59 protein-coding genes and 6 pseudogenes are annotated in these 56,128 nt (G+C 48.8%); 51 read left to right on the top strand and 14 right to left on the bottom strand.

Features of this window, described 5'->3' with window-relative positions; all coding sequences use genetic code 11:
• Positions 1 to 69: 69 nt before the first annotated feature.
• Positions 70 to 717: a recombinase family protein gene (locus ACHHZ6_RS22585; RefSeq protein ID WP_024262784.1), complete on the bottom strand. Its 648-nt coding sequence runs from the start codon at positions 715 to 717 to the stop codon at positions 70 to 72.
• A 336-nt stretch (positions 718 to 1,053) separates the two neighbouring features.
• Between ACHHZ6_RS22585 and ACHHZ6_RS22580 the strand changes: the two genes are divergently transcribed.
• The 3 genes from ACHHZ6_RS22580 to ACHHZ6_RS22570 all read left to right on the top strand — a co-directional run bounded on the left by ACHHZ6_RS22580 (position 1,054) and on the right by ACHHZ6_RS22570 (position 3,096).
• Positions 1,054 to 1,716 carry an ArsA-related P-loop ATPase gene (locus ACHHZ6_RS22580; RefSeq protein WP_044715119.1) on the top strand — a complete coding sequence of 221 codons (663 nt, stop codon included), beginning with the start codon at positions 1,054 to 1,056 and terminating at the stop codon, positions 1,714 to 1,716.
• Between the two features lie 96 nt (positions 1,717 to 1,812).
• On the top strand, positions 1,813 to 2,094 hold the full coding sequence (locus tag ACHHZ6_RS22575) for a hypothetical protein (protein ID WP_044715122.1): 282 nt from the start codon (positions 1,813 to 1,815) through the stop codon (positions 2,092 to 2,094).
• A 24-nt stretch (positions 2,095 to 2,118) separates the two neighbouring features.
• Positions 2,119 to 3,096 carry a DUF6685 family protein gene (locus ACHHZ6_RS22570; protein ID WP_047722177.1) on the top strand — a complete coding sequence of 326 codons (978 nt, stop codon included), beginning with the start codon at positions 2,119 to 2,121 and terminating at the stop codon, positions 3,094 to 3,096.
• Here the strand turns inward: ACHHZ6_RS22570 and ddp1 (ACHHZ6_RS22565) are convergent.
• The 4 genes from ddp1 (ACHHZ6_RS22565) to ACHHZ6_RS22550 form a co-directional block, all read right to left on the bottom strand.
• Entirely contained in the window at positions 3,093 to 3,449 is a 357-nt protein-coding gene (gene ddp1, locus ACHHZ6_RS22565) for a DNA distortion polypeptide 3 (RefSeq protein ID WP_044715127.1), read from the bottom strand. The genes ACHHZ6_RS22570 and ddp1 (ACHHZ6_RS22565) overlap by 4 nt on opposite strands.
• Before the next feature lie 173 nt (positions 3,450 to 3,622).
• Positions 3,623 to 4,066, bottom strand: a complete 444-nt coding sequence (locus ACHHZ6_RS22560; RefSeq protein WP_044715130.1) for a hypothetical protein — start codon at positions 4,064 to 4,066, stop codon at positions 3,623 to 3,625.
• 8 nt (positions 4,067 to 4,074) lie between these two features.
• Positions 4,075 to 4,962: a replication initiation protein gene (locus ACHHZ6_RS22555; RefSeq protein WP_225622177.1), complete on the bottom strand. Its 888-nt coding sequence runs from the start codon at positions 4,960 to 4,962 to the stop codon at positions 4,075 to 4,077.
• Positions 4,963 to 6,100: 1,138 nt separating this feature from the next.
• Positions 6,101 to 6,256: a hypothetical protein gene (locus ACHHZ6_RS22550; RefSeq protein ID WP_226852982.1), complete on the bottom strand. Its 156-nt coding sequence runs from the start codon at positions 6,254 to 6,256 to the stop codon at positions 6,101 to 6,103.
• 253 nt (positions 6,257 to 6,509) lie between these two features.
• On the opposite strand from ACHHZ6_RS22550, the gene ACHHZ6_RS22545 reads away from it, so the two are divergent.
• From ACHHZ6_RS22545 to ACHHZ6_RS22360, 38 genes and pseudogenes are all read left to right on the top strand, one after another.
• A complete protein-coding gene (locus ACHHZ6_RS22545) occupies positions 6,510 to 7,025 on the top strand; it encodes a DnaJ domain-containing protein (protein ID WP_044715137.1) in 516 nt (171 codons plus the stop codon).
• A 43-nt stretch (positions 7,026 to 7,068) separates the two neighbouring features.
• Positions 7,069 to 7,611 (top strand): hypothetical protein, encoded by a 543-nt coding sequence (locus tag ACHHZ6_RS22540; protein WP_044715140.1) that lies wholly within the window; start codon positions 7,069 to 7,071, stop codon positions 7,609 to 7,611.
• 11 nt (positions 7,612 to 7,622) lie between these two features.
• A complete protein-coding gene (locus tag ACHHZ6_RS22535) occupies positions 7,623 to 7,889 on the top strand; it encodes a hypothetical protein (protein WP_044715141.1) in 267 nt (88 codons plus the stop codon).
• The gene (locus tag ACHHZ6_RS22530; RefSeq protein WP_044715143.1) at positions 7,882 to 8,121 is read left to right on the top strand and encodes a hypothetical protein; all 240 of its coding nucleotides are present in this window, start codon (positions 7,882 to 7,884) and stop codon (positions 8,119 to 8,121) included. Before ACHHZ6_RS22535 ends, ACHHZ6_RS22530 begins: the two co-directional genes overlap by 8 nt.
• A gap of 96 nt (positions 8,122 to 8,217) precedes the next feature.
• Entirely contained in the window at positions 8,218 to 8,559 is a 342-nt protein-coding gene (locus ACHHZ6_RS22525; protein ID WP_059347451.1) for a hypothetical protein, read from the top strand.
• 77 nt (positions 8,560 to 8,636) lie between these two features.
• Positions 8,637 to 8,786, top strand: coding sequence for a hypothetical protein (locus ACHHZ6_RS22520; RefSeq protein WP_162852120.1), 150 nt, complete (start codon positions 8,637 to 8,639; stop codon positions 8,784 to 8,786).
• A gap of 15 nt (positions 8,787 to 8,801) precedes the next feature.
• Entirely contained in the window at positions 8,802 to 9,059 is a 258-nt protein-coding gene (locus ACHHZ6_RS22515; RefSeq protein WP_044715147.1) for a hypothetical protein, read from the top strand.
• Positions 9,060 to 9,386: 327 nt separating this feature from the next.
• Complete coding sequence (ddp1, locus tag ACHHZ6_RS22510; RefSeq protein WP_044715148.1) at positions 9,387 to 9,935, top strand: DNA distortion polypeptide 1; 549 nt, start codon at positions 9,387 to 9,389, stop codon at positions 9,933 to 9,935.
• Between the two features lie 2 nt (positions 9,936 to 9,937).
• Positions 9,938 to 11,098 (top strand): MobP1 family relaxase, encoded by a 1,161-nt coding sequence (mobP1, locus tag ACHHZ6_RS22505; protein WP_044715149.1) that lies wholly within the window; start codon positions 9,938 to 9,940, stop codon positions 11,096 to 11,098.
• A gap of 355 nt (positions 11,099 to 11,453) precedes the next feature.
• Positions 11,454 to 11,945 carry a transcription termination/antitermination NusG family protein gene (locus ACHHZ6_RS22500; protein ID WP_044715152.1) on the top strand — a complete coding sequence of 164 codons (492 nt, stop codon included), beginning with the start codon at positions 11,454 to 11,456 and terminating at the stop codon, positions 11,943 to 11,945.
• A gap of 223 nt (positions 11,946 to 12,168) precedes the next feature.
• A complete protein-coding gene (locus ACHHZ6_RS22495; protein ID WP_044715155.1) occupies positions 12,169 to 12,813 on the top strand; it encodes a lytic transglycosylase domain-containing protein in 645 nt (214 codons plus the stop codon).
• Positions 12,797 to 13,087, top strand: a complete 291-nt coding sequence (locus tag ACHHZ6_RS22490; RefSeq protein ID WP_044715156.1) for a TrbC/VirB2 family protein — start codon at positions 12,797 to 12,799, stop codon at positions 13,085 to 13,087. Before ACHHZ6_RS22495 ends, ACHHZ6_RS22490 begins: the two co-directional genes overlap by 17 nt.
• Before the next feature lie 21 nt (positions 13,088 to 13,108).
• Positions 13,109 to 15,868: a VirB3 family type IV secretion system protein gene (locus tag ACHHZ6_RS22485; RefSeq protein ID WP_044715159.1), complete on the top strand. Its 2,760-nt coding sequence runs from the start codon at positions 13,109 to 13,111 to the stop codon at positions 15,866 to 15,868.
• Between the two features lie 10 nt (positions 15,869 to 15,878).
• Positions 15,879 to 16,625, top strand: a complete 747-nt coding sequence (locus ACHHZ6_RS22480; RefSeq protein WP_231079277.1) for a type IV secretion system protein — start codon at positions 15,879 to 15,881, stop codon at positions 16,623 to 16,625.
• 9 nt (positions 16,626 to 16,634) lie between these two features.
• Complete coding sequence (locus tag ACHHZ6_RS22475) at positions 16,635 to 16,892, top strand: EexN family lipoprotein (RefSeq protein WP_044715163.1); 258 nt, start codon at positions 16,635 to 16,637, stop codon at positions 16,890 to 16,892.
• A gap of 11 nt (positions 16,893 to 16,903) precedes the next feature.
• Positions 16,904 to 17,959 (top strand): type IV secretion system protein, encoded by a 1,056-nt coding sequence (locus tag ACHHZ6_RS22470; RefSeq protein WP_044715165.1) that lies wholly within the window; start codon positions 16,904 to 16,906, stop codon positions 17,957 to 17,959.
• A gap of 239 nt (positions 17,960 to 18,198) precedes the next feature.
• Entirely contained in the window at positions 18,199 to 18,927 is a 729-nt protein-coding gene (locus ACHHZ6_RS22465) for a virB8 family protein (protein WP_044715168.1), read from the top strand.
• Positions 18,928 to 18,931: 4 nt separating this feature from the next.
• Complete coding sequence (locus tag ACHHZ6_RS22460) at positions 18,932 to 19,861, top strand: TrbG/VirB9 family P-type conjugative transfer protein (RefSeq protein WP_044715170.1); 930 nt, start codon at positions 18,932 to 18,934, stop codon at positions 19,859 to 19,861.
• Positions 19,858 to 21,069, top strand: coding sequence for a VirB10/TraB/TrbI family type IV secretion system protein (virB10, locus tag ACHHZ6_RS22455; RefSeq protein ID WP_044715172.1), 1,212 nt, complete (start codon positions 19,858 to 19,860; stop codon positions 21,067 to 21,069). The genes ACHHZ6_RS22460 and virB10 overlap by 4 nt, the downstream gene beginning before the upstream one ends.
• Before the next feature lie 23 nt (positions 21,070 to 21,092).
• On the top strand, positions 21,093 to 22,124 hold the full coding sequence (gene virB11 / locus ACHHZ6_RS22450; RefSeq protein ID WP_044715211.1) for a P-type DNA transfer ATPase VirB11: 1,032 nt from the start codon (positions 21,093 to 21,095) through the stop codon (positions 22,122 to 22,124).
• A gap of 2 nt (positions 22,125 to 22,126) precedes the next feature.
• Positions 22,127 to 23,962, top strand: coding sequence for a type IV secretory system conjugative DNA transfer family protein (locus ACHHZ6_RS22445; protein ID WP_044715174.1), 1,836 nt, complete (start codon positions 22,127 to 22,129; stop codon positions 23,960 to 23,962).
• Positions 23,959 to 24,354 (top strand): cag pathogenicity island Cag12 family protein, encoded by a 396-nt coding sequence (locus ACHHZ6_RS22440; RefSeq protein ID WP_044715177.1) that lies wholly within the window; start codon positions 23,959 to 23,961, stop codon positions 24,352 to 24,354. The genes ACHHZ6_RS22445 and ACHHZ6_RS22440 overlap by 4 nt, the downstream gene beginning before the upstream one ends.
• Before the next feature lie 4 nt (positions 24,355 to 24,358).
• Positions 24,359 to 24,697 (top strand): hypothetical protein, encoded by a 339-nt coding sequence (locus ACHHZ6_RS22435; protein ID WP_225622178.1) that lies wholly within the window; start codon positions 24,359 to 24,361, stop codon positions 24,695 to 24,697.
• Positions 24,698 to 24,765: 68 nt separating this feature from the next.
• Positions 24,766 to 24,969 carry a hypothetical protein gene (locus tag ACHHZ6_RS22430; RefSeq protein ID WP_044715181.1) on the top strand — a complete coding sequence of 68 codons (204 nt, stop codon included), beginning with the start codon at positions 24,766 to 24,768 and terminating at the stop codon, positions 24,967 to 24,969.
• A 5-nt stretch (positions 24,970 to 24,974) separates the two neighbouring features.
• Positions 24,975 to 25,310: a hypothetical protein gene (locus ACHHZ6_RS22425; RefSeq protein WP_050886236.1), complete on the top strand. Its 336-nt coding sequence runs from the start codon at positions 24,975 to 24,977 to the stop codon at positions 25,308 to 25,310.
• Complete coding sequence (locus ACHHZ6_RS22420; protein WP_044715183.1) at positions 25,307 to 25,777, top strand: thermonuclease family protein; 471 nt, start codon at positions 25,307 to 25,309, stop codon at positions 25,775 to 25,777. Before ACHHZ6_RS22425 ends, ACHHZ6_RS22420 begins: the two co-directional genes overlap by 4 nt.
• A gap of 14 nt (positions 25,778 to 25,791) precedes the next feature.
• Complete coding sequence (locus ACHHZ6_RS22415; protein WP_044715185.1) at positions 25,792 to 26,565, top strand: hypothetical protein; 774 nt, start codon at positions 25,792 to 25,794, stop codon at positions 26,563 to 26,565.
• Positions 26,566 to 26,576: 11 nt separating this feature from the next.
• On the top strand, positions 26,577 to 27,233 hold the full coding sequence (locus ACHHZ6_RS22410) for a hypothetical protein (protein ID WP_044715189.1): 657 nt from the start codon (positions 26,577 to 26,579) through the stop codon (positions 27,231 to 27,233).
• A gap of 2 nt (positions 27,234 to 27,235) precedes the next feature.
• A complete protein-coding gene (locus ACHHZ6_RS22405; protein ID WP_050886235.1) occupies positions 27,236 to 27,892 on the top strand; it encodes a hypothetical protein in 657 nt (218 codons plus the stop codon).
• 1 nt (position 27,893) lies between these two features.
• Complete coding sequence (locus tag ACHHZ6_RS22400; RefSeq protein WP_044715191.1) at positions 27,894 to 30,215, top strand: type IA DNA topoisomerase; 2,322 nt, start codon at positions 27,894 to 27,896, stop codon at positions 30,213 to 30,215.
• Complete coding sequence (gene hha / locus ACHHZ6_RS22395; protein ID WP_044715194.1) at positions 30,215 to 30,424, top strand: hemolysin expression modulator Hha; 210 nt, start codon at positions 30,215 to 30,217, stop codon at positions 30,422 to 30,424. The genes ACHHZ6_RS22400 and hha overlap by 1 nt, the downstream gene beginning before the upstream one ends.
• 18 nt (positions 30,425 to 30,442) lie before the next feature.
• On the top strand, positions 30,443 to 30,898 hold the full coding sequence (locus ACHHZ6_RS22390; protein WP_044715196.1) for an H-NS family nucleoid-associated regulatory protein: 456 nt from the start codon (positions 30,443 to 30,445) through the stop codon (positions 30,896 to 30,898).
• A 48-nt stretch (positions 30,899 to 30,946) separates the two neighbouring features.
• On the top strand, positions 30,947 to 31,216 hold the full coding sequence (locus ACHHZ6_RS22385; RefSeq protein WP_044715198.1) for a hypothetical protein: 270 nt from the start codon (positions 30,947 to 30,949) through the stop codon (positions 31,214 to 31,216).
• A gap of 210 nt (positions 31,217 to 31,426) precedes the next feature.
• On the top strand, positions 31,427 to 31,660 hold the full coding sequence (locus tag ACHHZ6_RS22380; RefSeq protein ID WP_044715201.1) for an antirestriction protein ArdR: 234 nt from the start codon (positions 31,427 to 31,429) through the stop codon (positions 31,658 to 31,660).
• Positions 31,661 to 31,662: 2 nt separating this feature from the next.
• Positions 31,663 to 32,481 (top strand): SprT-like domain-containing protein, encoded by an 819-nt coding sequence (locus ACHHZ6_RS22375; protein ID WP_040080118.1) that lies wholly within the window; start codon positions 31,663 to 31,665, stop codon positions 32,479 to 32,481.
• 110 nt (positions 32,482 to 32,591) lie between these two features.
• Positions 32,592 to 32,852, top strand: coding sequence for a hypothetical protein (locus tag ACHHZ6_RS22370; RefSeq protein WP_040080119.1), 261 nt, complete (start codon positions 32,592 to 32,594; stop codon positions 32,850 to 32,852).
• Between the two features lie 536 nt (positions 32,853 to 33,388).
• On the top strand, positions 33,389 to 33,484 hold the full coding sequence (gene dqlB / locus ACHHZ6_RS22365) for a DinQ-like type I toxin DqlB (protein WP_000609145.1): 96 nt from the start codon (positions 33,389 to 33,391) through the stop codon (positions 33,482 to 33,484).
• A gap of 359 nt (positions 33,485 to 33,843) precedes the next feature.
• Positions 33,844 to 33,999, top strand: a pseudogene (locus ACHHZ6_RS22360) (DUF4440 domain-containing protein); the annotation flags it as partial.
• Positions 34,000 to 34,040: 41 nt separating this feature from the next.
• Here the strand turns inward: ACHHZ6_RS22360 and ACHHZ6_RS22355 are convergent.
• Positions 34,041 to 34,685, bottom strand: coding sequence for a quinolone resistance pentapeptide repeat protein QnrB2 (locus ACHHZ6_RS22355; protein ID WP_012695489.1), 645 nt, complete (start codon positions 34,683 to 34,685; stop codon positions 34,041 to 34,043).
• Between the two features lie 95 nt (positions 34,686 to 34,780).
• A pseudogene (locus tag ACHHZ6_RS22350) lies at positions 34,781 to 34,987 on the bottom strand (helix-turn-helix domain-containing protein); the annotation flags it as partial.
• Here ACHHZ6_RS22350 and ACHHZ6_RS22345 point away from each other — a divergent pair.
• From ACHHZ6_RS22345 to ACHHZ6_RS22330, 4 genes and pseudogenes are all read left to right on the top strand, one after another.
• Positions 34,973 to 35,182, top strand: a pseudogene (locus tag ACHHZ6_RS22345) (DMT family transporter); the annotation flags it as partial. The pseudogenes ACHHZ6_RS22350 and ACHHZ6_RS22345 overlap by 15 nt on opposite strands.
• Entirely contained in the window at positions 35,176 to 36,015 is an 840-nt protein-coding gene (sul1, locus tag ACHHZ6_RS22340; protein WP_000259031.1) for a sulfonamide-resistant dihydropteroate synthase Sul1, read from the top strand. The pseudogene ACHHZ6_RS22345 and the gene sul1, both read left to right, overlap by 7 nt.
• A gap of 127 nt (positions 36,016 to 36,142) precedes the next feature.
• Positions 36,143 to 36,643: a GNAT family N-acetyltransferase gene (locus ACHHZ6_RS22335; protein WP_000376623.1), complete on the top strand. Its 501-nt coding sequence runs from the start codon at positions 36,143 to 36,145 to the stop codon at positions 36,641 to 36,643.
• A gap of 506 nt (positions 36,644 to 37,149) precedes the next feature.
• Positions 37,150 to 37,749: pseudogene (locus ACHHZ6_RS22330) on the top strand (IS6-like element IS6100 family transposase); the annotation flags it as partial.
• Between the two features lie 29 nt (positions 37,750 to 37,778).
• On the opposite strand, the pseudogene ACHHZ6_RS22325 reads toward ACHHZ6_RS22330, so the two are convergent.
• Positions 37,779 to 38,579 (bottom strand): annotated as a pseudogene (locus tag ACHHZ6_RS22325) (Tn3 family transposase); the annotation flags it as partial.
• Between the two features lie 202 nt (positions 38,580 to 38,781).
• Positions 38,782 to 40,497 (bottom strand): Tn3-like element Tn4401 family resolvase TnpR, encoded by a 1,716-nt coding sequence (tnpR, locus tag ACHHZ6_RS22320; protein WP_004152391.1) that lies wholly within the window; start codon positions 40,495 to 40,497, stop codon positions 38,782 to 38,784.
• A gap of 109 nt (positions 40,498 to 40,606) precedes the next feature.
• Between tnpR and tnpA the strand changes: the two genes are divergently transcribed.
• From tnpA to ACHHZ6_RS22300, 4 genes are all read left to right on the top strand, one after another.
• Positions 40,607 to 43,636, top strand: coding sequence for a Tn3-like element Tn4401 family transposase (gene tnpA / locus ACHHZ6_RS22315; protein WP_004152392.1), 3,030 nt, complete (start codon positions 40,607 to 40,609; stop codon positions 43,634 to 43,636).
• Positions 43,637 to 43,742: 106 nt separating this feature from the next.
• Positions 43,743 to 44,768 (top strand): IS21 family transposase, encoded by a 1,026-nt coding sequence (gene istA / locus ACHHZ6_RS22310; protein WP_004199214.1) that lies wholly within the window; start codon positions 43,743 to 43,745, stop codon positions 44,766 to 44,768.
• Positions 44,765 to 45,544, top strand: a complete 780-nt coding sequence (istB, locus tag ACHHZ6_RS22305; RefSeq protein ID WP_004152394.1) for an IS21-like element ISKpn7 family helper ATPase IstB — start codon at positions 44,765 to 44,767, stop codon at positions 45,542 to 45,544. Before istA ends, istB begins: the two co-directional genes overlap by 4 nt.
• 386 nt (positions 45,545 to 45,930) lie before the next feature.
• The gene (locus tag ACHHZ6_RS22300) at positions 45,931 to 46,812 is read left to right on the top strand and encodes a carbapenem-hydrolyzing class A beta-lactamase KPC-4 (protein WP_015062847.1); all 882 of its coding nucleotides are present in this window, start codon (positions 45,931 to 45,933) and stop codon (positions 46,810 to 46,812) included.
• A gap of 249 nt (positions 46,813 to 47,061) precedes the next feature.
• On the opposite strand, the gene ACHHZ6_RS22295 is transcribed toward ACHHZ6_RS22300, so the two are convergent.
• Positions 47,062 to 48,381, bottom strand: a complete 1,320-nt coding sequence (locus ACHHZ6_RS22295; protein WP_004152397.1) for an IS1182-like element ISKpn6 family transposase — start codon at positions 48,379 to 48,381, stop codon at positions 47,062 to 47,064.
• Positions 48,382 to 48,562: 181 nt separating this feature from the next.
• Positions 48,563 to 51,628, bottom strand: a complete 3,066-nt coding sequence (locus ACHHZ6_RS22290) for a Tn3-like element Tn3 family transposase (RefSeq protein WP_022650076.1) — start codon at positions 51,626 to 51,628, stop codon at positions 48,563 to 48,565.
• A 161-nt stretch (positions 51,629 to 51,789) separates the two neighbouring features.
• On the opposite strand from ACHHZ6_RS22290, the gene ACHHZ6_RS22285 reads away from it, so the two are divergent.
• Positions 51,790 to 52,347, top strand: a complete 558-nt coding sequence (locus tag ACHHZ6_RS22285; protein ID WP_001235713.1) for a recombinase family protein — start codon at positions 51,790 to 51,792, stop codon at positions 52,345 to 52,347.
• 182 nt (positions 52,348 to 52,529) lie between these two features.
• On the top strand, positions 52,530 to 53,390 hold the full coding sequence (locus ACHHZ6_RS22280; protein ID WP_000027057.1) for a broad-spectrum class A beta-lactamase TEM-1: 861 nt from the start codon (positions 52,530 to 52,532) through the stop codon (positions 53,388 to 53,390).
• A 147-nt stretch (positions 53,391 to 53,537) separates the two neighbouring features.
• On the opposite strand, the pseudogene ACHHZ6_RS22275 reads toward ACHHZ6_RS22280, so the two are convergent.
• The 3 genes and pseudogenes from ACHHZ6_RS22275 to ACHHZ6_RS22265 form a co-directional block, all read right to left on the bottom strand.
• A pseudogene (locus ACHHZ6_RS22275) lies at positions 53,538 to 53,929 on the bottom strand (IS1 family transposase); the annotation flags it as partial.
• A 435-nt stretch (positions 53,930 to 54,364) separates the two neighbouring features.
• Positions 54,365 to 55,369, bottom strand: a complete 1,005-nt coding sequence (locus tag ACHHZ6_RS22270) for an IS110-like element IS4321 family transposase (RefSeq protein ID WP_000427620.1) — start codon at positions 55,367 to 55,369, stop codon at positions 54,365 to 54,367.
• A gap of 78 nt (positions 55,370 to 55,447) precedes the next feature.
• Positions 55,448 to 56,074, bottom strand: a complete 627-nt coding sequence (locus ACHHZ6_RS22265; RefSeq protein WP_395123058.1) for a Tn3 family transposase — start codon at positions 56,072 to 56,074, stop codon at positions 55,448 to 55,450.
• Between the last annotated feature and the right edge of the window lie 54 nt (positions 56,075 to 56,128).

The raw sequence follows: 56,128 nt of genomic DNA, 5'->3' as shown, positions 1-56,128 counted from the left end.
CTGACCCCTATTGAACAATCACACAAGCCAACCAGCTAGGACGGGTAGACATTTTCTTTTGTGTTGTAACTACTTACTCAAAGCACGTTTATCTTCCCTCGATTTTACAGCACTACTAATTGTCCCTCGACTACAGGCCATAATTTTCTGAACCTGGCTCCAAGAACTACCGCTATCGAGCAACCGATTAATTGCATCGTATCGAGCCTGATTGACCTGACGCCCCTTATATTTTCCCTCCTTTTGAGCTTTATTAATCCCCTGCCTTTGACGTTCCCGGCGTTGTTCATAATCACGACGAGCCACAGCAGCCAGCATATCAAGCAACATATCGTTGATTGCAGCAAACATGCGACTATCAAAATCATGGCTCGCTGAAGCAATCCAGGTTGTCGGTACGTTGATGGCCATCACTCGAATATCCTTCTGGCGAATCAACTTCTTCAGGCTGTTCCAGTCTTCACCAGTTAAGCGTGAAAGCCGATCAACATCTTCAATGAGGAGAATATCGTTCTGTCGGCAGTCGTTCAGCAGTCTGAATAATTCCGGTCGGTCGAGCCGCGAACCAGATTCATTCTCGATGTAGTAATTGCAGATGTTAAGGCCACGCTCATCAGCAAAGCTATCGATCGCAGCGAGTGCGCGAGAAGCGTCTTGTTCAGATGTTGAGGCGCGTAAATAAGCCCGGACAAAGCTTTGCGGTACGGTATGAGTCACAATGTCGAACCAGTTCAATTTAGGTTATTAAAGCATAACCATATAGTACCTGTTTCGCATGGTATTTTAAAGGCATACTCAAACCGAACCAAAGAAATGATTCATTATGTGACCACGTCACCTACAGTTACATCAGAAAGACGGTGTAAATCAAACGTAAAGCCATAATGAGCTTTACCATGTAAAGCACACATAAAGACACACTTATCTTTATACTCTATTTACATCGTAAAACATAAAGAGTATAAAGACACTATAAAGACGCCTATATCTTTATAAGTTAAAGACACCGTAAAGACATGAAAAGCTTTACATCGTAAATACGAGGATGCGGAAATGGGAAAAATTTTACTGGTGGTTTCAGATAAGGGCGGGGTAGGGAAAAGCACCTACTCAGCTAACACAGCATCTATGCTGGCAAACAGAGAAAAATCGGTAATCATCCTTAAAACCGATAAGAACAATGACCTTATCAGCTGGAATGAAAAACGCAGGGAGAATAGCCTCCCAACAGTACCAGTCTACGAGGCATACGGTAATGTAAGCAAAGAGATTAACCGCCTGAGCAAGCTGTGCGATGTTCTGATCGTTGACTGCCCCGGACATGACAGCCTTGAGTTCCGTAGCGCACTGACTGTGTCAGATATCATGATAACTCTGGTTAAAGCGTCATCTGACTTTGAAAGTGAAACACTGACGAGCGTAACCGAGAAAGTCCGCATGGCTCAGAAATCAAACGCAGCCCTGCAACCCTGGGTATTACTTACCAGAATAAACCCAAGCAAGCCACGCCACAGAAAAGCCGCTATTGAGCTGGATAAATTATTACGCTCAGACGACGTCTGGATACAGCCACTAAAAAACCGCATGTCAGAATTGGATGTGTTTGAAAGCGCCTGCAATGAAGGGGCAGGGGTACATGATGTAAGCCGCGCCTCCAGTCTGACAACAGCAAAAGCACAGATAGAATTAGTCGCCCAGGAAATAGGGATAATCTAAATATTTCAATCGAATACATAGAAATTTACATTGTAAAGACAACATAAAGACACTATAGTATTTACACTTAGATAGTGTCTTTAATGAGGATTTTGTATGGTTTTAAAATTGAAAACGCCAACCGTTCCGGCGACAGAAGAACAGGCAACAAACGCAGAAACAGCACGCTTTATCTCTGGAGCCACAAGGAAGCCAACACCAGGTAAAGCGAAGCTGGTTAATTTCCGGCTTTCTGAAGCCTTTGACGATATCCTAGAGGCTGAGGCGATCAGAACAGGACAGAGCAGGACAACCGTTCTAAAGGCAGCGCTGGCCGCATTTGATAATCTGGACGAAAACCAGAAAAACCACTGGTTACTGGAATCAGCAAAATTCTAACCATAGAAGCATGGATGATAATCTATGAGATATTTAACCGAATTAATCTGTCAACTCTACAGGTTGACAGATCACCATAAGCTGACCGCTGCAACGTTTAAAAATCTTGCTGATATTAAGTTAGTTGAACCTACAGCGGATGCAGACACCATATTGCAGCTTGAAAATATATTTAGCGAATACTCACTGAGATATATTGACAGGGATCTGGCTGAGATTCTGAGTAACATAATAACTACAGATAAAAAACACTCTCTGGATTTCGATTTTAACAAATTACAGTCTCTGACTGCCTCGAAAAGTTTCGGTTGTGGATGGAACAAGGTAATAAATGGTAGTTGGTTCAAAAACCTTTACTCATGGGGGGAGGGGATGTATCCCGCCAAAAACCTGAAAGCTGAAAACATTTCAGACTGGGAGGATAATATATGGCACATTGAGCATGAAGGTTTCAACCCTCGCGATTCTATCAATGTTACATATTACTCCTGGCTTGACCGCTATGTAGCTTCAAACAGTGGTGGTTCACATCATGCAGCAATGGTTGTATATCAATCTGTCAGAGACAAATTAGAGTATAAACGAGAAGCGGTTATTGAACAACTGAGCATAAATTCAAACACCGTTGAAATACTTGACCAGAACTACTATTCATTCATATTCCAGATAAAACGCCCTAGTAATAAGACAGAAATTTATACATCAGAATATGAATTTATAGATGCTTTAAAAGAGTTTGTAGAAAACAGATATACTATACTTAATCCTGTCAATTACGTTTCCAGTATTAAATTAGTTTTTATTCCAAAACATGCACTAAAAACAAATGACAAAACTTTCCGTAACTGGTTCTATTCTGCAATTAGTTGCGGGAAAATAATATCATTCCCCGATTATCTGAAAAATCCAGCGCATTACCATACACACCATTACTCACATGAACTAAACTCGATAACACTTGGTGACCCTAGCAGAAAGTATAAACTGAGAGAAGATTTTTAGATTTTATATAAAATAGCAATATTATCATTTGTCAGAAGATCGGACAGAGCCATACATTCAAGAACCACAATACCCGTCCCTGCCAACAAACTGGCATCAGATATCTTATCGAAGCTGATAATCATCATTGGCTTGCGTTGTGTTAAATCAAAGATTACTAATGGTAGTATTACACTGTTAATTGATTCAAATTCTTTAAAGAAAGCATCAGAGCCATACTCACTGGCAGGAAAAAGAATTTCACTCAATCTGATCCCATAAAAAACATGATAGTTTTCTTTGAGGTTTTCCTTTAAAATATTAATAGCTTTTGCGTATTTATCATCAATAAACTCTTTTACATCAAACTTCATAAATCCTCCAACAAGAACCGACTGTAGGTCACCGGGCAAACGAGTAAAATGCTAGCATTTTGCGGCGTTTGCCCTATCCTGCATCGCATTGAAAAGAACTCACATCGCGCACTATGCTAAACCGATGGTATAAGGCAAACATGCACAGTGCAAGCAGGCAGCTTGCGACTGGTTCACCGCGACTCATCATCAGGTGTCTCCGTGCTTGCTTCTTTCGCATCAGGAACCAGGAGACGATACCACGGCATTTTTTTGTTTATCATCTCCATTAGGGGAGTGGCAAACAAACTCAATCCCCACAGGCTTACGATAACAGGGATCGTGAAATTATGTGGCGTCCAGAACTGGCGCTCAAGGTGAAACCATGTGACGACACAAACCATCCCGCCAATCCAGAAAATAGCCTTACTGAAAGCCCCCAATACAGCCAGGGTAATAACAGAAACTACATGCAGTGCGCCAGCTGTGACAAGGCGAAGATAAAAACAGAACCATTTAACGTGTCGGATAAACGGATTGCCCGTTTTTACTCTACGTTGCTTTTTACGTTCCCTGTCAATTTCATGCCTTAGTTTGTCTCGCTCTGCGCCCAGCGGGAAATCATAGATTTTAGCCATAACTCACCTCATTTCTTTTTGGGTGGTACTTTTCTATCAAACTCCTCAAGAAAAGCAGAATCATCATCGTCAAATAACTCTATAGGAAAATCAGAGCCTGATTCGGCAAATTTATCTTCATCTATAGCGTATTCAAATCGTAACTTACTAACTTTCCTTCCTTCTTTTTCATCGACAACGCAAGACAGGAAAGTCACCTCAGTTTTTTCTTTTATTTCTTTGATGGCCTTATTTATTACCTCTCGCTTGAATATAGGGTACTCTGGATACTTATATATAATATCTCCATTATCATCAATATTGTAAGCAATAAGTTCATCCTTCAACTCTTCCAGAGATAGGCTAAATGAATTTTTCCCTTTAAACGTTGAGTAATTCTTCCTAATTAACTGATACAATGACCACGAATACTCCCCTCTCAATTTTAATGAGGACGCAATTAGTTGTGTTGTGAATTTATTTTCCGCCCCAATTAATCTTGATATATAAGGCGTGATAGTGTATCCAAATCTTAGAATTACAAATCCCTCATTTTGGTTATATGCACAATAATCAGTAATCGATAAGTCAAGGCGGTCGATGTTTTTTGAATTTGGAAGACCAAGTTCCTTTGCTAATTCCTTCATATCATTCCCCGTAAGGGAAAGTTTACTGACATTTAACAATTCAGCACCTTCCTTGACTTGCTTATAAGCAACAGAAGGATGTATTCCGGCTATCTTTGCGTACATATCAGCCCGAATTTTAAAGGTCTGCCCCATTCTCATTTCTTTTTTTGGATCAACATAAACCAAGGCCAGACACAGAACCCTTTTGGCTGCCAATGGAAGTTGAGCCAGAGTTTTATTTATTTCGTTCCTGTGACGAATCTTCGTTTTTTCAGTTACATTTTTCATAACTTTTATTCTCATAAAACCTCTCACTAAAGAGTAGCCACATTAACATGATGAAGTTATTTTTTCCATCATGTTTATTCGCATTTATCATCATGTTTGTCCGCTTAGCGACTCAGCTAAACCAGACAGGCTCCAGCCAATGTGCTCATAAAACGCACGCCTTGATGACTTCACATACAAAGATCTTCAGATATGAAGCTTTTAAATCAAGCTGTTAATAGCGTCGCATTTTCCATCATGTTTCGTCGCATTTTCCATCATGGTAAAACGCATTTTTCATCATGCCTCGTCGCATTTCCCATCATGTTTAATCGCATTTATCATCATGTTTCGTCGCATCCACCATCATGTTTAGCTTATTTTTCCTATATATATCAGATAATTAAAAACCTCTAATTCTTTAAGATCTTTAAGAAAAGAAAATATATATAAGGCTTTTAATGCACAGTACCTGTGGATAACTCAGCATAAACCCAGAGGATAGATCCTTCTAACCTTCGGAAGTTGGAGCAAAACATAAGGTGTTCATATTTTAGCCATTGAGTGTACGTGCTCTCTGTCAGAGCAGCAGATATTCCGCTTCCTCGCTTTGGCTGTTCGTTCCTCGTCGCTATGCTCCTGCGGTACGCCTCAGCCAAAGACTGCGGCGAGCGGTGCCGTCTCTCGATCACCTAGGTCTGAGAAAAGGTGAGAAGAATTTTAACTCAAAAAAAAGAGATGTTTTAAACTGTTAAATCAAAGAGATACATTGAGCAAAGATAACTTAAAAGTAAGATGATTTTTAAGTTATGCGTAAAAAACGGGAAAGGATCGTGGAGTGATCCTTTTTAGATCCAGCACTAAAACGCACTCAGAAGCCCTCAGAGGCGTTTTAAGTGAGTTTACCCCGACGAGGGTTCAGCAGAACGGGGTAAACCCGCTTAGAACAGCATACAGCTCGTTTAACGTAACAAGCTGGAAATTGACCAGGAGTGAACTCCGCTTACATGGGATGCCAGCAAAATTTTACGACCGGCAATGATGGCCAGTTACTTTTTGCTGGCTATTGTCGCCCAGCAGCTGGCGGCCTGATTGTTTTTTTGCTGTCAGAGTTCGTCAGGCATCAATTGGTTTCAGCTACTCGCCACGTAATGCGCTGCTAACGCACCTCATAACGCGCAGATACAGCGCCCCGCGCCAGTGCTTCACACTGCCCCGGCGTACCGTTCGCCAGCTCACGCGCTAACTGCGACAGGCTAAACGCCGTCTGATAGTCAGAAATTGGCTTAGCAGGGGAGAGGAGGTTATTGCTCATATCCAGGCTTGTTGGTTCGCCAATACTGGCGAACGTCCCCGGCGCGATGTAACGAGTATGCAAAATGTGACACAGTTCGCGCCTCTTTGAAACACGGTTCAACAGCGTAAAGCATTCGCTGTCTTTATAGTGTCTTTACACTACAAAGCAATCAAAAACAATTGCATTACCATCATATGATGGTATACTGAATTTGTTGGTTGGGAATGGCTCCCTGCCTTAATCCAGCAGCCCAAACGGGCGGGAGAAAAGCATGAACATTCAGGAAGCATTAAACGTCTTTGGTTTATCTGGTGAATTGACTGAAAAGGATATCAAGGCTGCATATAAAAAAGCGGCTTTAAAATATCATCCAGACCGTAATCCGTTAGGCGCTGAACTGATGAAAGCTGTAAACGCTGCTTTTGATTTTCTGATGGCAAACATCGATAAAATTAATTCGTTTCAGAGCACCGATGAAAACGCACACTATAACTACGGTGACGATATGGAAAGCGTGTTGAACGTACTCACCGGGTTATCAGGTTTAGTTTATGAAGTTATAGGCAACTGGATCTGGATTAGTGGGGAAACTCGCGAACATAAAGACACGTTGAAAGAAATAGGTTGCAAATGGGCAGCGAAGAAAAAACAGTGGTTTTACCGTCCTGAAGAACATAAGAGCCGCTGGAACCGAAAAGAACACAGTATTGATGAAATCCGCGAGATGTACGGCACTGCCGGGAAGCGTAAAGCAGCTGGCAGGCAGAAAGTAGAAAACAGAGCATAGTTAAAACGGGGGCGAAAGCCCCCAACACTTTAAAGGTGAGTTTATGAAATCATTTTTCTTGCTCTATCGGCCTGTTTTTGAAATCGTCTGCCGTATCCTGGGGAACGGCTGGCGCGTAAACCTGCTGGATGATTGTCAATATCGTATAAAACTAACGTCGCCACGATTTAAAAATTATTCTGTACACATTCGAATGGACAAAGGAAGGTTAGCTATCATAGGCAGCGTGGATAGCCGTAACTGGCGTAGTCCATGTCATACATGCACTGTATCACCACAGCGTAACCCCGTAGAGATAGCCGCAGATATTGAAAAGAAAATACTTATAAATGCATTACAGGATGTTGAAACTTCGCGAGAGTATGAGAAGAAACTACAGAAAGAGCGGGAAGAAAGGCAAATACTGAAAGGCATGTTGTCACAACTTGTTAAGCTTGAAAACTGGCACGGAACGTTAACAGGGTTTAAAGCTGTAAATGGTTTGAATGGGCATGTGACAGAGCGTGGTGATGGTTATGAAGTCCTGATTCGGGGATTGGACATAGATCAGCTCGTAAAGTTATCCGGCTTAATTAAACAACTATGAAGGTAATTATAATGGATGAAATACTGAGTGACAGAAAAAACAAAGGTAATGTTACATACAGAATTGTTGTTTCTGAAGATTCAGGACGCATCTTCATCGAGCTGGAAAAACTGATGAAGGTTAGAGCAAAAGAATCTGAAAAGAAAACAACAAAAAAGATTGTTTATCAGCAGTCTTTTTTCAAAGATGAATTTGATAGGGTAAAGAATGAAATTGAAGACCCAATATTATTGCAATTTTGTGTCGATACATTGTTGAAGGTGAAAAAATATGATTGATAAACCAACGCCGGAAGAGGTGAAAAACGCTCGCATTAAAGCTGGATTTACACAGCAGGAAGCCGCAGATCGTTTTGGCTTCACTTTGTCAGCATGGCAGGCTAAAGAAACTACCGGAAAAACTTCACGCGGTTTAGCAGCCGGTACTTATGAAATGCTTTTACTCCTGGCTGATGAACATCCTGTTTACCAACTTGTAAAGCGTGGAGAAATTCTAAAAGAAAGGGATTAAAATAATTGCATTACCATCATATGATGGTATACTGAATTTGTTGGTTAGGAATGATTCCTTGCCTTAATCCAGTAGCCCAAACGGGCGGGAGTAAAAATGAAAACTTATGCCATCGATTTTAAATCAGTAAACGTTAAAAAAGAAACCATAAACTGCATATCCTTCATCCAGTCAGAAACACTTTTTCTTGCCATTCATACATTCGAAGAAAAAAACCGGGGTCGTGGTTACATTACTTTGTCTGTTCGCGAAGTAGATAACAACGAACTTAGCGCGATTAACTCACTTAAAAAGAACGTAACATTCTGGTTCAACGAATGTGGCCTGTCAAAAGAAGGCGTTTTAAGAGAGATTGAATCATGGTTCAATTTTGCCTTCACAACGAAGGAGCAGAATGAAGCTAAAAGAGAGGTGATTAATCTTTTGAATAAAAACTGATGTTTTAAAAGAAGGTGGTATCAGGTTGTTGGAGCAACCTGATACCGTGACACTCATTCCCACGCGAGGAATATCTAATGTCGGAACGTATGCTATCAGCAATACAGGCTGTTGAAAAGGGCGCTCGCCCTGTCTTTCCCATCATGCCGTTCTCTGCATTCCCTGAGTTCATGGATCAGCTCAAAAAAGCGCTGGAAAGACGAGCGCATAGATTCACTGGTAAATGAAACATTGGAGGTTTTATGACAAAGCAGGAGTTTTTAACTTTTATCAGTGATCAACAAAAAGAAGGTGCGGTTCGTTTTTCCCTTGCATTCAACAGTAAAGGTGAAATAGTCATTCACTGGACGAATAAAGAAGGGCTGAGGGTTTGGAGAGTTTTAACCGGAAACAGAGGGAAAAGACCAAGCCACGCAAACAGGGAAAGAATGAGCAACTTACGCCGCTGGTTGTGTGATGCCCGTCAGGGCATGGTAGGCGACACACCAGACCCTGAATAGTTTCACACGTCATGAATCGCCGAAGCCCTCCCGTTTGCGGGAGGTGCTTTTTTATATACTCTGCAAGACAGCGCTTGCGCCCCCTGCCAGACCGTTCGCGTAGCGAACCTTATCCCACATAGCTCACAGCCATTGAGATGTTTCCGGTCGTAGACAAGCGAAACCTTCAGCCATGACAGCCCTTCAGTTTTGCTTTTTCCTCGACGCTGAAGCACAATTCAAGACTAGTGCTAGATCAAAGCGATGCAGGATAGGGCAAACGCCGCAAAATGCTAGCATTTTACTCGTTTGCCCGGTGACCTACAGTCGGTTCTTGTTGGAGGATTTATGAAGCAAATTAATTTCAGACTAGAAGAAAAACAGCATGATAATCTACTTGAATGTCTGAAGGTTATTTATCCAGATGAGCCTGGTTTAACTGTTGCTAAAGGCATGAAATTGCTTGCCAGTGCTTTACTTAAAAGCAAAGTAACAGAAGATGATAATGATAACTTTATGCCAGATACTAATGATTTTATCAAAACTACAATGTATTTAACAATGAAACAGCGGAATAAAATAGAAAAAGCCGCAAAGCGTCATGGATGGACTTTGTCCAGAGAGTGCCGCTACCGTATTCAGACCACCTTAGATAATGAACTGGATTTCTTTGATCAAGAACTTCTTATGATGAATCGGTGTCGCAATGCTATCGATAAAGTAGGCCGGAATTTTCACTACATCATCCTTAATGATCAGGCAAGAGTTCTTGATAAAGATGGGTTCTATCAGGATGCAGAAAAGCTTGAAACAGAAATCATTAATCTTAAAAGTGAGTTTGAAAACTACATAATGTTATGCAAAGGTCGAACTGTATCTAATAAGGTGGAGGTGTAATAATGGGCGTTTCCGTTGATAAAGAATACCGGTTCAAACGTAAATCCTCTGAAGCTGGCCGCAAATCTGCTTTTGCCCATAAAGTGAAAAATGGTGGTAAGAACTATCAGCGTAACGTACAGGAACGTATCAACCGAAAGGGTGCCAGTAAGGAAGTGGTTGTAAAAATATCAGGCGGTGCAATCACCCGACAAGGGATAAGAAACAGTATTGACTATATGAGCCGGGAATCAGAATTGCCCGTGATGAGTGAAAGCGGCCAGGTATGGAAAGGTGACGAGATACAGGAAGCAAAAGAGCACATGGTAGATCGTGCAAACGACCCTCAAAATGTAATGAACGATAAGGGTAAAGAAAATAAAAAGGTGACACAAAATATCGTGTTCTCACCGCCTGTCTCTGCAAAAGTGAAACCAGAAGACTTGCTTGAGTCAGTCAGAAAAACGATGCACAAGAAGTATCCAAACCATCGCTTTGTTCTTGGGTATCATAACGATAAAAAAGACCATCCTCATGTTCATGTTGTTTTCCGTATCCGTGATGAAGATGGAAAGCGTACCGATATAAGAAAGAAGGATTTAAGGGAGATTAGAACTGGTTTTTGCGAAGAGCTAAAACTTAAAGGTTATGACGTTAAGGCAACACACAGGCAGCAGCAAGGACTTAATCAGTCTATCAGGGATGCTCACAGTACCGCTCCTAAGCGACAGAAGGGCGTTTATGAGGTTGTGGATGTTGGTTATGACCATTACCAGCATGATAAAACGAAGCCGAAGCAGCATTTCTTGAAACTGAAGACCCTTAACAAGGGGGTTGAAAAGACATACTGGGGGGCTGATTTTGGCGATCTTACATCACGAGAAAATGTTAAGAAGGGCGATCTTGTTAAGCTTAAAAAACTCGGTCAAAAGGAAGTAAAAATACCTGCACTTGATAAACATGGTGTTCAACATGGCTGGAAGACAGTCCATCGTAACGAGTGGAAGCTTGATAATCTTGGTGTTAAAGGTATCGATAGAACCCCTTCATCAAGTAAAGAACTGGTGCTTAACAGTGCTGCAATGCTTCAGAAGCAGCAGCTCCAGATGAAACAGTTCATCCAAATCAAACAAGCGATGCTCCAGAACGAACAAAAGATGAAGATTGGTATCAAATTAGGATAATTTCAAAAGCACTTGTAACTCATTGAATAAGATCGATTTATTTTATCACGAACTCCATTTTAAAGAAAAACCAACTACAGCTTAAAATTTTAGTTAAGTCATCTGTGAAAAGATCCCATCACGATCATTTGATCTGTCTTTTGTAATATATAAAGATAAATCATCTTAATATTGTTATTTTTGCAGCATAAACAAAGTGCGATATGAAGTTATGGCGATCGAAAGATCTACTTAACGAATTGAAAGCAGCACAAGTAGCTGATAAAGTCACTTCGAGATTAAAATTTGTCCTTTTTCTTTTTCTTATCCACTTCGGGGTCATCCGAGTCGAGAGAGCGCATGAAAGGAAAAATCTATGAAATGGTACGTTTTGCAATTTACTACGACGAGGTTTGCTGCTGTTTTCTCCCATCTTGAACAGCATAACTTTTCTTACTACTGCCCTATGATTTCAGAAAAGTATCGCCGCCCGGATAAACAAATCTCGTTCAGAGAAAGGCTGTTACCACTTTTCCCAGGGTATCTTTTCATCCAGGCCGATTTTGAAAAAATTCACTCATCTACTATCACCGCATTACCTTATGTTCAGCGGTTTATTGCTTTTGGTGGAGAGCCGTTACCTGTACCTGATGAGGAAATATTTAACGTACAACAAGGAGAACGGAATCAACTTAGCCATACTAACGCCCCCCGTTTGGTGGAAATAATGCTGATGGATGATCCAAGGAAGAGAAGTATAGCCATGCTCAACTACATCACAGAAAAAAGCTTAACCCACAAAATGAAACGGAAGAAAAATGACTGTTACCAGAAAAAAGACTTCAAGCAAGCGCAAGCCTCAACGTAATACCCTCTATCTCCCTTCTGACGTTCGTGATGAAGTTGAGCGAATCGCTGTTGAGATTAGCTACCGCCGGGGAAGGCGTATTTCTGACTCTGGTTTTGTGCAGTATCTCATTAAAACATGTTCACAAAAGGCAATAGATGAACTCATAAACGGTGCCGATATCGACTCCGAAGAGTAATCGTTCTGCCGATCTGTTCCGTGCTGTTCTGGCCGGGAGTAATCAATGTTATCTACCTCAGCTTTTATCGCGCTTGCTATGCAATGCGCCGCCAGCGTTCATCCTGATACTGCTCATGAAGTTGCAAGGGTTGAATCTGGCTTTAATCCTTATGCTATAGCCGAGATTATACCGAAAGGTGAGCGTAAGCCCGGTGATAGTGGCGTAATTTCTTATTTCCCAAGTTCTAAGGAGGATGCACTAAGCATAATAAAAAAAATTGAAGCTAGAAATCACCGTTATTCAACGGGTCTTATGCAAATAACAAGCACTAATTTTTCTAAATATGGCGTCAATGCAGAAAAACTTTTCTCGCAGTGTACAAACCTTACCGTATTCGAAAAAATCATGCTTGATTGCTATCAAAGGGGAGGGAGTTTAAAAAACGCTCTTAGTTGTTATTACTCTGGAAATTTTGTGACGGGGCAAAAATCTGAATCAAATTTTAATAATACGAGCTATACGCAGCGTATTGGTTATAGCCGTCCAGACAACAAAAAGGTATGGGCTGTTCCATCGGTTAAGGATGAAATAGGAAAGGAGACTGCAACACAGGACATTACGCGAAAAGAAACTACTGTTTATCCAAAATATGCCATGCGTGGCACCGTATCAGATGAAAAGGAAACAAACGATGTTGAAACTGAATAAACGTTACTTAACACTCACTGTCTTTATGGCTGCCTTAATGCTTTGTGTTGCGGAACCAGCTTTTGCTGATGATGTATCTACAAAGACTACCGGTTTTTTACAAAAGATCATTGATTTCCTTACTGACTTGAGAAAACCAGCAATCACCATTATTTGCTTAGGTATTGCATATATTGCGCTGTTTGCACGTCAACATATGACATGGATTTATCCTCTGATTATCGGGATGATTATCTTTATCATTGCTCCTTACGTACCGGACTGGTTGTCATAAGTTAATCTCAGGGGCGTAAATATGAGTACTCTTTTTAAAGGGCTGACACGCCCCGCTTTAATCCGGGGGTTGGGCGTTCCGCTCTACCCCTTCCTTGGAATGTGCCTTATTTCTGTATTACTTGGTGTATGGATTCATGATGCAATGTATGCACTCATATTGCCAGGGTGGTATGCCATCAAGCGAGTAACACAGATCGATGAGCGTTTCTTTGACCTGCTTTATCTACGAACTGTAATCAAAGGTCATCCCTTGTCAAACAAACGCTTCAGTGCCGTCCATTATGCGGGGAGCCAGTATGATGAAGTTGATATTTCCAGAGTGGACAATTTTATGAAGCTGAAAGACCAGTCTTCTATTGAGGAGCTGATACCGTACTCTTCTCATATCACAGATAATCTAATCGTCACAAAAAGCCGTGATTTGCTGGCTACCTGGCATATTGACGGCGCTTACTTTGAATGTGTTGATGAGGAGGATCTGACGTTACTGACAGACCAACTCAACACGCTTATTCGAAGCTTTGAGGGTAAGCCTGTGACGTTCTACACACACCGTGTTCGTGTAAAGAAAGAGGTTCAGTCTTCATTTAACAGTAAAATCCCATTTGTTAACCGGGTTATGAATGATTATTACCGTTCTCTTTCTGAGCCTGAATATTTTGAAAACAAACTTTATCTGACAGTCTGTTATAAGCCTTTCAATGCTGAAGATAAAGTTTCACATTTTCTTTCAAGGAATAAGCGGAATAAAAATATTTTTGATGAACCCATTAACGACATGAACGAAATTTGTGGCAGACTTGATACTTATCTGTCCAGGTTCCACTCTCGCCGTCTTGGTTTGTTTGAAGAAAATAGCAAGGTATTTTCTGACCAACTTTCCCTTTTTCAGTATCTGCTATCCGGGAAGTTTCAAAAGGTAAGAGTAACTAATAGTCCTTTTTATACTTATCTTGGCGGTAAAGACTTGTTTTTCGGTAACGATGCAGGGCAAATTACAGCTTCTGATCACGCCAGATATTTCCGGTGCATTGAAATAAAGGATTACTTTCAGGAGACGGACGCCGGAATTTTTGATGCGCTGATGTATCTCCCTGTTGAATATGTCTTTACATCGTCTTTCACTACGATGGATAAGCAAGCCTCCATCAAGGCGCTGGACGATCAGATTGATAAGCTTGAGATGACTGATGATGCGGCTAAATCATTGCTGGCTGATTTGCATGTTGGTCTGGATATGGTTTCCAGTGGTTACAACTCTTTTGGTAAGAGTCACCAGACGCTGATTGTTTTTGCTGACACGCCGGAACGTCTGGTTAAAGACACCAATATAGTGACCACAACCCTTGAAGACCTTGGGCTTATTATCACATATTCGACCCTGAGTCTTGGGGCTGCGTATTTTGCTCAGTTACCGGGTAATTATAACTTGCGCCCTCGCTTGTGTACCCTTAGCAGTCTTAATTTTGCTGAAATGGAAAGCTTCCATAACTTCTTTACAGGGAAAGAAAAAGGGAATACCTGGGGTGACAGATTAATTACCTTGCGCGGTTCTGGTAATGATATTTATCACCTCAACTACCATATGACCACGGAAAACCAGAATTTCTTTGGTAAAAACCCAACGCTGGGACATACGGAAATTCTTGGGACATCAAACGTAGGTAAAACTGTCCTTTTAATGACGAAAGCATACGCCGTACAACAGTACGGTGCGCCGGAGTCCTTTCCGTCTAACCGAAAGGTCAGGAAACTGACCACTGTTTTTTTTGATAAAGACAGGGCGGGTGAAGTCGGCATTCGCGCTATGGGAGGTGAATATTACCGGGTTAAGGGTGGCGCACCGACCGGGTGGAATCCAGCGGCTCTGAAGCCAACCAAGCGTAACATCGCTTTTATGAAGGATTTGATAAGACTGATTTGTACGCTTAATAACAATACCCTGGATGATTACCAGAACGGCCTGATTTCAGATGCAGTTGAGCGTTTAATGGCAAGGGAAGATCGTTCATTCCCTGTCAGTAAACTTATTCCGCTTATTCTTGAACCAGATGATGCAGAAACTAAGCGTCATGGTATCAAGGCTCGTCTTAAAGCGTGGAAACAGGGAGGTGAATACGGCTGGGTCATTGATAATCGCACAGATACTTTTGACGTATCCAATCTGGATGTTTTTGGTGTTGATGGTACGGAATTTCTGGATGATAAAGTTGTTGCCCCGGTAGCTTCGTTTTATCTGATTTATCGCGTAACAATGCTGGCCGACGGCCGACGACTCATTATTTATATGGATGAGTTCTGGCAGTGGCTGAACAACGATGCTTTCAGGGATTTCGTTTATAACAAACTCAAGACTGGACGTAAGCTGGATATGGTGCTCGTTGTCGCTACGCAGTCGCCGGATGAGCTGATTAAAACGCCGATAGCAGCTGCTGTTCGTGAACAGTGTGCCACACATATCTATCTTGCAAATCCTAAAGCCAAGCGTGGGGAATATGTCGACGGCCTACAGGTAAAAGAGCTTTATTTTGACAAAATTAAAGCTATTGACCCGCTTTCGCGTCAGTTCATGGTGGTCAAAAACCCACAGCGGCAGGGCGAACGCGATGACTTTGCAGCCTTTGCAAAGTTAGATCTGGGTAAAGCCGCTTATTATCTCCCGATTTTAAGTGCTTCTACGGAGCAGCTGGAGCTGTTCGATGAAATCTGGAAAGAAGGGATGAAACCGGAAGACTGGATTGATATCTATCTTGAACGTGCCAATCGTGGAATTAATTAAGGTGAATATGATGAAAAAACAATTTCTGGCCGCAACGCTCATCTGTTGCTCGGCAAGCGCCTTTGCTATAGGTAGCGGGGTGATTGTGCATGATGCAAAGTCAGCGTTAGATACGGCGGCGCAGTGGGTAAAAGAGGCCAAACAGTGGGAGAACGAGCTTACGGCCTATAAGGACGAGCTGTTAACGAAAACAGGTATCCGTGACGTTCAGGGGCTGGTTCAGGACGCACAGTCTGTCAGTAAGGAACTAACACAGATTTACGACCAGGGTAATGCATTTATCGATGACTACATTAAAAACCCTGATGCTGTGCTCTCTGCGCAGGCTAAATCGCTGCTTTCCGACTACAAGGTAACGGATACCTGTAAAGGGCTGGGGTACACAGGTAACCAGGTTCGGGGATGTGAGGCGACATTCCTGTCCCAGTTGGCAGGGGTTGAGTACGGTAATCAGCTTGAAGAAAAGCTGCGTACCGACAACCAGTCGATGAAAGACCTTATCGATCAGGTTAAAAACGCGAAGGACACTAAAGCTACACAGGACGCGACTAATGCTGTCTCTCTGGAGAACCTGAAGTTCGAGAAGCTCAAATTTCAGTATGAAATGTATCGCGATAAGCAGCGCGATCTTGCAGAATACAAGATGAAGATGTCGGAGGCTGCATTCCAAAAGAAACAGTTGGATGCAGTCAATGCGGATACACCAATTGTTGATTATAAGTCAGCGTTTGATCAGCAGAGCTATGAAATGAACTGAGGAGGAACTTTGAAAAAATATGGAGTAGTTGCAGCGTTAGGGCTTACATTCTTTCTTGCCGGGTGTGAAGAGGTAAAGTCTGTAGACTGGTGGCAGTCTCACGTAGACGAAGCAACTAAAAAAGTAGCTGAATGCAAAAAGTCTGGTAGTGATAGTGACAATTGTAAAAATGCTAAAGAAGGTTTGTTTAGATATAAGCAATTGCATCCTAAGCACATTGACATTAAAGACGCATTCAAAGATGTTTTGGGTAAAGAGGGAAGTTAAAAGGAGCCATTATGGCAACTTCTAGGTTTTTCCAAGCCGCCCATGACGTTATTGTTAAAGTTCTCGACCAGTCTTTGACTGGTCAGTTAGATAACTTTTCTTCAATAGCGTATCAATTGGGTAAGTATGGTATTTCTATTTATATATTGTGGTATGCCTATACAGTAATTGTAGGGAAACAGAAATCTCATGTTCAGGATTTTATCTGGAATTTATTTCGTTTTTGGCTGATCCTTGTTTTTGTCAGGAATATGGGCGGTTGGCTAGATAGCGCTAATCAGGCTATAGATGGACTAAAGGAAACATTTGCAGGAGGTGACCCTTGGAAATGGGTTGATGAACTTTGGGAAAAAGTTCAGCAAGTTGCAGCATATCTTATGTCAAAAGATACTTCCACGTATGTTAAAACAGACGGCGCTATTGCGGCGATATTAACATATGCTGGCGGTATATTAGCGCTGCTATTAACATCTATAGTTTATCTTGCTGCTGAAGTTACACTTAAAATGCTAACTATTACTGCGCCATTGTTTATTGTTTGCCTTTCTTTTGGTTTTTTAAGGCAAATGTTTAATAGCTGGCTACAGTTAATATTTAGCTCATGTTTTATATTTCTGTTTTGCGGTTTGGCTATTAAAGCGGGAATGACTTTCCTTAATGGCATCTTGACCATATCTATAGCAAATGCAGACGAACTAAATCTCATCTCGACCGGTGCTCAAGCCGGGGTTGCGGGTGCATTCATGGCCTGGATTATCTGGCAGGCCAAAACCTATGCTTCACAGCTCGCAGGTGTTGGCGTTGAGGGGGCATTGCAGGGGGCTGCTGCTATGGGGATAGGTGCTGGCGTATTTGGTGCTTCCCGCATGGCGCGTGGTGCTCTTGGCATGGGGAGAAACGCAGGTATTGGCGCATGGAAGGGCATTAGTCGTCAGAAAGGGGGGCTTGGTCAGTCTCCGGGAATGTCCGGTAAGCTGGGTAATCTGACCGGGCAGGGGTTAAATATTGGTGCAAAAAAACTGCGTAGTGCCGCAATCGAAATGGCTAAGAAGAAATATGGAGGGTAGGTGAATAATTTATTATATATGGTTATTTTCATCTTTTTTATTACTGCCTGTTTGATAATGTCTTTTTTTACCAGTTAATCCCACTCTACTTTCTCACTCATCTTTAATCTCAGGTTTTACTATGAAACTAATTATCACGTTTTTCGTGACACTTTGTCTGTTTGGTTGTCAGGCGTCACACAAACAACCTCCGGTTTCCGGGAAAAGCGAACCTGTTAATTCAGCAGAGGTAATGCGCAATGGGGTTTAAAATTCCACAATTAAAACTGCCCGGTTTTAATAAGAAAAAAGAAGTAACGGACTCTTCAACCACATTTGAAGAGAAAAATGTAGTGTTACAGGAGAAAATGAACCGCATATATAAATTTGGTGGTATTGCTGGGATGGCCGTTGGTGTGTTGTCGCTGCTTGCCCTGAATGGTGCGCTTCCGTTAAAGAGTACGGTTGTCGAGGCTTATCTTATTAATGGTGTCACTGGCGTTGCTGAAAGACTGACTTCTGTTAAAAAAGAAAATCTCTCTGAAAATGAAGCGCTGGCAAAATACTTTATCACTCAGTACGTTAAACGTCGCGAAGGTTATAACTATTTTAGTCTTCAGCATGACTATGATTATGTATTGCTCTATAGCGCTGAAAATGTGGCAACTGAATATAATGCTCTAATCAATAGCAGTAATTCACCTAAAGTCATTTACAGAAAAGCTGAAAGAACGGCTACCGTGCAAGATAAGCCGTCTGTCATTATCAGCCCGTCATCCCGTCCTGATGATAAGGATATGGGGGCATATGTTCGCTTTAAACTAACCGTCAGGGATGTGGCGACAGGCCAAAATAATGATGAATACTGGAATATCCGGCTAACTTACCGGATTGAGCCACAGGTCGAAATGGCATCGGGTGAACGTAATAATAATCCGCTCAAATTCGTTGTAACCAGCTACGTTCGCGATAAAGAAGTTAAAGGGTGAAAATATGAAAATAAGAAAAGGAGCGTTAGTAATTGCGCTTCTGATGGCTGCGCACATTTGTAATGCGGCAGTACAGCCATCGGGAAGCCGCTTCGATCCACGAAACCAGATTGTCAGTTATAACCCTCAAAATACGACTGTTATTAACAGTGCAGTCGGCTATACAACCACACTGGTATTTGATGACGACGAAACTGTTATCAGTGCCAGAACAGGCTTCCCCCAGGGATGGTCGGTGAATAAAGAAGATAATCTTGTTTATGTCGAAGTGAAGCCAGTTAAACAGACGGTGCAGAACAACAACACGGACGAGAACGGAAAGCAGTCATCTGAAGTCGTTAACGTGGCTCTTGACCCTGAAACCGATCTGGAACGCTGGCGAACAAACCTGTTTGTCCGTACCACAAAACGCAATTACAGCATGGAGCTGAACGCCCGGACGTTTCGCCAGCCGGATAAAATTGCTTTTGTTGTGAATTACCAGTACCCGCAGGAAAGGCGTAAAGAGCAGGCCGAGATCGAGAAAAAAAGGATTGAGGCTTACAACAAGCGACAGGAAGAAAAAACCATCAACAACGCGCTTGAAAATGCCAAATCTCCGCGCAACTGGCAGTACTGGAAGCGAGTTGCTGAAGGTAGCCAGGATATCAGCCCGGATTATGCATATGACGATGGCCGTTATACCTGGTTTGGATTCAGCCCACTGAAGAAAATCCCGAGTATTTTTGTCATGAGCGGCGATCAGGAAACCCTGACTAATCCGGTAGTGAAGAAAAGCAGCAGTTTTACCGTTGTGGGTGTGCCTGTAGACCAGCGTTTTGTGTTGCGTATCGGAAATCAGGTTGTCGGGGTTGAAAATCGGGGCTTTGGCAAAGTCCGGCTTCCGGCAGGAGACACCGTATCTCCGAAAGTTGAAAAAGAGGTGATCCAGTGAGCGAACAGGAAAATAAAACTCTCACCGCCGTTGAAATTGAGCGGGAACTGCGCGAACGGCGACAGAAAGAGCTTGAGCAGGCCGACAAAACAGATAAAGAGGAGGATTCAGGACGGCCAGCTAACAGCCTGGGCATCGAGAAGCTTAAAAAATCACGTAAGGGGCTAATCATCATTGTGGCCGCCTTTGTTCTGCTGGCTGCTGGGGTATCCGTCTATTATGTCCCTTCCATCATCCGTTCAATGTCCAGTAATGACGAAAAACCAGCCAGTAGTGATGTGGCTACGGGGTCGGTGAAGCGTCAGACCGGGTTAAGCGATGACGTTGACCCTTTTAATTCTGACCAAAAGACGCAGGGCGGGCAGGAAGAGAAAAAAGGGGATAACAACAGCGGGAAAGCTGAAGCAGCGCCAGAAAGCGTACAGCATAACTTCAGCCGTGCGCTTGATGTGTCTTATGGTGGCAGTAGCTCTGCGGCATCGGGAGGTTCCGGCAGCGCCTCAACACAAACAGCCAGTGAAACCAAAGGTGGAGGTAATACCAGCACGACACAGGAGGTCGAGCCTGTTAATGCCGGAGCGCCCGTATCGCTGTCGAAAATTACCAGGGTTCCCTATGATCCCAATCTATTTATTCCAGAAAATACGGGCATACCCTGTTCACTGGACAGAAAGTTTATCTCTGATCTCGCAGGAAAACTGGTCTGCACGGTTAATTCTGACATTTACAGTGCCAACGGTAATGTAAAACTCATCGAAAAAGGAACTGCCGCCCATGTGATTTATAAAGCCGGTTCCCTTCAGCACGGTCAGGGCGCTGTATTCCTTATGGCGACCAAACTGAGAACACGCACTGCACCGTTTATCGATATTCCGCTGATTGATACACAGGCGGCTGGGCCATTAGGTGAGGCCGGAGCGTCAGGCTGGATTGATACGCATTTTTGGGAGCGTTTTTCCGGGGCTATGATGGTTGGCATGATCCCCGATGTGGCTCAGTGGGCGAGTGGAGCCGCTAAAAACAATAAGGATAACCAGACGGACTATACCGCAAACAGCCGACAGGCTTTTGCTGATATCGCCCGTGAAGCCTTTTCTAACAGTGTGAATATTCCACCAACGCTTTATAAAAATCAGGGGGAGATTATTACTCTGATTGTCGGTCAGGATCTGGATTTCTCAGGTATCTATAAACTGAAAATGCGATAAGAGGTCAGGTAATGCAGGGTGATATTAATACTGAAAATCGCCATATTGTTTACGATATCGTGAATGATTATTTTCATCAGTGGCTAAATAGTGTGGAGGGTTTAACCGAGATTGCCGTAAATCGTCCCGGTGAACTGTTTGTTAAAGTCAGGGGTAAATGGCAGCAACACCAAACGAATATGACTTTTGGTGACTGTATGTCATTTGCTGGGGCAATTTCTGATTATCATGATGGGGGTTCTGTTACGCCAGAATATCCATTGCGCTCTGCCACGCTCCCCCTTGGGGAGCGCGTACAGATTGTCATCCCCCCGGCAACGGAACGTGAAACGGTATCAATCACAATTCGTAAGCCGTCCAGTGTTTTTATTGACCATGAAACATTCGTTAAACAGGGTTTCTACTCGAAGCTAAATCAGGGCGCTGATTTCAGGAATAAAGAGGACGAATTATCTTTAATGTTTAAAGATAATCGTTTTGAACGGTTTATTCCTGAATGTCTGGTTAAAGGTAAAACGATGGTGTTCTGTGCCGGAACCGGAGCCGGGAAAACCACGTTTGCAAATGCCTGTCTGCAATACATCCCTCATCATCTGCGATGTGTTTCAATAGAAGATACTGATGAGGCAAAATTCCGTTTTCATAAAAACCATGTGAAGCTGTATTACCCGTCAGAGGGTGAAAGTATCGTTGTTAACTCGGCCTCTCTACTACGTTCTGGTTTTCGTATGAATCCAGACAGGATACTGATGACAGAAGTTCGTGGCGCGGAAGCCTGGGATTTTCTTAAAGGTTCAAGTTCCGGCCACGCAGGAAACATAACCACGGTACATGAAAGCACGCCTGAAGATGCTGTGCTTGGCCTTGTTCAGCGGTGTTATATGAACCCGGAATGCCAGAATCTGCCCTATAACATTATACTGCGAAGGGTTTTGAGCAACGTCGATGTAATCATGAGTATTAAGTACATTGATGACGAAGATCTACGCTTTGCATCGGGTATTTACTATCGCGATATTCACTTTCAGGAATACTTTGAAAAGCTGAAGGAGTGATCATGTCTCTTAAACTCCCTGATAAAGGGCAGTGGCTCTTTATCGGTTTTGTTATGTGTCTTTTTACGTATTATGCAGGTTCTGTTGCTGTCTACTTTTTTAATGGTAAAACGCCACTGTTCATATGGAAGAACTTCGACTCTATGTTACTCTGGCGACTCATGACAGAAAGTAATATACGGTCAGATATCAGAATTACGGCAATGCCCGCTCTTCTTTCTGGTTTAGCTGCCTCAGTTATCGTTCCCGTTTTTATTATCTGGCAATTGAATAAAAAAGATTTTTCTCTCTATGGTGATGCGAAATTTGCCAGCGATGATGATTTAAAAAAATCAAAGCTGCTAAAATGGGAGAAAGAGAATGACGACGATATACTTGTCGGCGCTTACAAGGGAAAATATCTCTGGTATACGGCTCCTGATTTTGTTTCGCTGGGTGCAGGTACACGCGCGGGTAAAGGTGCTGCAATAGGAATTCCTAATCTTCTGGTAAGAAAGCACTCTCTTATTGCTTTAGACCCAAAACAGGAACTGTGGAAAATCACCAGTAAAGTTCGCGAGGTGATTCTCCAGAATAAAGTTTTTTTGTTAGACCCCTTTAACAGTAAAACGCATAAGTTTAACCCGCTTTTCTATATTGATTTAAAAGCTGAGAGTGGCGCTAAAGACTTACTGAAGCTGATAGAAATTCTGTTCCCGTCTTATGGTATGACGGGAGCCGAAGCCCACTTTAACAACCTTGCCGGGCAATACTGGACTGGCCTTGCAAAACTGCTTCACTTTTTTATCAATTACGCTCCTGACTGGCTTAACGAATTCAATCTTAAACCCATTTTCTCAATCGGTTCTGTTGTTGACCTTTACAGCAATATTGATCGGGAAAACGTACTGGCTAACCGTGAAGACTTTGAGGGGATAGCGGGATTAGATGAAACGGCATTGTTTCACTTACGGGATGCATTGACGAAAATCCGTGAGTACCACGAAACTGAAGACGAACAGCGTTCAAGTATCGATGGTTCATTCCGTAAAAAAATGAGTCTGTTTTACCTCCCTACCGTCAGAAAATGTACTGACGGTAATGATTTTGACCTTCGCCAGCTGCGCCGGGAAGATATCTCTATTTATGTTGGCGTGAATGCGGAGGATATGTCCCTTGCCTATGACTTCCTGAACCTGTTCTTTAACTTTGTCGTTGAAGTCACATTGAGGGAAAACCCGGATTTTGACCCAACGCTTAAGCATGACTGTTTAATGTTTCTAGATGAGTTCCCTTCAATTGGTTATATGCCGATTATTAAAAAAGGTTCGGGGTACATTGCAGGCTTTAAACTCAAGCTTTTGACGATTTATCAGAATATCAGCCAGCTTAATGAAATCTACGGTATAGAGGGAGCTAAGACTCTGATGAGTGCGCACCCTTGCCGGATTATCTATGCTGTCAGTGAAGAGGATGATGCTAAAAAGATTTCAGAGAAGCTTGGTTATACAACCGCTAAGTCTACTGGTTCCAGTAAAACGAGCGGTCGTTCGACATCAAAAAGCAATTCCGAAAGTGACGCTCAACGCGCTCTGGTACTTCCACAGGAGCTGGGAACGCTGGAGTTTTCAGAGGAGTTTATCATCCTGAAGGGTGAGAACCCTGTTAAAGCCAAAAAAGCCCTTTACTACCTTGATTCGTATTTTATGGACAGGCTTATGCTGGTAAGTCCGAAGCTGGCTGCTTTAACGTCCAGTCTTAACAAGACAAAAAATATCTTTGGTGTTAAGGGGCTTAAATACCCTTCAAAAGAAAAAATGCTTTCCGTAGGTGAGCTTGAATCTGAGGTTTTATTATGAAAAGAATAGTGCTGGCTGGTTTTGTCTTTCTTTCTGCCTGTTCATCACCTCCTGAACCCCCACAGGTTGACTGGAAGAAAAACCCGGAAACAATGAATTCACAGTTAATGGACTGGCAACCTACTTTTACGGTAATTAAATCTGACCGTGTTAATTCATCCTGGGTAAAGGTTATAAAAAACTTTACTCCTGAGAACCGTCTTTACGATGATGCGGTTTTCTATGCTGTTGCTCATTCAGACTCAATTATTATTGAAAGTAGCCGGGGTGAAGACTTCTTTACTGCAAAAAACTGGCTTAGGTCTAACGGTGCATATGGATTAATCCAGTACCGATATAAGCGTGATGAATTTGGTGTTAAATCCATCAATATCTATCTTCAGAAAGGATGACATTATGAATGTTCGCAATGTGCTTATAGTTCCGCTCGTTCTTGCTGTGTTGACAACGCCTGCTTTAGCCAAAAAGCATAACCACACTGACGGGTTAAACCAGACGGGTGATCCATGTGAATTGTTAACCTGCATGGCCGGAAAATTACAGGGGGATACACAGCCAGCCTGTCAGACAGTTAATCAGCGCTTTTTCAATGTCCGGGTTTTTACCCCCTACTATAATCCTGAAGCCACAGCAAGGCTTAGGCAAAGTATCTTAAATACCTGTGACGGCGCTGTAATCAATAAAGACAATCTGGAAATGATTATTCAGCGCTATGGTCGCTCATTCCAGGAATAACGATAACCCCGAAAATTTCAGATTTTAATCTGAGGTTTGCGGGGTTGAACAACCGAAGGACGTTAGTTATGGATAAAATGATTTTAAAAATGTCACGTCATAATATTCAAACAGTAACGGTTACTCAGAATCTAAGTGATTTGAAAAATACAGGTAATGAGACAGTGAATGCGATTATCGAAAACTGTACCGCTTACATCTCTCTGGTTAATTGCAATGATAAAATTTTTCTGGATGAATGTGACGTTGAGAAACAGGATAAAGAGGATTAAAGATTATGGTGAGGATTATTATGGGATCAGCAGCAGGAAGAGTCAGTGATATTCTGTTTATTTTCATAGGATACTCTAAAAAGGTTGCCTCAGTGTTTACTCGGCTACTCTTTTTTATGGCTTGGTTCCCTGTATTGGTTTATGGGTTTTATCGTATCGCCGTTATCTTATGGGGAAGTACATCTGAATCTGAATACTATTACTTTGAGCGTTTTTTTAATTATACAATTAATTTGTATAGCTTGATTATTCCTATGTTGGTAGTTGTTGGTGTTTCAATCATCGTGATTTTCTCACTGTTTAAGATAGGAACTATCATGTGGGAGGAAAAGAAACGATGAAGTGTTTTCTTTATGCTTTTTCTCTTTTTGTAGTCGTGCTTCCAGCTACGTTGTGTGCAGCAGAAATTCAGGGAAAAGTTATCCGTGTGCTCGATGGTGACACCATCGAAGTATTGCAGGATAAAAAGCCCGTCAGGATTCGCCTGGCAAACATCGATGCACCGGAAAAGAAACAGGCTTTCGGGCGCTGGTCAACCAATCAGCTTAAAGGCCTGGTTGCAGCGCTGCCCGTCACGGTGACGTATACGCAGACAGATCGCTACGGGCGCATTATCGGGCGTGTGTTCACGGCGAACGGCACAGAGGCCAACCGCTTTATGGTGCAATCTGGTGCAGCATGGGTTTACGACAAGTACAACAGCGATAATTCATTACCGGCTCTGCAAAGGGCAGCACAGGAACAAAAGCGCGGCCTGTGGGCTGACAGTCAACCAGTGCCGCCGTGGGAATGGCGGCATAGTAAATAAAGAGGAATGAAACGATGATGACTGAATCCGATAAAGAACGTTTCAATAACCGTTTATGTGTTGGTAACTTGCTTGTAAGTGCAGATGTTTATGTTACACCAGGCATGACAGAAAGCGCGGCTGAGGTAAAGTTAATCGTCCCTAACGATGATTATCAAAAGGCAATGGATTTGTATGATCGTATTTGCCAGTTTGCTTTGCTTCATGGTGAAGATTTACAAGGGTTGTTCCAGACAGACAGATATTACTATATGTCATGTTTCGTGCGTGATATTGAAGCATTTAAGAAAGAATTTGAAAATGAGGAGGAGTTAAACCCTTTATTCAATCATGATAAGGGTGAAACGGCTGAGTTTCTTATCAGTTTCCCGGAGAAAGCTAACTATGATGATAAGGAACCAGTTAAACAATCCTTTCTGGAAATCACACAAAAACATGTCGATTCATTAGATGAACTTACATGGGGTAATTTTGAACACAGAGCATTCACTGGCGGAACGGTAGGTTTTGGCATCAATCCCCATACAATGGAACGCATTAACTTTGATGATGAGCGTGACAAAATAACAAAACTATCTCGTAAGGATTTCGTAGCGTCTAATCTCACTGATTCTTTCGAAGATGATTTTTATGTCAATCCTTTGTTCAATAAAGCAGAACAAATTGGTGAGATTGACGGTTATTCCGTTTTCTTCAATCCCAGGGGTTTTTATTTTTACTGGAACAAAGAAACCGAATACCTGCTTGAAAGCTGGCTGACGTTTCCTGCTTATCCGTATGGCTGGTAAAGGAGCCAATAATGAAAGTGAGTTCAATAAAGACGGTTTATGATTTTATGCGTTACTGCCGTATGCCGCTCTGGTTTCAGCGTTCAATCAGGGATATGAAAGTCGGTGACACCTTCATTCTTGGAAAATACACGCAGCCTGTTTCTCACGACAGTGATTCGTTTTGTGTACCTCCGCGCTATTCAGCTTGTCTGGATGGTAGCGAGGCTTGCTTCGTTGCGGAGGCGTGGATAGAAAAAGAGCGCGGGGTATACTCTTTTTACGCTACATGGACATTCCCGACAAAACCAGAACGTGCGCATGTTATGACATTTGGGGAATTCAGAATCCACAAAGGCGGCATTATAGAGTTCGATAATAAAAACGTTGAACCTGACGATAAGAACCATACGGTAAGAAGTTTCGCGCTTGTATCTCGTTATCTCGCGCATATGCTCAACTGCATGTCTGATGAAGATAAAAAAGTCTATTTTAAGAATAACAGTTCTCCTTTATTCAATGGTGTATGGCTGGATAGTGATTGCAATGAAAGGAGACAGCGTGCCGTAGAAGTTGATGGGAAAATTAAACGAGTATGGATTAATTACAAAGATTATATGCCAACGCATCAACTTTCCGCAATTGTTGAAGCTGCCTTTGCTACTGGCGCACTTCAGCTGGAGGATTAAAAATGGAACATGATAAGAAAACAGCACAAGACGCCCTGAAAAAATCGCAAGGGCATGTTCTGGTTCATGGGAGGACGGGGACAGGAAAAAGTAAACTACTCGAAGAAGCAACTATCCCCGATTCGCGTTACTTTGACTTTTCAAAAATGTGCGGTGCAACATGTTATCCAGACTTGCATTTCCTTTGCCGTACTAATGAAGATATTTACTTGGATCATATTCTGGATGCGAAGGAATCCACTGTCATTCTCGATAGTGTAGAATTTCCACAGAACATAAATGATTCATTTCTGTATGATTTTTTAAAAATCATGAGCGCCAGAGGGAAGCGAGTTATTGCTGTTGCATTTACTTCTAACACTCTGGAAAACTTTAAGCCAGTGTTTGAGTATGAAATAGAAACCCGGCGATTAGAAGATGGTTCTTTCACCTGCACAACAACGAGTAAAACAGGCAGCGTGGAGTCATTATTGAAAAACCGATATGTCTGGGAGGATGATGACAATGAAGATACTTTTTCATTAGCAAGGGATGTCAGTGACCAGCTATCAATAATAGTTAACGCCTTTGACAAAGATAATGCACAAGAAATTATTGTTGCGGCAGCGGGCGAAATTCAGTCCTTAGTACAAAAAGATTGTATTGACAGGAGCCATTAATATGAGACTTTTTATTGCTGAAAAACCATCATTAGCAAAAGCGATTTTCGAAGGATTAGGTGGCAACCCTAATACGGAGAAGAAAAACGGTTATTTTGAACACGGCGCTGATGCTGTTACCTGGTGTTATGGTCATATGCTTGAGCTTTATGACCCGCAGGATTATGACGAAAAATATGCTAACTGGCGATTCAGCGATTTACCGATTAAAGCCGTTTATCCACCCACGTACAAACTAAAACCTGAATCTGAAGCACAGACCCGCATTATTCTGTCGCTGATAGAAAAAGCCGATAGCATTGTTCATGCTGGCGACCCCGACGATGAAGGGTGTTTACTGGTTGATGAGATTTTAGGTTATGCCGGAAACAAGAAGCCCGTCCAGCGGCTGCTGGTTGCCGATCTCAACCTTGCGCCAGTGCAAAAATCGCTGGCAAACATGCAGCCTAACGAAAAATTTCGCGGCATGACAGATAGCGCTTTGGCACGTTCTCTGTGCGATCAGGACTTTGGTTATAATATGACGCGAGGCTGTACGCTCAAAGGCCGTGAGAAGGGATATGACGGTGTTCTGAACGTTGGTCGTGTACAGAGTGCGGTTCTCGGACTGGTGAACATGCGCACGCTGGCAAACCAGAATCACACTGAAAGCTTTTACTACGATGTTTTCGCCAGTCTGAAGATGAACGGGAATCATATTAAGGCGAAATATCAGACAACGGACGGCGATCAGATCGACGATAAAAAACGCCTGATTTCAGAAGCACAGGCCGCGCATATTGCCGAACGGGTAGCGGGTAAGGACGCTTTCGTGACGATCGCGACAACTAAACCGGAAAATACCAAACCGCCGCTGCCCTTGAACTTGTCCACGCTTCAGCAACTTTGTGCAAAACGATACGGTTATACGGCTAAGGAAACGCTGGATGTGATGCAGGGGCTGTATGAAACACACAAGCTGCTGACCTATCCCCGCTCTGACAACCGCTATCTTTCAGATGAGCATTTTTATCAGGCCGGGGATATTGCAGTCGCTATCGCGGCCACAATGCCGGAACTGGCGTCGGCAACCGCAGATATGGAGAAGGAACAAAAGCATAAAGCCTTTAACGCCAGTAAGATCGAGGCACACCATGCCATTATTCCGACGACGAAAAGCGGAGCCGGTATTCAGCTCAGTGAGAAAGAGCGGAACGTCTATAACCTGGTGGCCGTCTATTTCATTGGTCTGTTTTACCCGGATGCCATCCGTGACAAAACAAAAATTCACTTCGATATTAAAGGTGATACCTTCACGGCCACACAAAGCGTTCTGATACAAAAGGGCTGGGAAGCGCTGGGTAAAGACAATGATGAAGAGGACGATGCCGAAGATGCCGGAACGGGCGGTTTTGATTTATCGACTCTGAAATTTAATGACAGCGGCCTGTGTGAGTCGGCTGACGTGGACAAGAAAAAGACAACTCCACCCCGCTATTTTACGGAGTCAACGTTACTGGCCGCGATGACCAGTGCGGCAAAATTTATCGATGATCCGGCTCTGAGAAAAGCGCTTGAAGCCAAAGACGAGGGGAGCAGTGACCGGGGCAGTATCGGCACAGAAGCTACCCGTGCGGGTATCCTTGAAAAACTGGCTGCCAATACCGGGCTTATCTCGATAGAGAAAGAAAAGGGCTACTCTGAGTTGGTATGGAAAACAACAAAACAGGGGCAGGAGTTCTGCGCTGCTCTTCCGCCTGAAGTGATTAAACCCAACATATCGGCAATATGGGCTGAAAAACAGGCGCAAATCAAATCCGGCGAACTGACCGTTGAGGATTTTATCAGAGACAACGACGATTATATTCGCGGTTTAATCGACGATCTGGATAAAAACGGGATTAACATTTCGTCTAATGCCACGCCCTGCCCTGTCTGTAGCAAAGGTTTTCTGCGCAAACGTAAGGGGCAGAATGGCTTTTTCTGGGGGTGCTCATGTTATCCTGAGTGTAAAACATCATTCCCGGATAAAGATGGAGAACCTGTTACAGAGAAACAGGCTTCTGAGGGGGCAAGCGCCCGTCTTGGTGTCCCCTGCCCTTCCTGTAACAAAGAGATTTTAATCAGGCCAAAAGGCTTTTTCTGTACGGGGTGTGAGTTTAAAATCTGGTCTGAGTTTTCCGGCAAGAAACTGACACAAAATCAGGTTGAAACGGTGATAAAAAAAGGTAAAACCAGCGAGATTAAAGGGTTTACCAGCAAAGCCGGGAAAAAATTTGACGCTGTAGTTACCTTGCAGGATAAATCTACAGGCAAACTTGGTTTTGAGTTCAGGAAAAAATAATGGTGAAAACCAGACAAGACTGGCTTTTCCAGTTAAGAAAGTGCCAACACCGGGAAACCTTAGAGAAAGTTATAGAAAAAAATGAACGCAGCCTTACCGCTGGAGAGCTGGTAACATTTTATTCTGCTGCTGATCACCGATTGGCTGAGATAATCATGAATAAACTGTTTGATAAAATCCCCGCATCAGTCTGGCAACACGTCAGATAACCCATAAAGAGAGGAACTATGAGCGATAATGAAACGTTTGATGCAGCCCGAAGACTTCTGACGAATATTCGTTCTGTCCGTGTCTTTGCGCGTGAAACGAGCTTTGAGCAACTGCTGGAAATGCAGGAAAAGTTGAACGCTGTTATCGAAGAGCGGCGAGAAGATGCTGAACGTGAAGCCGCAGAACGTCAGGAACGTGAGAAAAAACGTCAGGAATTGCTTCAGCTCATCGCTGGGGAAGGTTTTTCTCCTGAAGAGTTGCTTGGTCTGACCGACGATGCGCCAAATGCACGTAAGAGTAAATTGCCGAAAGCACCGCCAAAGTATCAGTTTGAAGAAAATGGCGAAGTTAAATTCTGGTCTGGCCGTGGACGTTCGCCAAAACCGATTGATGAAGCGTTAAAGGCTGGCCGTTCTCTGGACGATTTTCTTATCAAGAAAGAGCCGTCTGGTTCTGCTGACGATAAACAGTAACTTTATAAGCCCTCCAGGTTGTGCGGAGGGTTTTAAGGAGATTAAAACGTGAGTGACTTATCACCCTACAAACAAATCATCCCGGCAACAGACTGGTATTTCAGGCATGATAATGTCCCCGGTGAGCATGGCGAATCGACCGTATACCAGCTTGCTGCATGGGCGCTAAAAGAAAATGGGGATATTGTCGGACTGGTGACTGTTCGCGATATCGATACAGGGCATCCTAAGCTGGTAACGCCGCCTCCAGTTCCCGGAGATTACTTGCATAAAGAACAGCTCACCGATGATGAAAAAACGTGGGCGAAAAAGCGTTGAGTCGTTTCCCCCCTCAAGCCTCTGTACCGGAGGCTTCCTTAATCCTGCCAGCAAAGATACCTTCTGCAGCTGATGCGGTCGCGCAATAATGCCAGCATAATTCCTTTCTCGATGCCAGTCGGCGACCCAAAATGCCAGCAAAAATGATTGCATTCGGTTTCGGGCTACTATATTTTATCTGTATCGTACAATACAGATAAGGGTGAGCATATGGATCATGTCGGAATAGCAAAGGTATGGCGTCAGCGGAATCAGGAACATGCTGATTCCGGTGTTGTGCTTATATGGGATGGCGAGGCGTATGGCTGGAAAAACGTTCTCCGCGATCCACAGCATGAACGCCCAGGAGCAATTGCCGTCGATGCCGAAGGTAATATGTTTATTGCCGAGGGCGGGAATGACTATGACGGCGCTAAATGCTGGGTAGTCTTTCAGGAGTCCTGATAATGACCAGAGCCACAGAACGCGCTTACAACGAGCTACAGCAGGCGTTTGATTTCTACAATCAGAGGCTGTTTAACGGCGAACTTCCCGACTGCCTGATCACCTTCCAGCGCGGTAAAAACACGATGGGCTATTTCAGCTTCAGACGTTTTGTTGCTGCTGATGGCAGCGGCAAAATGATTGATGAGATTGCCCTGAATCCTGAGTATTTTCCGGCATATCCGCTTATTGAAGTTATGCAGACTCTGGTTCATGAACAGTGTCATATGTGGCAATTTCACTTTGGTAACCCTTCCCGCAAGACGTACCACAATGCGCAGTGGGCGGCCAAAATGGAAAGCATCGGACTAATGCCCTCTTCCACCGGGAGACCTGGTGGCGCGAAAGTCGGCCAGAAAATTAACGACTATCCGATCCCCGGCGGTCGCTTCCAGCTTGTCACACTGGAACTGTTTCAGGGGCAATTTGCGTTGAGCTGGTTTGACCGCTTCCCCGTTCAGGTTGAACAACAGAAAGACATGACCGCCGTTATCGAACAATGGCGGGAAACGCTGGCTCAGGCGCATCAGAATGCAGGCTCCGGCATTGATATTGAAGCGGTGCTGTCAATGGCTCTGTTACCGTCAGTGACGCCACAGAACGGGAACGCAGATTCAGAAGTTATAGCCGGGAGCAATACGTCCTTTGTTGCGGCGTTTGAGGACAAGCCTAAACGGAACAAGGCAAAATATCAGTGTCCGGGGTGCGGTGCTGCTGTGTGGGGTAAGGCCGGGCTGAATATCCATTGCGGAGATTGTGAACAAGCTTTCAGAGAAAGCTAAGTGCCAGCAAAATTCTACGACCGCAGCAGTTGGCCATCGATTTTTTGCCAGCAAATCTTTCTTCCGGATTCGTGCCGGCGTGATAAAAATGACAGCAAAAGAGGTTTTCTATGGGGCATTACACCATCAGAACAAATGACGATGAAGATCAGGTTATCAGAAAGGCGCAGGAGGTTACCGGAATGGCGTCAGCCAGTAAAGCCTTTATGACAGCCATCCTTGAGCTTCAGCGTAACAGAGACGAGATAACGCAGCTCAGGCGCTCACTAGCGCAAGAAAAAGCGCGGAGTCAGGAGCTAGTATCATCGGTGAATCAATTCCGTTCCAGCCTGAATACTATGTTCGAGCTGGCCGACAACGGCAAAAGTTAATATCATCAGTTTTGTCAGGGCGTAGTTGGGGGCTTTCTTTCACGGGGGATGGCGACGCTTCAGTTTAAAAAATCGGGATTAACCTCCCTTCACTCGAACTCAGATTTCACGTAGCGCACGCTGTTTCAGACGCAAAAAAGCCCGACTGGTGAGATCGGGCTTTTTTGTTTTCCGGTTCGGAGTTGGTGCTCTGGCCGGGGAAGTCACTCTACATCTAACACCCATAATATTATGGCACTTGACACAGGCTGTCCAGTGGCAGTTGACACAAGTTGTCAACTGACTGAATTACAGCATGAGTTTCGCCAGCAGATCGGTATAATTGCGGGGTTAGCTCTGTAAGTGGCCTCCCTGCCCTTCCCCGTTCCGGCGGGTATGAATAGTTTCAAAAGTCCTGGCTGAACAAACAGGTGGTGCTGTGTTTGGTGCTCTGGCAGGAGGAAGTCACTCTACATCTAACAATGCGAGAGAACCGTTGTGACAGGCAGTGTATGAGTAAGCAACGGTGATTTCCTCCAGCTTATCTGGAGAACCGGATGATTAATCTGTTAATCATCGTTCTTAGAGCGGTAGCGGCGCTGGCAAACGCGCTGATTGCTATTCTGGAACTGATCCGCCAGTTCATCGATTGATGAATACGGAAACGTAACTAAGGCTGGGGGCTAACCACCTCCGGCCTTTAATAAAAACATCGTTTAGTTACAACATTCATCTGATGCGCATAACCCCCCCCACCTAACCTTTTAGGGGTCAGTTTGGAGATCGGAAATTTTTGTACGTTAAGCGCATTATTTAACCAATCTTGGTTCGTAAGGGGTTGATTTTGCGTCAGTGGCTATCGCTTTTAAGTTGTCGCTCTTGCAGTATCGCATTTAGGTTATCCGATTAAGGTCAAACCTCTGAAAATGCCGTATAGCGCGGGAGTACACCCTATTGCTATAGGTAAGTCTGTTCAAAAAACAGGCTTACCGTACAATAATTCTCTATATCCAAACTGACCCTTAATAAGGCGATAGACACCGGTACCTACACATTTACCTTCGCGGACAAATCAACGGTTTCAGCCCGCTACACATTCACTTATGCATGGGACGGTAAAGAGTGGAAAATTTCCACACACCACTCTTCAGCGATGCCTGAAGGGTAAAAAGCTGTGCAGGGGGCGGAATATTCACCGCTCCCTGAAGACTAGCCAATAATCGCGATGCCAAGACGTTCCATGAGCAACGATGCCTGGTAGTTGTCCAACTTAACGCCTTGTAAATCAACGCGCCGAATATCTAAGTCACCCAACTCCGAATTGGTCAGATCGCAATGTGTGAAGTTTGCTGCTCGCCAGTCGAAAGTCGAAAACTCGCCGCCGGAGAGATCTGAACCACTGAACGTCGCGCCCAGTACCTGGGCCCCCATCCAACGGTTTTCCCACAGCTCACACTTTTCCAACACGACTTTCGAAAAATTGGCGTAGCTTAGATTTGTGTTAGTGATATATGCACTGCAAAACCAGGTGCGAGTAGTGATCATATTCATAAAACTTGCGCCGCGAAAATCTGCGCCTTGCGCACGACAGTGGCGAATTTCAATGCCAAGCGCACTGGCATTGCGAAAATCCGCCATGGATAAATCACAGCTTTTAAAAATGGCATCTTTCAGCATCGCACGACTAAAATTGCACCCTTTCTGGCTTTCACGATCATAGAACTGACAGCCGATAAATTCAGTGCCGCTCAGGTCGGCACCTGAAAAATCACAGTTAAAAAATGTACTATTTTCAATTTTCTCACCGGTGAAGCGGTTTCTGTTAATTTTTTCGCCAACGAGTGCCAGAGCCATATTTTGTGCCTGTTTTTTTATACAGTAATGGCGTCATGGTAAACCCTGATGAGGTTATGCGTCAAATCCGCCAATATAACATCTGCAAATGTGCGTTAAATCTGGTGTTTTTTCAGCAAAGCGCGAAGCTGATGGTAAGTCAGACCCAGTAATTCAGCGGCTTTTTTCTGGTTAAATTTTGCCTGCTGTAAGCTGGTTTGTAGAAAGTCTTTCTCTTGCTGCTGCTGGAATTCACGCAGATCCAGCGGTAACCCTACAGACATCGGTTTAGTTTCCGGCGCCTGCGGCTGCGTCTGGTTCTGAAATCCATCCCTGTCGGTGTTGCTTATGCAGTCTGGTCGGGACTCGGCGTCGTCATAATTACAGCCATTGCCTGGTTGCTTCATGGGCAAAAGCTTGATGCGTGGGGCTTTGTAGGTATGGGGCTCATAATTGCTGCCTTTTTGCTCGCCCGATCCCCATCGTGGAAGTCGCTGCGGAGGCCGACGCCATGGTGACGGTGTTCGGCATTCTGAATCTCACCGAGGACTCCTTCTTCGATGAGAGCCGGCGGCTAGACCCCGCCGGCGCTGTCACCGCGGCGATCGAAATGCTGCGAGTCGGATCAGACGTCGTGGATGTCGGACCGGCCGCCAGCCATCCGGACGCGAGGCCTGTATCGCCGGCCGATGAGATCAGACGTATTGCGCCGCTCTTAGACGCCCTGTCCGATCAGATGCACCGTGTTTCAATCGACAGCTTCCAACCGGAAACCCAGCGCTATGCGCTCAAGCGCGGCGTGGGCTACCTGAACGATATCCAAGGATTTCCTGACCCTGCGCTCTATCCCGATATTGCTGAGGCGGACTGCAGGCTGGTGGTTATGCACTCAGCGCAGCGGGATGGCATCGCCACCCGCACCGGTCACCTTCGACCCGAAGACGCGCTCGACGAGATTGTGCGGTTCTTCGAGGCGCGGGTTTCCGCCTTGCGACGGAGCGGGGTCGCTGCCGACCGGCTCATCCTCGATCCGGGGATGGGATTTTTCTTGAGCCCCGCACCGGAAACATCGCTGCACGTGCTGTCGAACCTTCAAAAGCTGAAGTCGGCGTTGGGGCTTCCGCTATTGGTCTCGGTGTCGCGGAAATCCTTCTTGGGCGCCACCGTTGGCCTTCCTGTAAAGGATCTGGGTCCAGCGAGCCTTGCGGCGGAACTTCACGCGATCGGCAATGGCGCTGACTACGTCCGCACCCACGCGCCTGGAGATCTGCGAAGCGCAATCACCTTCTCGGAAACCCTCGCGAAATTTCGCAGTCGCGACGCCAGAGACCGAGGGTTAGATCATGCCTAGCATTCACCTTCCGGCCGCCCGCTAGCGGACCCTGGTCAGGTTCCGCGAAGGTGGGCGCAGACATGCTGGGCTCGTCAGGATCAAACTGCACTATGAGGCGGCGGTTCATACCGCGCCAGGGGAGCGAATGGACAGCGAGGAGCCTCCGAACGTTCGGGTCGCCTGCTCGGGTGATATCGACGAGGTTGTGCGGCTGATGCACGACGCTGCGGCGTGGATGTCCGCCAAGGGAACGCCCGCCTGGGACGTCGCGCGGATCGACCGGACATTCGCGGAGACCTTCGTCCTGAGATCCGAGCTCCTAGTCGCGAGTTGCAGCGACGGCATCGTCGGCTGTTGCACCTTGTCGGCCGAGGATCCCGAGTTCTGGCCCGACGCCCTCAAGGGGGAGGCCGCATATCTGCACAAGCTCGCGGTGCGACGGACACATGCGGGCCGGGGTGTCAGCTCCGCGCTGATCGAGGCTTGCCGCCATGCCGCGCGAACGCAGGGGTGCGCCAAGCTGCGGCTCGACTGCCACCCGAACCTGCGTGGCCTATACGAGCGGCTCGGATTCACCCACGTCGACACTTTCAATCCCGGCTGGGATCCAACCTTCATCGCAGAACGCCTAGAACTCGAAATCTAACGTCCGTTCGGGCATCGAGGTCCATGTCGGGGTGGGACGGGCCCGTGGCTTCAAGATCACTTGCAGTCCGACCGCGATGTCTTGGTTGCGCGAGAGGTTGTCGATATCCTCCACTTCCATCATCAACCCTGGATAATGCCGCCGCCGTCATCGCCGCCGACGCCCGTGCCGGGCTTTTCGGGCCTGTCAGGCTTGCTCGGCCTTCAGCCTGCCTGGGCGAGATCTCCGGCGGACGGATTAACGGCGGAGCTTCGCCGCCTTTCGTGCGTGTGAAGGCCGAAGATAGTTCTCTCAAAAACATCCGTTTATGAGAGATACCAAATGTCATTTTCAGAAGACGACTGCACCAGTTGATTGGGCGTAATGGCTGTTGTGCAGCCAGCTCCTGACAGTTCAATATCAGAAGTGATCTGCACCAATCTCGACTATGCTCAATACTCGTGTGGGCTCTGTTGCAAAAATCGTGAAGCTTGAGCATGCTTGGCGGAGATTGGACGGACGGAACGATGACGGATTTCAAGTGGCGCCATTTCCAGGGTGATGTGATCCTGTGGGCGGTGCGCTGGTATTGTCGCTATCCGATCAGCTATCGCGACCTTGAGGAAATGCTGGCGGAACGCGGCATTTCGGTCGACCATACGACGATCTATCGCTGGGTCCAGTGCTACGCCCCGGAGATGGAGAAGCGGCTGCGCTGGTTCTGGCGGCGTGGCTTTGATCCGAGCTGGCGCCTGGATGAAACCTACGTCAAGGTGCGGGGCAAGTGGACCTACCTGTACCGGGCAGTCGACAAGCGGGGCGACACGATCGATTTCTACCTGTCGCCGACCCGCAGCGCCAAGGCAGCGAAGCGGTTCCTGGGCAAGGCCCTGCGAGGCCTGAAGCACTGGGAAAAGCCTGCCACGCTCAATACCGACAAAGCGCCGAGCTATGGTGCAGCGATCACCGAATTGAAGCGCGAAGGAAAGCTGGACCGGGAGACGGCCCACCGGCAGGTGAAGTATCTCAATAACGTGATCGAGGCCGATCACGGAAAGCTCAAGATACTGATCAAGCCGGTGCGCGGTTTCAAATCGATCCCCACGGCCTATGCCACGATCAAGGGGTCGTTTGCGGGAGGGGGCGGAATCCTACGCTAAGGCTTTGGCCAGCGATATTCTCCGGTGAGATTGATGTGTTCCCATCCGAGCGGCGAAACATGGGCCAAGAGATCGGGCGATAGCAGCTTTCCATCGCGTTTCTGGTTTGCAACGACCTCGCCGAGCTTCATGGTGTTCCAGAAGATGATGATGGCGGCGAGCAGATTCATGCCGGCGATGCGGTAATGCTGGCCTTCGGCGGAACGGTCGCGGATTTCACCGCGGCGGTGGAAGCTGATTGCCCGCTTCAGCGCATGATGAGCTTCGCCTTTGTTGAGCCCGATCTGGGCACGCCGTTGGAGTTCGGCATCCAGAATCCAGTCGATCATGAACAGGGTGCGCTCGACGCGACCGACTTCCCGCAGGGCTGTCGCGAGCTCGTTCTGCCGCGGATAGGAGGCGAGTTTCCGCAGAATCTGGCTTGGCGCGACGGTCCCGGCAGCAATGGTGGCGGCGATGCGCAGGATGTCGGGCCAATTGCGCTCGATCATGGCTTGGTTGACCTTTCCGCCGATCAACGCTCGCAGGTGCGCCGGGGCGGCCGACGGATTGAACGCGTAGAGCCGTTTGGATGGCAGGTCGCGGATGCGCGGAGCGAACCGGTAGCCGAGAATGGCACATGCGGCAAAGACGTGATCGGTGAAGCCGCCCGTGTCGGTGAACTGCTCGCGGATATGGCGTCCAGCATCGTTCATCAGCAGGCCATCGAGGATGTAAGGCGCTTCGCTTGCCGTTGCAGGAATCACCTGGGTTGCGAACGGCGCATATTGGTCGGAGACGTGGCTATAGGCTTTCAGGGGTCTGACGCTCAGTGGAACGAAAACTCACGTTAAGCAACGTTTTCTGCCTCTGACGCCTCTTTTAATGGTCTCAGATGACCTTTGGTCACCAGTTCTGCCAGCGTGAAGGAATAATGGCCGAGCATATTGATATGTCCGTGGCAAAGCGGGGTTCTAAGCGGGAATCCCAGAAAATTCCGTCATTCCGTATGATGAAAATTCAGTCGACTCCTCGCTTGACGTGACGAGCGCCAAAAGCCTGCCGCATCTGCCTGGCGCGCTCGAGCTCATCGCCATGCAAATACATCGACGTCGTGGCGATCGACGCATGGCGTAGGTTGTCGCGCACCGCGGTGAGCTGAGCTCCCCGGGCCAACGCATGGCTGGCATGACTGTGACGCATCCAATGAGGCGTGGCACGGCGCAGCTTTTCGGCGGCGACCGGATGATCGGCCTCAATGGCCTCAGCGGCTTGCGTAAAGAATCTTCGCAACACGCACCAAAGGTGAGGGCCGGTGATGCCGGCATTACCGTCTTCCCCAAGACTGCCCACCAGGGGCGTTTTCGGATTCCACCGTTCCCGGCTGACTGGCAGTTGACGCTGTGCCAAGTATTGGTCCAGCGCCGTATACGCGAGCGGCGGCAAGGCCACCTTACCTGGTTTGCCACCTTTGCCAACCAAATGCAGCCAGTGGTCACCGTGCTCGTCGAGGCGGACATTACCCAGGACGGCGCCGACCAGTTCGCTAGCGCGCAGGCCCGTGGCATAGCCGAAGTCGAGCATGAAGCGCAGGCGTTGTGCTGCCGGCTCGGACCAGCCGTAGGACCATTCCAGGCCGTCTGCAATGGCGCGCAGCAGTAGCCATTCTCCCTCGGTAAAGCCTCGCGCCGTATCCAGTGCGGGCCGCAAGGCGTGACCGCGTACCTTGACGCCGGCGAAAGGGTTGGCCAGCACATAGCGCTGCTCGATGAGCCACCGGAACAGCGCCGAGAGCACCGTCAGCGCATACGCTGCCGAGCGTGCGGACAAGCCGCCCGAGAAGGGGCGCCATTCCACCGAATCGCGTGGTCGAGGTGGCCCCACCCAACGCTCGCGCGGGGTCGGGTGCCGGACAAAGGCCCGGTACGCGATTGCATCGTCCGTGGTCAGGGATGATAGCGCCCGTCCGCGTTCGACGATGGCCCACAGGATTAGCCGCGCAGCCTCCTTGCGATAGGCGCGCTGTGTGGCGACAGTCTCGTGCAGCGCCAGCCAGGCCTGCACGGCCTCGTAGTCGTTGGTCGCATTCAGCGTGCAAGCGTTGCGCGGGGCCCGGAAATTGCCCTGCGAGCCGTCGACTTCGTTCGGCAGACGCAACTGCTCCCACGGCACGATGCCGCTGGGCTGAATAATCGGGATCAGGGCCCGGGCGCGCTCGGTGAGCTGCGGATGTGCGGCAAAGAAAGCCTCGACCTGCCGGGCGCCTGTCATGCCGAGTCCCTCGATGGCTTTCCACCAGCCACGCCGGCGGGGAATGCGCACGGTCAGCGCCGAGAGGGTGTGGATACCGTACGCCTGCAGTGCCCTGACGGTCCTCGGAGACAGCCACTGGTCGATGCTGTCGCTGATCTGGGGCTTCGGCGCCGGCAGCGTGGGCAAGAGCCGGATCGCGCGTTCGACGGCACCCGCGCGCCCCTGTCGCTCTTCGGGGGCGTGCTGGAACACGTCGGCCAGATCCGGCCGGTGGCGGCTGTTGGCGAAAACGATGAGCTGGCGGCGGATATGCCCCAGCATCCCTCGCGCTGATTGACCGGCGGCCTTGCGTGCCGCCAGGTAGTGTTCAACGGCCGCGCGAGAGCTGAGTCCCGCGTACCAGCCGCGCAAGGCAGCCAGCGAATCCGCATCGGGAAAGCCGACTGGGGTAGAACTCGAAGCCGTAGTCTGGCCCGTTTTCATATGGACAGGTTGCGATTCGAAAAGCGAGTAACGCGATAATAACGATTATTTCAGTAGAATCGAAAATGCCCCATGTTTCTACGAAACCTCAAGATAGCAAGAACGGGCCATGAGCAAGAAGAACAAGCTACTCAGCGTCCTATCCGACGCCGAACAGGAGGCCTTGTATGGCCTGCCGGAGTTCGATGATGCGCAGCAGCTGGAATATCTGGCTGTGACAGAAACCGAGTTGGCGCTTGCCAACAGCCGGCCCAGTCTTCATGCCAAGGTCTATTGCCTCTTGCAGATCGGCTACTTCAAGGCCAAGCATGCCTTCTTCAGTTTCGACTGGGACGAAGTCGAGGACGATTGCGCTTTCGTGCTGAGCCGCTATTTCCACGGCGAGGTGTTCGAACCCAAGGCGATCACCAAGCATGAACGCTACACCCAGCGCGAGCAGATCGCCAAACTATTCGGCTACTGGCCGTGGTCGGCCGCCTTCCTGCCGCAGCTCGAGCAGCAGGCCGCACGGACCGTGCGGCGTGACGTAACGCCGGGGTTCGTCGCCGCCGAGCTGATCGTCTGGCTCAATGAGCACAAGATTATCCGGCCCGGCTATACGACCTTGCAAGAGTTGGTCAGCGAAACGCTATCCGCCGAGCGCCGGCGCCTGGGCAATCTGCTGGAGCAAGCGTTGGACGAATCTGCCAAGGCCGCGCTGAGCCAGCTTCTGGTCCGTGATGACACCCTGTCGCAACTGGCGGCGCTCAAGCAGGACGCCAAGAATTTCGGCTGGCGCCAGATGGTCCGCGAGCGCGAAAAGCGCGCCACGCTGGAGCCGCTGCACGCAATCGCCAAGACACTGCTGCCTAAACTCGACGTCTCGCAGCAGAACCTGCTGTACTACGCGAGCCTGGCAAACTTCTACACCGTCCACGACCTGCGCAATCTGAAGGCCGATCAGACCCAACTCTACCTGCTGTGCTATGCCTGGGTACGCTACCGGCAGCTCTCCGACAACCTGGTCGATGCGATGGCGTACCACATGAAGCAGTTGGAGGACGAAAGCAGCGCTGGTGCCAAACAATCCTTTGCCGACGAGCAGGTGCGCCGTCAGCAGGAAACGCCGCGGGTAGGCCGCCTGCTGTCACTCTACGTTGATGATAGCGTGGCCGATCCCACGCCCTTCGGCGAGGTGCGGCAGCGCGCCTACAAGATCATGCCTCGCGATACGCTGCAAACCACGGCGCAGCGTATGAGCGTGAAGCCGGCGAGCAAGCTGGCCTTGCAGTGGCAGGCGGTGGACGGGCTGGCCGACCGCATGCGCCGCCATCTTCGTCCACTGTACGTTGCGCTCGACCTCTCCGGCTCCAATCCAGACAGTCCATGGCTTGCCGCGCTGGCCTGGGCCAAAGGTGTTTTTGCCAAGCAGCAGCGGCTGTCGCAACGGCCACTCGACGAGTGGCCCGCGGCGACACTTCCGAAACGCTTGCGGCCGTACCTGCTGACCTTCGACGCCGACGGTAAACCAACCGGCCTGCACGCTGACCGCTACGAGTTCTGGCTGTACCGCCAGATCAGGAAGCGTCTCCAATCGGGTGAACTCTACCTCGACGACAGCCTGCAACACCGGCACTTCTCAGATGAACTGGTTGAGATGGACAGGAAGATCGATGTGCTCGCAAAAATGGAGATCCCCTTCCTGCAGCAACCCGTCCATGCCCAACTCGATGCGCTGACTGCCGAACTGCGCACGCAGTGGCTGGCGTTCAACCGCGAGCTGAAACAGGGCAAGCTGACGCACCTCGAATACAACAAGGACACGCAGAAACTGACCTGGCGCAAGCCCAAGAGCGAGAATGAGAAAGCGCGCGAAAAGGCATTCTACGAGAAGCTTCCGTTCTGCGACGTGGCCGACGTGTTTCGCTTCGTCAACGACGAGTGCAAGTTTCTGTCGGCGTTCACGCCCATGCAGCCGCGCTACGCGAAGAAGGTCGCCGACGCTGACAGCCTGATGGCGGTCATCATCGCGCAAGCGATGAACCACGGCAACCACGTCATGGCGCGCACCAGCGACATCCCGTACCACGTGCTGGATAGCGGCTACCAGCAGTACCTGCGCCAGGCAACGCTGCACGCGGCCAACGACTGCATCAGCAACGCCATCGCCACGCTACCGATCTTCCCATACTACTCGTTCGACCTCGAAACGCTGTACGGTGCCGTCGACGGGCAGAAATTCAGCGTCGAACGGCCGACCGTGAAGGCGCGCTATTCGCGCAAGTACTTCGGGCGCGGCAAGGGCGTGGTCGCCTACACGCTGCTGTGCAACCACATCCCGCTCAACGGCTACCTGATCGGCGCGCACGACTACGAGGCCCACCACGTGTTCGACATCTGGTATCGCAACACGTCGGACATCATGCCGACCGCGATCACCGGCGACATGCACAGCGTCAACAAGGCCAACTTCGCCATCCTGCATTGGTTTGGCCGGCGGTTCGAGCCGCGCTTCACCGACCTCAACGCGCAATTGAAAGAACTCTACTGCGCTGACGATCCAGCACAGTATCAGGCGTGCCTGATTCGGCCAGTCGGGAAAATCGACTGCGATCTCATCCATCGCGAGAAGCCGAACATCGACCGGATCGTCGCCACACTCGGGCTGAAGGAAATGACGCAGGGCACGCTGATCCGCAAGCTGTGCACCTACACCACGACGAACCCGACGCGGCGCGCGATCTTCGAGTTCGACAAGCTCATCCGCAGCATCTACACGCTTCGCTACCTGCGCGATCCGCAACTGGAACGCAACGTGCACCGCTCGCAAAATCGCCTCGAGTCCTACCATCAGCTACGCTCGGCCATTGCCCAGGTCGGCGGTAAGAAGGAACTGACCGGTCGCACCGACATTGAAATCGAGATCAGCAACCAGTGCGCACGGCTGATCGCCAACACGATCATTTTCTACAACTCGGCAATCTTGTCGCGGCTGGTGACCAAGTACGAGGCGGCCGGCAACAGCAAGGCGCTGGCACTCATCACAAAAATTTCGCCTGCGGCATGGCGGCACATCCTGCTCAACGGGCACTACACCTTTCAAAGCAGCGGCAAGACGATCGATCTCGATGCGATCGTCGCAGGCCTGGAACTGGAGTGACGGAATTTTCAGCGGTTCCGTGTTAGCAGCAGTGTAAAACTGACCCACCCCAGCGAAGTAAAACTGATCCACCTGGGCTAGTTTGGCGGCCTTTTCGAGGCCGTCGATGTTGACCCAGGAGCAAACCGTGGAAATCAGAGTTCTTGCCCGACAGGGCCACTCCATCCGGCACATCGCCCGCACGTTGGGGGTCTCGCGCAATACCGTGCGCCGCTACCTCCGCGATCCGTCGGTAGCGCGATACCAGCCCCGTGAACCACGCCCCACCAAACTGGGGCCATTTGAATCTTATCTGCGGCAACGGGTCGAGCAGGCCCACCCCATCTGGCTGCCTGCCACCGTCCTGAATCGGGAAATCCGCGCTCAAGGGTATGGCGGCGGTCTCTCGTTATTGCGCGCCTTCCTCGCCACGCTCAAGCCCGCCCGCCGCGAAGCAGGTCCGGCCGTCCGTTTCGAGACCGAGCCCGGACGGCAGTTGCAGGCTGATTTCGTGGTCTTGCGCCGGGCCAGATCCCCCATGTCGGCCTTCGTCGCCACGCTGGGATACAGCCGCATGACGTTTGTCACCTTCGTACCGGACGAATCCTTCGAGTCCGTGCGGGACTCCCTGTTGCTGGCTTTTGACTATCTGGGCGGTGTGCCCCGCGAGGTGTTGTTCGACAACATGAAGACCGTGGTGCTGGAACGCGATGCCTACGGTGACGGCAAGCACCGTTTTCACCCCGGCTTGCTTCAACTGGCCGATGACCTGGGGTTCCGGATCCGGCTGTGTCGCCCGTATCGGGCCCAGACCAAAGGCAAGGTCGAGCGCTTCAATCGCTACTTCCGCGAGAGCTTCTACAACCCGTTGCTGACCCGGATGAAGGGCACGGGGCTGCTGCTCGATTGTGCTGCTGCCAACCGACGCGTCCGTGACTGGTTGGCAGACGAGGCGAATGTGCGGGTCCACGCCACCCTGAACGAGCGCCCCATCGACCGTTGGCGGCAGGAGCGGGAACACCTGCAACCCTTGCCATCCCGTGTGCGGCGCGACGAGGCCCCCCTGCTGGATAACAGTCTCCGCCCGGTACCACTGGAATCTCTCCAGCACCCACTGTCTGTCTATGACGCAATTGGGGAGGCCTGCCGATGAACCTCCAGCATGAGCGGATCGACGCCCTGTGCCAGCAACTCAAACTCGAACGGGTGGCAACGCATTACCCCGTCCTGGCGCAGCAGGCGGTGCGCGAGGACTTCAGCTTCACCGACTTCCTGGAACACCTGTTGCGGCATGAAGCGGGGTGTCGCCAGCAGCGCAGCCGCGAACTGCTGACGCGGATGGCTTGCTTCCCGGGCATCAAGACCCTGGAGGACTATGACTTCAGCTTCAACCCCGGCGTGCCCAAGGCACTGGTGCAGGAGCTGGGCAGTCTGGCGTTTGTCGAACGGGCCGAGAACGTGGTGCTGATCGGACCCTCTGGCATCGGCAAGACCCACCTCGCCATCGCCTTGGGTTACAAGGCCGCGCAAGCCGGGGTCAAGACACGCTTCATCACGGCAGCCGACCTGATGCTGCAACTGAGCACGGCGCAGCGACAAGGGCGGCTGAAGGAATACTTCAACCGCGCCATCCTCGGTCCACGGCTGCTGGTGATCGATGAGATCGGCTACCTGCCTTTCGGACGCGAGGAAGCGAACCTGTTCTTTCAGGTGGTGGCGAAGCGCTATGAGAAAGGGGCGATGATCCTGACCTCGAACCTGCCGTTCAGCCAGTGGGCCGACGCGTTTGCCGGCGATACCACCCTGACAGCCGCGATGCTGGATCGGCTGCTGCACCATGCCCATATCCTGACCCTGAGCGGCGAAAGCTACCGCTTGAAGGACAAGAGGAAGGCGGGAGTGGTCAGGAAAAATTCCAAACCCGAATGATCCAGGTGGGTCAGTATTACTTTGGTGATTCAGGGGTAAAGTGGGTCAGTTTTCAGTTGGTGTTGACACCGGCGTACCCTCGGTGCTATCTTCGCGCCCCAATAGTCGGGGCTTGGCCAGGACTTCCTGAGGCCGTCCGTAACGTGGATGCCGAGGTCAGGCGAGGTGGCCGACCCATGAACGCCGACCTGATTCGTTTTTCAATAGCGCTGGACGTTGTGGTGCCAGGGACTTACCAACCCGATGTGTGCCCATCCGGGGCAGTTACAGCCGTTACAGCCTCTGGAGAGGGAGCGGCTTGCCGCTCGGTGATAATCCCAGCTGTAGCGGCCTGATTACATCCGGCCGCTACACCTAGCTCCACCTTCAAACAAGGAATATCGTTGATGTCACTGTATCGCCGTCTAGTTCTGCTGTCTTGTCTCTCATGGCCGCTGGCTGGCTTTTCTGCCACCGCGCTGACCAACCTCGTCGCGGAACCATTCGCTAAACTCGAACAGGACTTTGGCGGCTCCATCGGTGTGTACGCGATGGATACCGGCTCAGGCGCAACTGTAAGTTACCGCGCTGAGGAGCGCTTCCCACTGTGCAGCTCATTCAAGGGCTTTCTTGCTGCCGCTGTGCTGGCTCGCAGCCAGCAGCAGGCCGGCTTGCTGGACACACCCATCCGTTACGGCAAAAATGCGCTGGTTCGGTGGTCACCCATCTCGGAAAAATATCTGACAACAGGCATGACGGTGGCGGAGCTGTCCGCGGCCGCCGTGCAATACAGTGATAACGCCGCCGCCAATTTGTTGCTGAAGGAGTTGGGCGGCCCGGCCGGGCTGACGGCCTTCATGCGCTCTATCGGCGATACCACGTTCCGTCTGGACCGCTGGGAGCTGGAGCTGAACTCCGCCATCCCAGGCGATGCGCGCGATACCTCATCGCCGCGCGCCGTGACGGAAAGCTTACAAAAACTGACACTGGGCTCTGCACTGGCTGCGCCGCAGCGGCAGCAGTTTGTTGATTGGCTAAAGGGAAACACGACCGGCAACCACCGCATCCGCGCGGCGGTGCCGGCAGACTGGGCAGTCGGAGACAAAACCGGAACCTGCGGAGGGTATGGCACGGCAAATGACTATGCCGTCGTCTGGCCCACTGGGCGCGCACCTATTGTGTTGGCCGTCTACACCCGGGCGCCTAACAAGGATGACAAGCACAGCGAGGCCGTCATCGCCGCTGCGGCTAGACTCGCGCTCGAGGGATTGGGCGTCAACGGGCAGTAAGGCTCTGAAAATCATCTATTGGCCCACCACCGCCGCCCTTGCGGGCGGCATGGATTACCAACCACTGTCACATTTAGGCTAGGAGTCTGCGCGGCAGAGCCGTGTGACCGGTTTTCTGTAGAGCACTGACGATGGCGGCGGCGCTCTCTGCAATTGGCAAGGCGTCGGCGCCAAGGATACCAATCTTGCGGCGCGCGGCGTGTTATGACGACTGGGGTGCATTTGAGCCGCCCCATTTAACCTTCGCCCTCACAGATACGCCATTCGCCTCAGATTTAGCGCCATGCAGACGAGCTTCCACTCGGCTTGCACCTTGTCCAGGCCCCTCATGCTGAACTGACGCAATCCCATCACCGCCTTGATCCAACCATTCGGAGCCTCCACGATCGACTTGCGCCGGCGGTAAGCTGCATCGCCTTGCTCCGTTTTCAATTTCGCCGCAATCGCCGCCGTATGCGGATGGGTCTTGGCATTGACCTTGGCATCTTCACGTCCCTCGCGGCCGAGGGCAACGATGACATCGCCGTGGTGATCGGCGACCTTTGCCAGAACAGCCTCACTACGGAATCCCGCATCCGCCAGCGTCTGGGCCGGCATTTCTCCGGTGTTGGCCTGAACTGCTGCCAGCATGCCCAGCAGCGCCTGACTGTCCGCGGCGCAGTTGGTCAACTCCGCCGCCACGATGATCTGGTGCTCGGCATCGACCGCTGTGTACCCGTTGTAGCTCTGCTCGGAGCCACCACCGGCGTGTTTCATGATCCGGCTGTCCGGATCGGTGAAGCTTTCCTGATCACGGTCATCCGGCACACCAAACTCGCGTTTGTACGAGCCACCGCCCTTGTCCGAGCCATCCGGATGGCGAGGCCGGCGGCCATCGTCTTCGCTGCGCCCCCGGGCCTGGTCCGCTTCACGCTGGCGCGCTTCCAGGCGCGCCTTTGCCGCCTGGATCGCCTCCAGGCGCTTCTCGCGGCGAGAAATCTCGGCAGGAATGTCCAGCTCCGGCTCGTTACGCTCCTGGTCGTCGGTAGCCTTGGCGCGATCAAGCAGCGCCTTGATCTCGCAATGCAATTCGTCCTCGGCCGGCTTCATGCGCTTATAGCTCATCGCCTTGTGGCGGCTGGCGTTGGCTTTTACCTTGGTGCCGTCGACCGCGATCGTGCCAAGCTTCACCAGCCCACATTCGCGCGCCAGTTGCACCACCTGAACGAACAAATTCTCAAGCTCGGTCAGGTGTAGGGCACGGAAGTCACTCAGCGTGCGGTGGGCCGGGAAGTTTCCAGCGGCCAGCACACGCAACGCGACATCCTCGTACAGCTTCCTGGCTAGTTTGCGCGAAGAGAAGACGCCGCTCGCGTAACCATAGATCAGCACTTTGACCATCATCGCCGGATGAAACGGCTGATTGCCCGGACCACCGCCGGCATACCGGGCGTGGAATGCGCTCAAGTCCAGCGTATCGACAGTCTCGCTGATGAAGTAGGCAAGATGCCCTTCAGGTAGCCACTCTCCCAGAGAAGGGGGCAGCAGATAGGATTGGTCGGGTCGGTAAGGAAGGTAACTGGCAGCCATCCCCGTATCGTCCTCGATCTTCCGCCGATTTGGCTTCTGCCGCGCAGGCTCCTAGGCCACCGTAGCTAAACATACGAGAAAAACCGCTTCTTGAGCGCTCTCTGAGACCACCTTGCCGACAACGCAGAAACGGTTGCGGAAAAATCGGCGTTTCCGGCGTACGCCACCCGACCTGGACGAACTATTGCGGACCTGGAACTGGAGTAGCGGAATTCCCCGGGGTTTCAGCGTCGCGCCACAGCGCCTCAGATAGATGCGGTAGCCTTTGGCGGGTCGTCATGCCGCGGACCACCCCCCCAAAAAATTCCACAATGCGGAATGGCGGAATTTTCTGGGGTTCCCGCTTACCCCCCCAAAGCGGGGAGAGGCGTGCGATATCTTCATCATTCAGTGTTTCACCCTGCGCCCGGAGATGATCCAGAGCTGCCTGCATATAAATAGTGTTCCATAACACGACGGCGTTAGTGACCAGCCCCAGAGCTCCCAACTGATCTTCCTGACCGTCGGTATATCGTTTTCTTATCTCACCTTTTTGACCGTGACAGATGGCTCTGGCAACTGCATGACGGCTTTCTCCCCGATTAAGCTGGGTCAGAATGCGCCGGCGGTAATCTTCATCATCAATATAATTAAGCAGATACAGCGTTTTGTTGATGCGCCCCACTTCAATGATTGCCTGAGTCAGTCCGGAGGGACGTTCACTTTTCAGCAATGAACGGACCAGCACTGAGGCCTGTACTTTGCCCAGCTTCAGGGAGCCTGCGGTCCGGATCATTTCGTCCCACTGAAGGACTATTTTTCGGGGATCTGATTGCCCTCTGGCAATATCATTCAGCACGCCATAGTCGGCATCATGGTCCATTCGCCAGAAAACCGAAGCACCGGCATCAGCCAGGCGTGGAGAAAACTGGTATCCCAGCAGCCAGAAAAGGCCAAAGACAAGATCGCTGGCACCTGCCGTATCGGTCATAATTTCGGTTGGATTCAGCCCGGTCTCCTGTTCCAGAAGGCCTTCCAGCACAAAGATAGAGTCCCTCAGCGTCCCCGGTATAACGATGCCATGAAAGCCGGAATACTGATCGGACACAAAGTTGTACCAGGTGATCCCTCTGTTATTACCAAAGTATTTGCGGTTCGGTCCGGCATTGATTGTTCTGACTGGCGTAACAAAGCGCATTCCATCTGCAGATGCCACTTCTCCTCCACCCCATATCTGTGCCAGTGGCAGCGTTGCCTGAAAATCAACCAGTCTGGCATTAGCGCTGGTGATAGTTTCAGCCCGCAGATAGTTCGCTTTTGTCCAGTTCAGCCGGTGTCGGGTCAGTGCAGGAACATTTGATCTGATCAGTGGTTCCAGACCGATATTGCAGGCTTCAGCCATCAGCACGGCGCTGATGCTGACGGGCAGATCATCAACTCTGGCACTGGCTTCACTGGCATGGAAAAACTCATCAGCAAATCCGGTATGGGCGTTAATTTCGAGCAGCAACTCCGTTAAATCCACCGGAGGGAGCAGATCACTGATCATTTTGCTCAGTCGTTTCAGACTGTCCGGCTCATCAAGACTGGCGAGGGGAGAAATTGTCAACCGGGGCTTCGGGCCAGAAACATCGAGTTCGACAGCCTCATTTTCGCCAAGACGTGCAGCAACCTGTCTGTAACGACTATCAAGCTGATGGCCCAGAGATTTTATTGCTTCCTGCGGGTCTGTCGGGTGCCCCAAAGAACGATAAACCTTAATCCGATTTGCCTGCCAGTCAGCACCCTGTAGTAATCTTGCACGAGGATCTCCCCACCGGTTACTGCCGGTAACGTAGACATCCCTCCGTCTCAGACTATCCTGCAGTTTACTGAGAAAGCAGAGCGTGTATCCCCTTCGGGTGATATGTTTTTCCTTGTTAATCACCAGCCGTTTCCATGACTGACTGATGATTTCCGTTGGTGCGTCGTCAAAAAACTGCCGCCGTGAGCTGAACTCCCGGCTGAGGTAGTCACAGGCATTCAGAGTGGTAACCCCGGCAGGTGCGGATGAAAATTTAACGGTATTCAGCAGATGGGGCAGGAAACGACGAACGCGCCCGTACTGCTCCACCATTTCGTCATGAAAATTATCGTCTGAGGGCCGGGCAATTTCACGGACAAGCGTGATGATTTCAGCCAGCTTTTGCCTAGGGATGTAGCTGAACACCTCAGCACGAATCGATTCGTCCGGTGTTTCTTCTTTCAGCAAGTACGAACATGCGCTGGCGAGCGCCAATGCAGATTTATCCAGATCCTTCAGCGAGCGGAGCCGTTTTTTCTGCCCAATCTTTCTGGCGTCACGGATGATAACGGCCAGCATGGCGTCCAGAACGTCCAGTGCATCATCCAGCGCCAGCGTTTCCCATGCAAGGACAAAGGCAACCAGAACCGCCATCCTTTTCTGCGGTGACATCCTGGCAATATTGAACACCGAAGTCATACCAGCATAACGTGCGAGATTTTTCAGGCGCACAGCCGGGAGTGTACTCAGGTTTTCAGCATGCAGGCCAAAATCGTTCAGAGTTTTCCAGCGTTCAATTGCTTCATTAAACGCCGGACCACTGATGGTCACAGGGCCTTTTTTCAGTGATTCCAGTAAAGACAGGCGGCTGCAATCAGTTGGCCCCAGCAGCATCTCCAGCTGTGAACGCTGTTCGGCTGACGGTATCAGTGCCAGTTTGTTCCACAGGCGCAACGTCGCCTTTTCCCTTACCTCTGAAATCAACCGGGTCAGCGTGGTGGCTCCGGGGAGAATAATACGATGTTGCATAAGCCACCCTGTCGCCAGGTCGAAAAGCAGGCCAGGACGTTCGTTGCTTATCCAGCTCCGGGTATATAAAAGACGGGTAAGGCGAAATGTCCAGGGCCAGGCAAATTCACGATACTGATAGTGCTGACGTATCAGCGCTGCATGCTCACGGCGGGTATTTTCCCTCTGACCGTATTCTGCAAGAACGGTGATATCACGAATCCCGAGCTGTCTGGCGGTAAAATGCCGGACGCCGGAAGGAATATGATTCATGTCAGTAAGAAAAGTGCCCAGAAAACGCACACACCCGATTTGCAGGGCAATACCAAGTCGATTGTGATCACCCCGGCTTTTCCCGATAAATTCTTTATCCGCTTCATCAAGATGAAAATAACGCGCCAGCTGAAGTTCATCGGGTTCGCCAGTGAACCTGCCATAACTCTCAACCTGCTCAGTGGTCAAAAAATCAACGGGCATATCGGCCTCCCTGCCTGACGGCTTTTTTAACACAACTGCAACCGTTCGAAATATTATAAATTATCGGACATCGTAAAACTGTTACATTAATATGTCTATTAAATCGTAAATTTGTAATAATAGACATGAGTTGTCCGATATTCGATTTAAGGTACATTTTTATGCGACTTTTTGGTTACGCTCGGGTCTCAACCAGTCAGCAGTCTCTTGATCTTCAGGTCAGAGCACTCAAAGACGCAGGTGTGAAAGCAAACCGTATATTTACCGATAAGGCATCCGGCAGTTCAACAGACCGGGAAGGGCTGGATTTGCTGAGGATGAAGGTGGAGGAAGGTGATGTCATTCTGGTTAAGAAGCTCGACCGTCTTGGCCGCGACACTGCCGATATGATCCAACTGATAAAGGAATTTGACGCTCAGGGCGTGGCAGTCCGGTTCATTGATGACGGGATCAGTACCGACGGTGATATGGGGCAAATGGTGGTCACCATCCTGTCGGCTGTGGCACAGGCTGAACGCCGGAGGATCCTAGAACGCACGAATGAGGGCCGACAGGAAGCAAAGCTGAAAGGAATCAAATTTGGCCGCAGGCGTACCGTGGACAGGAACGTCGTGCTGACGCTTCATCAGAAGGGCACTGGTGCAACGGAAATTGCTCATCAGCTCAGTATTGCCCGCTCCACGGTTTATAAAATTCTTGAAGACGAAAGGGCCTCGTGATACGCCTATTTTTATAGGTTAATGTCATGATAATAATGGTTTCTTAGACGTCAGGTGGCACTTTTCGGGGAAATGTGCGCGGAACCCCTATTTGTTTATTTTTCTAAATACATTCAAATATGTATCCGCTCATGAGACAATAACCCTGGTAAATGCTTCAATAATATTGAAAAAGGAAGAGTATGAGTATTCAACATTTTCGTGTCGCCCTTATTCCCTTTTTTGCGGCATTTTGCCTTCCTGTTTTTGCTCACCCAGAAACGCTGGTGAAAGTAAAAGATGCTGAAGATCAGTTGGGTGCACGAGTGGGTTACATCGAACTGGATCTCAACAGCGGTAAGATCCTTGAGAGTTTTCGCCCCGAAGAACGTTTTCCAATGATGAGCACTTTTAAAGTTCTGCTATGTGGTGCGGTATTATCCCGTGTTGACGCCGGGCAAGAGCAACTCGGTCGCCGCATACACTATTCTCAGAATGACTTGGTTGAGTACTCACCAGTCACAGAAAAGCATCTTACGGATGGCATGACAGTAAGAGAATTATGCAGTGCTGCCATAACCATGAGTGATAACACTGCTGCCAACTTACTTCTGACAACGATCGGAGGACCGAAGGAGCTAACCGCTTTTTTGCACAACATGGGGGATCATGTAACTCGCCTTGATCGTTGGGAACCGGAGCTGAATGAAGCCATACCAAACGACGAGCGTGACACCACGATGCCTGCAGCAATGGCAACAACGTTGCGCAAACTATTAACTGGCGAACTACTTACTCTAGCTTCCCGGCAACAATTAATAGACTGGATGGAGGCGGATAAAGTTGCAGGACCACTTCTGCGCTCGGCCCTTCCGGCTGGCTGGTTTATTGCTGATAAATCTGGAGCCGGTGAGCGTGGGTCTCGCGGTATCATTGCAGCACTGGGGCCAGATGGTAAGCCCTCCCGTATCGTAGTTATCTACACGACGGGGAGTCAGGCAACTATGGATGAACGAAATAGACAGATCGCTGAGATAGGTGCCTCACTGATTAAGCATTGGTAACTGTCAGACCAAGTTTACTCATATATACTTTAGATTGATTTAAAACTTCATTTTTAATTTAAAAGGATCTAGGTGAAGATCCTTTTTGATAATCTCATGACCAAAATCCCTTAACGTGAGTTTTCGTTCCACTGAGCGTCAGACCCCTATCCTGTCATACGCGTAAAACAGCCAGCGCTGACGTGATTTAGCACCGACGTAGCCCCACTGTTCGTCCATTTCAGCGCAGACAATCACATCACTGCCCGGCTGTATGCGCGAGGTTACCGACTGCGGCCTGAGTTTTTTAAGTGACGTAAAATCGTGTTGAGGCCAACGCCCATAATGCGGGCGGTTGCCCGGCATCCAACACCATTCATGGCCATATCAATGATTTTCTGGTGTGTACCGGGCTGAGAGGCGGTGTAAGTGAACTGTAGCTGCCATGTTTTACGGCAGTGAGAGCAGAGATAGCGCTGATGTCCGGCAGTACTTTTACCGTTACGCACCACGCCTTCAGTAGCTGAGCAGGAGGGACAACTGATGGAGATGGAAGCCACGGGAGCACCTCAAAAACACCATCGTACACTAAATCAGTAAGTTGGCACCATTACCTAAATCCCCGGGACAACCACAGAATCCCACAATTATCTCGCTTATCCCTGTTCATTTATCTCACTTCTAATCACCAGGCAGCTCAACGAGAGGCCACGAAAAAGGGGTCGTCTCAGAAAACGGAATCTATGGTCACTCCCGTTTTTGCAACACCGATTTTGACGATAAATTGGCTTGCTTGAATCTATCCGGCGTCTGAATGGGATTTTATTCCCGCGCCTCGATGAGTTCCGCGCCTGATGAACCTCCAGAAAATATACGGCTTCAATGAGCCTTTCCGTTTTACAGGTTCCTCAACAGGCCGGTGGGCCGTTAGTATCATCAATATCAGTATTCGCAAAACCAGATCAGTGATTCTTTAAACCGGTGTATTTCTGCCGTTATGCTACATAAGTTTGCTGTCGTGCCGTTAGGGCCCAGGCTATTCTGGCCAGCTTGTTTGCCAGAGCACAAGTGACGACAAAGTTGCTTTTCCTACACAGTAGATCCCTGACCCAATCGGCCAATTTGCCAGACTGGTGTTCCAGTTTTTGTATGAATACCCTGGCACATTGAACCAACAAAGTTCGGATCTTTTTGTTACCTCGCTTACTAATTCCCAGCAATGTCGTCCGACCTCCCGTGCTGTACTGTCGAGGCACTAGCCCTGTTGCCGCCGCAAAGTCACGACTGCTGGCGTACTGCTTCCCGTCGCCAATCTCAGTTGAAATAGTACTCGCTGTCAGTGTTCCGACGCAGGGAATGCTCAGCAAGCGCTGTCCAATCTCATCTTCGTCCAACTTTCGTTTCAACTGGGATTCCAAATCTTTAATCTGCTCAACAAGATAGTGATAATGCTGTTGTAATTTCAGCAATAACTGGCTGAGGTATAGAGGCAAACTATTGTCCTCAAGAAGGGTACTCAGTCGGCTAATAACGGCAGCTCCTCGTGGAACGCTGATGCCAAATTCCAGCAGAAAAGCATGCATCTGATTGGTTGTTTTTACCTTATCCTGAACCAGGGATTCACGGACACGATGCAGCGCACGCATTGCCTGCTGAGATTCAGTTCTGGGCTGTACAAAACGCATAGACGGACGCGATGCAGCTTCACAAATAGCTTCGGCGTCGACAAAGTCGTTTTTGTTACTTTTAACGAATGGACGGACAAATTGTGGTGATATCAGCTTAGGAAAATGCCCCAACTCTTCCAACTTGCGTGCCATAAAGTGAGAGCCACCACAGGCTTCCATTGCGATGGTTGTAGCGGGGCATGTCGCCAAAAATTCGATTAACTTTGGCCGTGTAAATTTTTTACGGTAAACAGCCTTGCCGCGACGATCCTGGCAATGAATATGGAAAGAGTTTTTACCCAGATCGATACCAATGAGCGCAATGTTTTCCATGATAGTTCTCCGAATGAAAGCCTGTCCTCAGCATAGTACCGGGAAGGAGGGAGTGACCATCTCATTAAATAAAGCACGCTAAGCCGGTTGCAGCGGCCGTAGCGGCCTGAACTTGCCCGCGCCGATCTTGGCGCTGCTGCGCCAGAGGTAATCGCCGGTCAGGTTGATGTGCTCCCAGCCGAGCGGCGACAGGTACTGCAACAGGCCGTCATCGACGGCTTGACCGTGGCCACGCAAGGCGTTCGCGGCCCGCTCCAGATAGACCGTGTTCCATAGCACGATGGCCGCCGTCACCAGGTTGAGGCCGCTGGCCCGGTAGCGCTGCTGCTCGAAGCTGCGGTCGCGGATTTCCCCCAGGCGGTTGAAGAACACGGCGCGGGTAATCGCTTCGGCGCTCGCCCGCTCGACGGCGTTGAGGGCGGGCACAATGACCGACTGCCGCCGCAGGTGCTCGATCAAGGCTCTGGCCAGCACGATGCCCTTGTCGGTTTGCATGGCCAGCTCGGTCAGCAACTGGACAGCCTGCCGGTAGTGGCCAATCGTGAACGGCTGGAAGCCGAACACCGTTTGCAGCTCGACCAGGTGCTCGCGTCGGGTCTGCTCACGCTGCCCGTACTCGTCCCAGCTTTCGAGGCACTGTTGCAAATAGTCGGTGGTGATAAACTTATCATCCCCTTTTGCTGATGGAGCTGCACATGAACCCATTCAAAGGCCGGCATTTTCAGCGTGACATCATTCTGTGGGCCGTACGCTGGTACT

This window comes from Enterobacter cloacae complex sp. 2024EL-00214, from assembly GCF_043945575.1.
GTDB classification, from domain to species: domain Bacteria; phylum Pseudomonadota; class Gammaproteobacteria; order Enterobacterales; family Enterobacteriaceae; genus Enterobacter; species Enterobacter cloacae_P.
This window is presented reverse-complemented; position numbering and strand designations above follow the sequence as displayed.

Bases quoted from the DNA above. Each gene is read 5' to 3' on its own strand.
- ACHHZ6_RS22580 (WP_044715119.1), top strand. From the start codon at position 1,054: ATGGGAAAAATTTTACTGGTGGTTTCAGATAAGGGCGGGGTAGGGAAA.
- ACHHZ6_RS22575 (WP_044715122.1), top strand. From the start codon at position 1,813: ATGGTTTTAAAATTGAAAACGCCAACCGTTCCGGCGACAGAAGAACAG.
- ACHHZ6_RS22570 (WP_047722177.1), top strand. From the start codon at position 2,119: ATGAGATATTTAACCGAATTAATCTGTCAACTCTACAGGTTGACAGAT.
- ddp1 (WP_044715127.1), bottom strand. From the start codon at position 3,449: ATGAAGTTTGATGTAAAAGAGTTTATTGATGATAAATACGCAAAAGCT.
- ACHHZ6_RS22560 (WP_044715130.1), bottom strand. From the start codon at position 4,066: ATGGCTAAAATCTATGATTTCCCGCTGGGCGCAGAGCGAGACAAACTA.
- ACHHZ6_RS22555 (WP_225622177.1), bottom strand. From the start codon at position 4,962: ATGAAAAATGTAACTGAAAAAACGAAGATTCGTCACAGGAACGAAATA.
- ACHHZ6_RS22550 (WP_226852982.1), bottom strand. From the start codon at position 6,256: ATGAGCAATAACCTCCTCTCCCCTGCTAAGCCAATTTCTGACTATCAG.
- ACHHZ6_RS22545 (WP_044715137.1), top strand. From the start codon at position 6,510: ATGAACATTCAGGAAGCATTAAACGTCTTTGGTTTATCTGGTGAATTG.
- ACHHZ6_RS22540 (WP_044715140.1), top strand. From the start codon at position 7,069: ATGAAATCATTTTTCTTGCTCTATCGGCCTGTTTTTGAAATCGTCTGC.
- ACHHZ6_RS22535 (WP_044715141.1), top strand. From the start codon at position 7,623: ATGGATGAAATACTGAGTGACAGAAAAAACAAAGGTAATGTTACATAC.
- ACHHZ6_RS22530 (WP_044715143.1), top strand. From the start codon at position 7,882: ATGATTGATAAACCAACGCCGGAAGAGGTGAAAAACGCTCGCATTAAA.
- ACHHZ6_RS22525 (WP_059347451.1), top strand. From the start codon at position 8,218: ATGAAAACTTATGCCATCGATTTTAAATCAGTAAACGTTAAAAAAGAA.
- ACHHZ6_RS22520 (WP_162852120.1), top strand. From the start codon at position 8,637: ATGTCGGAACGTATGCTATCAGCAATACAGGCTGTTGAAAAGGGCGCT.
- ACHHZ6_RS22515 (WP_044715147.1), top strand. From the start codon at position 8,802: ATGACAAAGCAGGAGTTTTTAACTTTTATCAGTGATCAACAAAAAGAA.
- ddp1 (WP_044715148.1), top strand. From the start codon at position 9,387: ATGAAGCAAATTAATTTCAGACTAGAAGAAAAACAGCATGATAATCTA.
- mobP1 (WP_044715149.1), top strand. From the start codon at position 9,938: ATGGGCGTTTCCGTTGATAAAGAATACCGGTTCAAACGTAAATCCTCT.
- ACHHZ6_RS22500 (WP_044715152.1), top strand. From the start codon at position 11,454: ATGAAATGGTACGTTTTGCAATTTACTACGACGAGGTTTGCTGCTGTT.
- ACHHZ6_RS22495 (WP_044715155.1), top strand. From the start codon at position 12,169: ATGTTATCTACCTCAGCTTTTATCGCGCTTGCTATGCAATGCGCCGCC.
- ACHHZ6_RS22490 (WP_044715156.1), top strand. From the start codon at position 12,797: ATGTTGAAACTGAATAAACGTTACTTAACACTCACTGTCTTTATGGCT.
- ACHHZ6_RS22485 (WP_044715159.1), top strand. From the start codon at position 13,109: ATGAGTACTCTTTTTAAAGGGCTGACACGCCCCGCTTTAATCCGGGGG.
- ACHHZ6_RS22480 (WP_231079277.1), top strand. From the start codon at position 15,879: ATGAAAAAACAATTTCTGGCCGCAACGCTCATCTGTTGCTCGGCAAGC.
- ACHHZ6_RS22470 (WP_044715165.1), top strand. From the start codon at position 16,904: ATGGCAACTTCTAGGTTTTTCCAAGCCGCCCATGACGTTATTGTTAAA.
- ACHHZ6_RS22465 (WP_044715168.1), top strand. From the start codon at position 18,199: ATGGGGTTTAAAATTCCACAATTAAAACTGCCCGGTTTTAATAAGAAA.
- ACHHZ6_RS22460 (WP_044715170.1), top strand. From the start codon at position 18,932: ATGAAAATAAGAAAAGGAGCGTTAGTAATTGCGCTTCTGATGGCTGCG.
- ACHHZ6_RS22445 (WP_044715174.1), top strand. From the start codon at position 22,127: ATGTCTCTTAAACTCCCTGATAAAGGGCAGTGGCTCTTTATCGGTTTT.
- ACHHZ6_RS22440 (WP_044715177.1), top strand. From the start codon at position 23,959: ATGAAAAGAATAGTGCTGGCTGGTTTTGTCTTTCTTTCTGCCTGTTCA.
- ACHHZ6_RS22435 (WP_225622178.1), top strand. From the start codon at position 24,359: ATGAATGTTCGCAATGTGCTTATAGTTCCGCTCGTTCTTGCTGTGTTG.
- ACHHZ6_RS22430 (WP_044715181.1), top strand. From the start codon at position 24,766: ATGGATAAAATGATTTTAAAAATGTCACGTCATAATATTCAAACAGTA.
- ACHHZ6_RS22425 (WP_050886236.1), top strand. From the start codon at position 24,975: ATGGTGAGGATTATTATGGGATCAGCAGCAGGAAGAGTCAGTGATATT.
- ACHHZ6_RS22420 (WP_044715183.1), top strand. From the start codon at position 25,307: ATGAAGTGTTTTCTTTATGCTTTTTCTCTTTTTGTAGTCGTGCTTCCA.
- ACHHZ6_RS22415 (WP_044715185.1), top strand. From the start codon at position 25,792: ATGATGACTGAATCCGATAAAGAACGTTTCAATAACCGTTTATGTGTT.
- ACHHZ6_RS22410 (WP_044715189.1), top strand. From the start codon at position 26,577: ATGAAAGTGAGTTCAATAAAGACGGTTTATGATTTTATGCGTTACTGC.
- ACHHZ6_RS22405 (WP_050886235.1), top strand. From the start codon at position 27,236: ATGGAACATGATAAGAAAACAGCACAAGACGCCCTGAAAAAATCGCAA.
- ACHHZ6_RS22400 (WP_044715191.1), top strand. From the start codon at position 27,894: ATGAGACTTTTTATTGCTGAAAAACCATCATTAGCAAAAGCGATTTTC.
- hha (WP_044715194.1), top strand. From the start codon at position 30,215: ATGGTGAAAACCAGACAAGACTGGCTTTTCCAGTTAAGAAAGTGCCAA.
- ACHHZ6_RS22390 (WP_044715196.1), top strand. From the start codon at position 30,443: ATGAGCGATAATGAAACGTTTGATGCAGCCCGAAGACTTCTGACGAAT.
- ACHHZ6_RS22380 (WP_044715201.1), top strand. From the start codon at position 31,427: ATGGATCATGTCGGAATAGCAAAGGTATGGCGTCAGCGGAATCAGGAA.
- ACHHZ6_RS22375 (WP_040080118.1), top strand. From the start codon at position 31,663: ATGACCAGAGCCACAGAACGCGCTTACAACGAGCTACAGCAGGCGTTT.
- ACHHZ6_RS22370 (WP_040080119.1), top strand. From the start codon at position 32,592: ATGGGGCATTACACCATCAGAACAAATGACGATGAAGATCAGGTTATC.
- dqlB (WP_000609145.1), top strand. From the start codon at position 33,389: ATGATTAATCTGTTAATCATCGTTCTTAGAGCGGTAGCGGCGCTGGCA.
- ACHHZ6_RS22355 (WP_012695489.1), bottom strand. From the start codon at position 34,685: ATGGCTCTGGCACTCGTTGGCGAAAAAATTAACAGAAACCGCTTCACC.
- sul1 (WP_000259031.1), top strand. From the start codon at position 35,176: ATGGTGACGGTGTTCGGCATTCTGAATCTCACCGAGGACTCCTTCTTC.
- ACHHZ6_RS22335 (WP_000376623.1), top strand. From the start codon at position 36,143: ATGGACAGCGAGGAGCCTCCGAACGTTCGGGTCGCCTGCTCGGGTGAT.
- tnpR (WP_004152391.1), bottom strand. From the start codon at position 40,497: ATGAAAACGGGCCAGACTACGGCTTCGAGTTCTACCCCAGTCGGCTTT.
- tnpA (WP_004152392.1), top strand. From the start codon at position 40,607: ATGAGCAAGAAGAACAAGCTACTCAGCGTCCTATCCGACGCCGAACAG.
- istA (WP_004199214.1), top strand. From the start codon at position 43,743: ATGTTGACCCAGGAGCAAACCGTGGAAATCAGAGTTCTTGCCCGACAG.
- istB (WP_004152394.1), top strand. From the start codon at position 44,765: ATGAACCTCCAGCATGAGCGGATCGACGCCCTGTGCCAGCAACTCAAA.
- ACHHZ6_RS22300 (WP_015062847.1), top strand. From the start codon at position 45,931: ATGTCACTGTATCGCCGTCTAGTTCTGCTGTCTTGTCTCTCATGGCCG.
- ACHHZ6_RS22295 (WP_004152397.1), bottom strand. From the start codon at position 48,381: ATGGCTGCCAGTTACCTTCCTTACCGACCCGACCAATCCTATCTGCTG.
- ACHHZ6_RS22290 (WP_022650076.1), bottom strand. From the start codon at position 51,628: ATGCCCGTTGATTTTTTGACCACTGAGCAGGTTGAGAGTTATGGCAGG.
- ACHHZ6_RS22285 (WP_001235713.1), top strand. From the start codon at position 51,790: ATGCGACTTTTTGGTTACGCTCGGGTCTCAACCAGTCAGCAGTCTCTT.
- ACHHZ6_RS22280 (WP_000027057.1), top strand. From the start codon at position 52,530: ATGAGTATTCAACATTTTCGTGTCGCCCTTATTCCCTTTTTTGCGGCA.
- ACHHZ6_RS22270 (WP_000427620.1), bottom strand. From the start codon at position 55,369: ATGGAAAACATTGCGCTCATTGGTATCGATCTGGGTAAAAACTCTTTC.
- ACHHZ6_RS22265 (WP_395123058.1), bottom strand. From the start codon at position 56,074: ATGGGTTCATGTGCAGCTCCATCAGCAAAAGGGGATGATAAGTTTATC.